The organism is Bacillus coreaensis (genome assembly GCF_050586445.1).
Classification (GTDB): domain Bacteria; phylum Bacillota; class Bacilli; order Bacillales; family Cytobacillaceae; genus Robertmurraya_A; species Robertmurraya_A coreaensis.
Map to the genome: position 1 here is coordinate 1 of NZ_JBOCCY010000021.1, position 57,671 is coordinate 57,671.

Consider the following 57,671-nt stretch of genomic DNA (forward strand, 5'->3'; position numbering starts at 1 on the left):
ATAAAGAGTAAGATTAGCTCTTAAAGTTAAAACGTTGGCTAGTGTGTATTTCAACACTAATCATTTTTGTTGACGTATGATTTGTTTAGTTTTCAAAGAACAAAATTCAGTTCCATTCTCGTTTTGTCGCTCGAAAGCAACTATATTAGAATAACTTTTCCCACTTAACTCGTCAACAACTTTTTTAAAAAAGTTTGTGTATCGACTTTTAAATAATGTTGTTTCATAAGCAGATTTTTATAATACCATTCGTCTTTTTTATCGTCAATAGATTTTTATCATTTTTTGTCGAAAAAGCGTTCATTAGAAAATTCTAATGAACGCTCTTTTAATTATGCTGCATTTTCTACTTCCTTCACTTCTTTTGAAAAAAACCAACCAGCTAATGCAATCAGAACTAATACTATATAGAAAGTAATTTTCCACTCAGGTGATTTTGCAAATGTACTAGGAAGTACGGATAGTGAAGGGTGTGATAATGTGTATACTGCAAGTTTCACCCCTACCCAACCTACTATAGCAAAGGCAGCGATTTCTAATCCAGGGCGCTTGGCAAGAAGTGTTACAAAGAAGTTTGCAGCGAAACGCATGATAATTAACCCAATTAAACCACCAGCAAAGATAACTAAGAACTTACCTCCATCCAAACCACCGATAGGAGGAAGTGGAGTATCCGGTAAAGCTACGGCTAATGCAACTGCTGCTAAAATTGAATCTACGGCAAAAGCGATGTCTGCTAACTCAACTTTGATAACAGTTGTCCAGAAACCCGAATTCTTTTCTTTCTTTTCTTTTTCACTTGACTTCTCTTCAAGTTTCTTCTTAAAAAGTTTCCTCGCAATATGGTTAATTGCGATAAATAATAGATAGATCGCACCGATTGCCTGTACTTGCCATACATCCACTAAGAATGAAATAACAAATAAGGAAGCAAATCTAAAAATAAATGCACCTGCTAAACCATAAAATAGGGCTCTTTTTCTTTCTTCTTCAGGTAAATGCTTTACCATAATAGCTAATACAAGGGCATTATCTGCCGCAAGTAAACCCTCTAATGCAATAAGTACTAATAATACCCAACCATATTCTAATAATAAACTAAGATCCAAATTCCGTTTCCCCTTTCAATTGAGAACTCTCCACCATGCACTCTTTTCACGTTCCATATATCTATAACAATTAAATCGGATGTAATTATTTACTTGTTCATATACTCGCCCCTTCCCAAATACTATATTTTGGTAAAGGTTTGAGACGCAAAAAAGACCTTTACCATTGTAGGTAAAGGTCTTGCTAACAACTAGTATCGTTGCCAACAAAGCCGAGAGCGCGTGTCTCTGAAATGACGACTTTGTTGTAAAAGCTACTCCCCTTTAAAGGAATATCTTATTAAATTCTTATCATTATCATATGATGTTCTTGAATAAACGTCAATAAAAAAATACTTATTGTTCAAATAAACTCTTTTTCAAGATCACCCTTTAGTCTGAAAACCATCATTCTTTCTCCAGTTCGAGTACTAATATCTGTATGAAAAGTAAGGACATTTTGACCTGTTATGTTAGAAATTAATTGTTTTAAATCACCCGTACCAGACTCAACCAAATCGGCACGCGTACGTTTTATGGATAACATCCCGTCTTTTGTTTCACACACTGTATACTCAGCAGGAGTTAAGATTCCTTTTAAAGATACAATGATCATGTCTCTTAGAATATCAGCTTTTACAGATATTGACCCTCTACCTAAGTAGTCCTTTTCCCATTGAGTAATAGCTTTACTTATTTCTGCTTCGATTGAACCCTTTGTTTTCTTCATAATTCACCTCTTACCACATTATAATTGTTCCTTAAACATTTCTCAATTCTTCCTACCCTCGTAATAGTTTGTTCATAATTTGATTCTATCATTATGAAATCTATTACTTTATTAAGAAGGAAGGTTCCCATGAGCTATAAAATCCCTGCAATCATATTATCTACCACTTTATTTGCAACAGCATTGTTTCTCTCTAACGATGAACAGGCTCAATCTACCACGAACAAGGAATCAACAACTGCAGATGTTCAAACTACATCTAGCACTTTTACTGAAGAGACTACTTCCACAGCAACTATTGTTGAAGAGACTGTGGAGGAAGAGCAAGAAATTACAGAGATTCTACTTGATGTTCCTTTATTGAACCAAATGGATAGTCCGAGATTATACAATGGTTGTGAAGTAACAAGCTTAGCAATGATTTTACAATACAATGGTCTTGATGTAACAAAAAATCAATTAGCAGAGGAAGTAGTTCGCACACCACTTCAATATACTAGTGGTGAATTTGGAAATCCTAATATTGGGTTTGTTGGTAATATGGAAGACGGACCTGGACTTGGAGTATATCATGGTCCCATTTATGATCTTGCAACAAATTATTCGGATGATGTTATTGACTTAACCAATCAATCATTTGATGAGCTATTAAAACAAGTAGCTCAAGGTCATCCGGTTTGGATTATTACCACCTCAACCTTTTCTCCTATTGACGAATTCGAGACATGGGAAACACCACAAGGAGAAGTTACTATCACATATAAAATGCATAGTGTCGTCATAACAGGCTTTGATCATGAGTCTATCTATATAAACAATCCTTTTGGAGAGAAAAATCAGCAACTTGAACGAGAATCGTTTATTCAAGCTTGGGAGCAAATGGGGAGCCAAGCAATCGTTGTCTTATAACATCAAAATAGAAGTTGAACTTGTGAAAAAGAAAAAAAATTCATAATTAAAAACCCCATTCGATTTTGAATGGGGTTGCTTCACTCTATAAATACTTTCTGTGTATACTTTTACCGTCATACGTATATAGCATATTTTTCCCTTCAATCACGGTTTCCATATGAATACTTCTTCCCCATAACTGATGAATATACGGCATAACTTTTTCCAAATACTTAATATCAAGTTCAATTCCTTCGTATCCATGCTGGATATAAAGCTCACCGTTTTTCATATAATCGCCATCCGTTACCGTTAAGTATGGGAAACCACCGTTTACCCTCATACTTACTAACTGATCTCGAACATTTTCCCATGCTTTATCAACAATCTTATAATCCTTCCCTTGCTTTTGGAATAAATACATATCCTCTCGCATAACAAGATCTTTCGTTAAATAGTTGCGGAGGAAGGAGATATCTGATTCTATTTCACGTACCTCAAACATCTTTTCTCGACCTGATCCAGGCTGTACTCCTCGACGTTTCATTTCCTGGGTCGGATTATTATAACGTTCTTCAATATCCTCAAATATCTTCAACCCAAGGTAATATGGGTTTATCCCTGTTCGCGAAGGTTGAACCACACCAGCATTCAGTTTAGCAAACTCCAATGCTTCACCACTCGTTAAATCCATCTCACGGAGTATTCTTTGATGCCAGAACGACGCCCAGCCTTCGTTCATAATCTTTGTTTCTAACTGTGGCCAGAAATAGAGCATTTCCTCGCGCATCATCGTTAAAATATCACGTTGCCAGTCTGATAATTCGCGACTGTAACTTTCAATAAATAACAAAAGATCTTTCTCAGGCTGTGGAGGGAATTTCTTTTTTCTTCTTACTGGTTCTAGTTTCTTTTTATTCTTTTCATCCAAATCCCACAAATCATCATAAGGACTTAACGCAACAACTTCCTCTTCGTAATCCACATCCTCCATGCTCCAAGCAAGTTTAGGCCTCATTAACGAGGGATCAATATGTTCTTCAATGGCAAGAACGGCATCAAGAAAAGTTTCAACCTCATGTTTCCCATATTGTTTCTCATACTTTCTGATTCTCTCAGCTGTTGCGGCCATGCTTTCTACCATGTCTCTTTTGGTATTTTGGAATCGAACATTATTTTTAAAAAAGTCACAATGAGCTAAAACGTGGGCAACAATTAGTTTGTTTTGTATAAGAGAATTAGAATCCAGTAAAAACGCATAACAAGGGTCAGAGTTAATAACAAGTTCATAAATTTTAGACAACCCAAGATCATAGTGGAGCTTCATTTTATGAAACTGTTTCCCGAAGCTCCAATGGGAAAATCTTGTTGGCATGCCATATGCACCAAAGGTATAAATAATTTCGGAAGGACAAATTTCATAACGCATTGGATAAAAATCGAGTCCAAAGCCAACCGCTATCTCCGTTATCTCTTCAATGGCATACTGTAAATCCTTCTGTTCTTGTTCACGCATTAGCTTTCTCCCCCTTTTTGCTCTTATCACAATGTATGAAACGAGAGAGAGAATGATGTACTTAGAAATAGAAAAAAGCAGAACCCTATTGTTTTAGAGTCCTGCTTTTCCTTATTTTTCTTCTACTAATGTAATCGTTAATTCTTTTCCTGCACTATTGTCATGCGTAATCTTGACTGTCACAAACTGTTCCTTGCCATTCACCATCACTTCAAAACGAAAGGAATCCAATACCTTATTTTCAGTTAATTTTTCTCTACCGACATACTTATATTCCACTACTCGCTGTCCAGGATAGTCTTCAGTTACAACTGCAGTTGCAATTCTCCCAAACTTTTTATAATCCAGACCAGGCTGTTCAGCATAAGTAGAAGAAAGTGAACCAAAAATGCATAAAAGAGTAATGATTGGAACAAGTATCTTTTTCAAACTTTTCCCTCCTTGTTTGTGGTTATTATTTTTCCATTTGCCCTTCCCTTTTATGTAACTCTATGACCTCATTCACTAATTTCATCCCAACATATTGATTCCTTTTCCATACCTCTGGAAAGCTAGACAAAGGCGGTGCACGATTGATCATTGGTGGGCATATTTCTATGGTTAATGCTGGGCGATGGTACGTGGTTATAAACCAATCAGTAAAACCACCACCAGTTGCCTTTTTAGGGGGCTTTCCTAATTTATATCCGGTTGATTGAGCGATTTTTTCAGCGATTGAATAATCCCTTTGTTCATTCTTCCCATTTTTATACTTCCAGTAAATTTCCTGACCAGTTGAGTGATAGGCTACGGCAATAGAGGGTTGGATTTTATCAATAAAAGCAGCTAATGCTTGAGTTTCCAATGCCTCAAATGGTCTTTTTCCTTTATAAAATTGGTAAGCAGGTGTACCGGGGCCCTTTAACTCTCTCCAACCTGCTGGATATTGGCGATTTAAATCAATCCCAATCCCATTTGCCTTCCAACGTGAAAAATTGGAATCTCCTTCATTCATTAAAAACAGTTGATCAACAAAAAATACAGGGATGTCCCGCTGTTGAATTTTGACTCCATCTGGATTAAGCATCGGAACAATCCAGATGGACACATCGTTCAGCATGTTAGAATCAAATGCTCCAACTTTTGCACCGGTTGTAAAAGATCTAACATAATTTTCAAGCATGACCATTAGAAGAGAGCTAGTTAGCCACTCTCTACCATGGTGGGCACCAATGAGTACGACGTTTTTTTTCCCTTTTCCAATTTTTATTGCTGGAATATCATTTCCATAATAAGATTGACCAATTACTGTTACTTCTAATTCTCCATCATAGGTTACCTTCAGTTTTTGTATATCAAATTGCATTTGTTCGTATGTGTAGATTTGGTCTGAGTTAACAATATTTGCAAAAGCAGATGGGCAATACAATAAAAAGCAAATAAGAAATATCGATGTTTTCATTTCATCCATTCCTAAAATTAAAATTTCCATCTTTAATGTGTCTTGAATGTCAGAAACCTATTCAGGAAAAAGATGAAAACATTGATATATCAACAGTGACAAGTTTTTCTGAGAGTGTTTTTAACAGAACATCATACACTAAACTCAACTCCTTAAGAGGAGGAGAGAGAAATGAATCATGTTGATTATGATCGAGCTTTGTACTATACACATCGCTCTGAATGGGATAACTTATTAATACTGATGGTACGAACAAAGGACCAATTTTTAGCCAAAAAAATTGAGCATTTCCTTCACGCGTACAATTTTGAAAAAGACTACCAAGTAATTGAGAAACATTTATATTCTTTACTTCGTTACATCGACCATGCAAACGATCTTGTTGAAGCAAATGACGGCTTGCTTGATACAGTGATAACCATGGGGTAACTACCAGAATTCCACCAAAAAAACACGGTCAAATTGACCGTGTTTTTTATGATTTATATTTATTTAGATAGTGCATTCATTTTATTTTCAACCGCTTGCATAAATGCATCTTCAATTGATTTTAATTTCCCTTTGCTTTCAGTCAAACTTGATCCCTTTACGCCAAAATAAAACTTAATTTTCGGCTCTGTTCCCGATGGTCGAAGGCAAACCCATGAACCATCTTCAAAAAAGTACTTTAATACGTTTGAAGCAGGAAGATCAATTGATTCTTCCGATCCTTCCTCATATCTTGTACTAGTTAGGTAATCCTCTGTTTTTGTTACCTTTAGACCGATCAGTTCTTCAAGCGGCTCCGCTCGGAAAGATTCGAGTGTTTTATTAATCGTTTCTGCACCAGATTTCCCTTTTAACGTTAATGACCGTAAGCCTTCTTGATAATACCCATACTTATCAAAAATCATTAACAATGCCTCATAAAGAGACTTGCCCTGCTTTTTATAGTACGCACACACTTCGGTTGCTAAAAGAGAAGCTTGAATCGCATCCTTGTCTCTTGCAAAATCTCCAATTAAATAACCGTAACTTTCTTCATATCCAAACAAGAAGCTATGTTCATTTGTGGAATCGTACTCGTTAATTTTTTCTGCAATAAACTTAAATCCTGTTAATACATCAAGTGTTGGTACACCATATGAAGCAGCAATAGTCGCACCTAATTCAGAGGTAACAATTGTCTTTAAAACCAATGCATTTTCTTGTAAGGTTCCCTTTGCCTTTTTATTTTCTAGTAAGTAATGGAGTAGTAAAGCACCTGTTTGATTTCCTGTTAGGATTTCATACTCCCCTTTTTCATTTTTAACAGCAATTCCAAGACGGTCTGCATCAGGGTCAGTGGCAATTAATAAATCAGCGTTTACCTTTTTACCCGCTTCTATTGCCAATTCAAACGCAGCATGTTCTTCTGGGTTTGGACTTTTCACAGTAGAGAACTGTGGATCAGGTAATTCCTGCTCCTTTACAATCGTTACATTTTCGTAACCAAACGCCTTAAGTCCAGAACGCACTGGTTTATTAGCTGTCCCGTGCAGCGGTGTAAAAACTACCTGTAAATCCGTTTCTTTAGCTAATGTAGGATTCTCAGAAATCGTTATAAGCTTCTCCAGATACGCTTGATCCACATCTGCACCAATCATCTTAATTAGCCCTTGTTCTTTTAACTCCTGTTCGTCATGAACCTCTATAGTTAACTCATTTGAAATAGCATCTACTTTTTCAATAACCTTATCTGCCCCTTCTAAAGGAAGCTGCCCACCATCTGGACCATACACCTTATAACCATTATATTCAGGCGGATTATGGCTTGCTGTAATCACAATTCCAGAGAAAGCATTTAGATGTCTTACTGCAAAAGATAATTCTGGAGTTGGACGAAGCTCATCAAAGACATATGCTTGAATTCCCTTTGTGGCTAATGTTTTGGCTGCCTCCATTGCAAACTCACTTGATTTATGGCGAGAATCATATGCAATGACCACACCTCTATCCTTTGCTTCCTGACCAAATTCTTCTATATATGTTGCAAGGCCTGCGGATGCCTTCCTAACCGTGTAGATGTTCATACGATTTGTACCAACACCTATTTCCCCACGCATCCCACCTGTACCAAACTCTAAATTTTTATAAAAAGCATCCTCTAATTCCACATCGGATAGCTTTTGTAGTTGCCCCTTTAACTCTTCTGGGAGCTTATCAAATTGATTCCATGTATGTACTTTTTCTTTCCAGCTCATTTCGTCTCCTCCTGAAAGTGTTTTCTAACTTTTATTATTCAAGCCAGACTGTGCGTTTCCCTCTTTTTCGTCGTTAGTTTTTGTGACAACTTAAGAAACCATTTTCATTATATATGTTTTTTGTAAAAAATACACATCTCTCCAAATTTTAAAATGTTACATTTGTATTATTTCATAATTTTTTTTAAAATTGGAAAGAGGTGAAGATATGAACGGGTTTGAACGAAGAAGGCTTCAAAAAATGGAACAGATTCGCCAGGCAGCTTTTTCTTTATTCACAAAGTACGGAATTCAAAAGGTAAAAATTCATGAAATAGCAAAAAAAGCGAATGTTTCGCAAGTAACGATATATAATTATTTTGGAAGTAAGGACGAGCTCGTCTATGATGTGCTAAAGGATTATCTTGAAGGGCAAATTGACTCGTTTCAACAATTAATTTATAGTGAACTTCCTTTTCAAGAAAAGCTAATCAAATTGATTGAATTGAAGCTTTCATCCACAAATGACCTTAGTACAGAATTTATTGAAGCGATTGTTTCAGAGAATAGTGTTATTGCGAATTTATTTCAAGAATTCGCAAACGAAAAATCTATGCTTCTCATTGTTACATTTATTGAAGAAGGACGAAAAAGCGGGGATATATCCAGCAGTCTATCAATGAACACGATTCTTTTTATCCTCCAAGCAATGACAGACGCCATTCAAAAACATTCAGAAATCTTCCAATCTAGATCAAACAAGGATCAATTCATAAATGAATTCATTCATTTCTTTTTTTATGGAATTGTAGGAAAAAAGGAAGACTTGTGAGTAGATTATTATACATTTTTGTCCTTTGTAATTATAATAAATTCACGGTCAATACGCTTAAGGAGAATATTGTATGAAAAAAAATGACAAGCGCGAAAACTTGCTTTTCCTTGCTTTCGCTGCAGCACTGCTAGCCATGTTTGGCAGTTTATATTTTTCGGAGATACGCCAGTACGAGCCTTGTGAACTTTGCTGGTATCAACGCATCGTTATGTACCCATTTGTTGTATTATTAGGTATTGCAACTGTGAAAAAGGATTATGGGATTGCCTTTTATACGATGATTCTTTCGGCTGTTGGTGGGATGATCTCCCTTTACCATTATGGACTGCAGAAGGTTTCCTTTTTAGCGGATACAGCTCCAGCATGTGGGCGTGTCCCTTGTACGGGGCAATACATTAATTGGCTTGGATTTATCACGATCCCTTTTCTGGCCCTCACCGCGTTTATTATTGTTTTTGTTTGTAGCTTTCTAGTATGGAAGCAAACGAAGGAGGAAAAATAATTTCATGAAAAAAGTTCTAATTTTTATTGGTATTATCGTCCTATTATTTGGTGCATTAGCTATTGTTACAAAAATACAAAATGAAGAAAAAGTCAGTGAAGACAACCCTTATAAGAAGGATAGTCTGGACCAAGCAACTATTGATCAGTTAGACGATCCTAATTACCAAAACCTCGTTCTTCCAGAGGATTTACAATCAAAACTGGACAATGGTGAAGACGTGACCGTGTATTTTTACAGCCCAACTTGTTCACACTGTCAACGAACAACTCCAATCGTTGCTCCTCTTTCTGAAGAAATGAATATCGATCTACTTCAGTATAACTTGCTTGAGTTTGAGCAAGGATGGGATGATTACTTAATCGAAAGTACTCCAACCATTGTTCAATACAAGGACGGGAAAGAAGTAGCAAGAATCGTAGGATATCACGAAGAGCCTGATTTTGAGAGCTGGTTTAACGAAAATACAAAATAAGTTTTGAAAAAAGCCGACTACATATGTAGCCGGCTTTTATACTAATAATTGATTAGCAGCTTGGGTGTATGTGCTGAAAAAGGTAGTTTTGTTTTCTCTAGCATAGATAAATTCATCATAAGAAAAAGGGAAAATAAATCCATACTCATGTAATGTTTCCACATTTTTATCATACAGCGCTTGGTGATCGTATGATAAGATGCGTGATTCTAGAATAGATAGCAAAGTTTGAAGTGAAGCAATCACATGATACGCTTCCTTTAACGTTCCATCAAGCTGTGCTGTTTCATTATTCAGTACATTTTGATCCTCAAAATTCTTTATGTCTTTATCAGAGAAATACATAGGGAAAATATCTCGATAAAACCTTTTGACAAGCTCCTTTATTTTCTCTTCTTGGTCTGGTGTCGACGCAAAAACAATCTTCACTTATAACCCACCTTTAAATATCCTTTAGTTCTAATGTAAAATATAAATTAAGAATACCATAAAAAAACCTGTCTCTATGGTGGTAATTATCACCACGATTAAAATGATAGCTAAGAACGGAGAGTACAATGTTACAAACAAAAACAGTTGGAAAACAGTACAATATTTGTATTCCAAAAGATTGGGAGAAATACACAATAGAAAGCTTATTTAAAGATTATTGGAAGGCCCCCAAAAAACTAGTCCATGAATTGAGAATGGAAAAAAGTGTGTTAATAAATGGACAAGAAGCAAACTGGACTTCTCCTTTCCATTTGGGAGATACTTTATCTATTCCATTTTTTCAACCTGAGCCTCCAATAGTCCAACCTACTTATATGGAGATTGATATTCTTTTTGAAGATGACCACCTTCTTATCGCTAATAAGCCAGCCGGGATGGATACTCATCCAAATTCAGAGAATGACCATTTAAGCCTCTTAAATGGCGTAGCTTTTCATCTTCAATCAAAAGGAGAACTTCATTATATCAAGCATATCCATCGTCTTGATCGGGATACTACGGGTGCTGTTATTTTTGCCAAGCATCGAATGTGCGGGGCAATCTTAGATAGACTCCTTGAGGAAAGAAAGATTAAAAGGACATACGTCGCTTTAGTCGAAGGGAAAATGAAAACAAACTCAGGATCGATTTCAAAGCCCATAGGAAGAGATCGTCACCATCCAACGAGAAGAAGAGTTTCTTCTACTGGTCAATCCGCTGTTACACACTATAAAGTAGAGGCTTACAATGCAAAAAAAAATACAACTCTAATCAGCTGCCAGCTTGATACAGGAAGAACACATCAAATTCGAGTACATTTAAGTTCAATTGGTCACCCTCTTATTGGTGATACGCTTTATGGAAGTCGTGTTAAGCAGAAAAGACAAGCACTGCATGCTTTAAAGGTAGAGTTTTTTCATCCTTTTACCGAAGAAATTATTGTATGTAAGGCACTTTTTCTTGATAAGCCATCTATTTTTCCTGAAATAGATATTTAATTAAAATAATCATAGAAGCGCCTACCCATTAGGTAGACGCTCCCTTTATATAAACGGCAACCCATGCCGATATTTTCTTTGTACTCTTTCCTTTCCCGAAACATTTTTGTCCAAAACAAATGATCAAGCCTAATTTTAGAAAACAAATATAGAAAAGGACTAGAGCGAATGTCCTAGTCCTTTTCTGCACAATCAATCATTATTCTTTTGTTTTTTCATTATCATGCTCTTCAACAAAAGGCACAATTACTTGCCCTTCTTTTCCAATCTTGAGTAATAATTGCATCACAATTTTAGATAAGTGGCTTGTTTTGTATGGTTTAACAAAGTACTCCTCTGCTCCATTCGCTAAACCTTTGTTTCTCTCATCAAGTGCACTGGAGATTATGACTGGTATTTCCTTCAATTCCTCTTTCTCTTTCATAAATCGCATAATATTCCAGCCATCAACGTTTCCTTTATCTAACATGATATCTAGAATTACTGCATCTGGTACCTCTTCCTTTAAGGCATCCATTGCATGGTCACCATTTGTAAATTGAGTAACTGTAAATCCGTTATCAAGTAACTCTTGTGATATTAGATCTAGCAAACTTTCGTCATCCTCAATTACAAAAACTTTATAAGTGGAAGCTTCTTCATCTCTCCTATCTGTAATCCTGGTTGCCTCTTTTTTGACCATTGGGAAAGAAATGGTGAAGGTACTTCCCTTTCCATAAACAGATGTAAAAGTTACATCCCCTTCATGGGCGTTCATTATTTCCTTTACAATGGCAAGACCTAGTCCAGTCCCACCAATTTTTCGTCGGTCTGAATTGTCAACTCGATAAAACTTTGTAAAGATGGAGCCCCCTACATTTTCAGGGATACCTAAGCCTACATCTGAAATATCCAACTTCAATATTCCCTTTGCTTCAAATAGATTTAGTGTAATATCCCCTCCATTCGGAGAGTATTTAATTGAATTTCCCACCAGATTGGTAAGTACTTGCTCAATCTTTTCACGGTCTCCTAAAATCCAATCGTTTTCAGCATGGGAGGTAATAGTAATTTCATGTATTGATGTTGTACTTCTTAATGTATTTGTCACTGACTCAATAACGGGCAATAGTTCAAAATATTTTTTTTCATACGTATGTTTCCCCGCCTCCATGCGTTGGACATCAAGGAAATCGTTAATTAATGCGGTAAGTCTCTTTGCTTCATTGTATACAGTGGTTAAATACTTTAATCTTCGGTCTGGCTTTAGCTCACGGTGTAACATGAGCTCTGTAAATCCTAAAATACTAGCTAATGGAGTTCGTAACTCATGACTAACGGTACTAACAAACTCAGACTTCATTTGGTCCACTTCAAATTCTTTTGTAATATCTCGATGAACAATTATCGTACCAATGCGTATATCATCCTGAAATAGTGCTTCACTATATACCTTGATCACTTGATGCTTATCTAGTCGTTTATATATAATTGAACTTGAATTATTTATATGGTTGGTTTCTATTGCAGATTGGACAAATTGTAAAAACTCATCCTTTTCCTCCATATCTTTTTGCATAAAGGATGTCCAATCCTGAAGGTCAAGTCCAACTAAATCTCTTCCATCCACTACGCATTCGAACATCTCGCAAAGAGCCTTATTTACTAGCAGAACAACTCCGTCCTGATTAATAAGCTGAATTCCCTCATGAGTTGTATTTAATATAGACTGATTCCTTAGTCGTTCCGTTTCAGTTAACTCATGAATATATACCTTCTCTAATGAATTACTCATTTGTTTTGTGATCGATTGTAATTCTTCAATCTCTGACTCTTGAAATGCATTTCCAAACCTGCTAAACACCATTATTGCGGTTACCACATCATTCGAGGAAATGACTGGCAAGTATAAATCATAAGAGTACAATTTCCCCTCATGGTACCCCTTCTCAGATTCCACTATCTCCCTCTTAATCGTGTATGGTTGCTTATGTTTAATAAGGATGCTATTCAAGCCATTGTATATGTTCTTTTTAAACTGTTCTACACCAGAAGTAGAAATTCCATACGAACTATACGCTTGGTCCTCGAGCAATATGATTAACCCTCGATCCGCCTTAATAATTCGTGTCATGTGTAAAACAATGCTATCAAGAAGCGTATGTTTTTCGAGAGTGTTTGTTAATTTATTTGTTAATTCATTACGATTTTCAATTTTGTTCTTACTTTCTTTTACCACATAAAGGGCATTTTCTAGCTCCGATTGCTGCGCATAAAGCTCATCTTGCTGTGCTAATAACTCCTCATTCTGAGCTAATAGATTCTGTTCTTTTTCTTGTATAGAATGGAGCATCTTCTTTAACGCGAAAGAAAGAACACCAATTTCATCTTTACGATGTGGATCAATAAAAATTTCTGAATCCTTTCCCTCTGTTATATCTGTTGCTGTCTTTGCTAGTTGGGAAAGTGGTGCACCAATATTTGTTAGCATTACCCTGATAATCCTAAAAAGGAATACCAAAAGAAATATGATAAATGCAAGAAATACATTTTGATAAATGGTTTGAGTTTTCCTCATATCATTTATGGCTGTATTTAATTCGCTATCAATTACATCCATGTATTCGTGAGTCAAATCCAAAAATTCATTGGTTCTTGTTGTAGCGCCAAGCTGAGCCAAATTGATTAAATCATCCTGTCGCCCAGCCTCATAATACTCGACTGCTTGAGGAAGAGTCTCAACAAAATAATAATCCACAAAGCTGTTAAGCTCTCTAACATACTCCGTATCATCATCATCATTAGTCGCACTCGCCTCTAATTTTTTCGCTAGTTTTCTAATCTCAGGCTGTTGTGAGTGTGCTCTTTTTTTTAACTCTTCATTTCCGTAAGCAAAATATCCCCTAACATCGAATAAAGCCGTATTCAGTGTGTAATACAAATCTCTCGTAATTTTCTCTTTCTCCACAATAAGGGCTCTTTTTTCAACATAGTCATTGCTTCGTTTGTACTGAAAATAGAGATTTAAAGACATACCGATAAGGATTAAAGAGAGAAAAATGATCATTAACTGAATAAATTGTTTTAATATGCTTTGCTTTTTATTCGAGCTATCTTTCATTTAAGATATCCTCAATCTTATCTTTTAGCTCCATTGGACTAAAAGGTTTGGCCATAAAGTAGTTAGCTCCTGCCTCAATTACCTTTTCCTGTTCATATTGTTGACTCTTAGCTGAGAGCATTAAGATTTTTACTTTCTTATCTTTTAGTCTTACATGTTCAATCACTTCTAGCCCTGTTAATCCTGGCATCATATAATCAAGAACAAGTAAATCATAGCTATTCTCCTCAAATAGCTGAACCGCCTCCGTTCCATCTGCCGCTTCATCTACTTCATATTCCTCTTCTTCAAGAGTGTCTACAACAAGCATTCTTAATACTTCTTCATCCTCAGCTAATAATATCCTTTTCACTCTTTTGTCCCCCCGTATGTTTCCTTCATAATATAATAAGAATCCTTAAGTCGTTCACTGTATACTGGCTGCTCCCATTTATTCCATTTATAAACTACCGTTTTAGATATGGTCTCCGTTTCCCTTTCCGTTTCAGGTAAAATTGACAAACCTTTTTCTGTTGAAACAAATGCAGAAAGATAGATACCTTCAATATTTTTCGTACCCTCTAATCCACTCTTCCACATATCCCCGATAATTTCTTTTTCACTCGGATCCTTAATGTTTAACATTAGCCATGGAATACGCAACTCGACCATCTTTCCATCCTCACTAATGCTGACATCGGTTAATGAGTTATAATTTTCATCATTAGGGTTTCCAGAGCCATAAAGGAGTTTTCCCGTTTCATACGCTTCAAAAGGATAGGTTTTCCCTGTTGAAGGAATCGTTAATTCTTTATTTAGCGCCAAGCGAATCGGATGGAACACACCATTTTCCTTTTTTGAAGTGTACGTTTCTTTTTTTATTAGTTTTAACCTCTCACCATATTGATAGTAAAAAGAATCATAATAGCTATCGATTGTAATTCTTGATTCTTCTTTGCCTGCTAATGTGACTAAGAAATCCACACCAGATGTTGTTGACAGTGATTGACCAGTACGAAGCGGAATCTTTTTTTGCCCCTGATCTTCTATCGTATCAAATGTGATATATGTCGGTGTTTCTTCAAAATTTATAGATTGTTGGTAATCGAGACGCACATAGATATTTGCAGCATCAGAAGTTACATACATATCTGATAATAAATTATCTTCATCCTTCGATTGTGCTAAAGGTTCAATCAAAGACTTTCTCCAGTCATTATCTTTTCCGTCTAAGATCATTGCTCTTCCGAATAAAGCAGGGGAAAACCCTAGCATCCCAAACATTTGTTCATTCGTTTGTATATTAGACCAATACGGCCTGCGGTCTGGATTATCAAAGTCCATTGTATTCCATGTTCGTTTAAACCACTCATCCTGCCAAGAAAATACCATACCTCCAGCAAAATTCTCTGAAACTATAGTCTGGAAAAGCTTCTGATTCATTTCACCTTGATCTTCTTCACTATGATTTCCTTGATCCATTCCATGAACATTCTCATGAGTTAATCCCCTTGAGGAAGGCACGCCGTACTCAGCAATGACAACTGGCATTTCATGTGCATTTTTCAAATCATGAAGATAACCGGCATAATTATTCTTTTCTCCGCTATTATCTACATAATTCACATAATCTTCTTCAAAGTTTAGGAAGTCTGGAAAATATGGATAGACGTGATATGAAGCAAATAAACCAGCATGAAATTGATCTGTTTTTTTTATATGATTAGGATCAACACTAACCATATCCTCTTCTTCAGCAGGTTCAGCTGGATGAGTTAATAGATCGGTGGTTACCCAGTTGGTAAAACTCATAGAATGTTGCCACTTATACGTTTCTGCCTCATAACTTGCCATGTCATTCATTCGGACCGCTAACCACACTTCAAATGGTGTTGCATTCTCCGTAAAGAAGAAGTCTCCTTTGTACTGCTCCATTCCACTATGAACAGCGTCAGTATTTACTACCATACCTGGATCCCACTCAATTCCGATAATATACCCTAGTACATAAGGGGAAATATCGTAAGTGTAAGAGCCTGATGCATGCCCTGGCTTTTCTGCTAAAAGAGCATTGCCATGAACGATATCAACGATGTCTCTCATCTCTCTTTGAAACTCTTCCACAACGGACGGATCATAAGCATCCTGTGTCTCTAGCAAAGTTTCTTCTGTCACCCAAGCCCCGTGAAATAAATATAAAGGCTTCTTGGCTTGTTTATTATATTCGTAGAATGCTTCATAAAATTGTGGAGGGTGGATGGTATAAATACGAATGGCATTCGCGTTCATGGCGCCAATCATTTTAAACCATCTAAAGTATTCATCTTTAGAGATAGCCGTCTCACCCGGGAAGTAACCTGGTTTAGCAATCCCCATGTTAACCCCTTTAATAAGAAGATCCTGCCACTTACCATCCTTTTGGATTTGAATAGACTCTTCATCTGTTTTACTATTAATAGAGTTCCCATTTTCCGTAACAAGCTCTACCACTTCCTGCTCATCGGATGGCTCTAAGCCGTGACGGAGAATTTGCTTCATCATTGGAACGTACACACGCCAGTAAAAAGAATCTGACTGAGCGATTGCTCTCCAATTCGATATTCCCCTTGTCTGATAAATCGAAGGAACATCTCCCTCATCGGCATAATCACCAGCAAAATAATAGGCAGAATAACTCGCATTTTTATGGCTGATAACTGCAGGGAAAGTAACTGGAATCCCATTTTCTGCAAGCTTTGATTCGCCTTCCTTTGTTACAGATAAATGGTATGTTGCTAAGATTTCATCTGAATCTCTTGCGGAAATAATATCAAACCAATAAGAATAATCAGTATCCGTTTTCTTATTATTTAAGAGCTTCTCACCTAGTTCAGTATATTGGAAACTTGGTCCCTCACCCTTAAACTCATTTTTTTCAATGACCACAATATAGTCATTGCTATCCACAAATACTAACCCTTCACCTGAAAAATTCCATGCTCCGTTCAATTTTTCGTAATTTTCTTTCACCCACGTTGGAACCTCTTCCCCCTCAAGCTTAGGAAAATACCTACCAATCCAGCCTGTCCAATCGACATTTAACAGGTTAGATATTTTTTCACGAGCTAAAGCTGAAGTGGGACTAGCAAATGTATTAAATTCAGCTATAAGGGTCTTCCCCTTATTTGAAAGTAATTCCTGATGAATGGCCTCCACTTCTTCCTCTTGTAATCCACCATACAAGTGCTCAGACCGTTCTCCCTGTTGGTTTTCACCATAGAATTCCTTTTCATAGACCCCATATGAATCCGCCAAGTAATAGACATCATACTGTTCTAATTCTTTTGGAAGATTGCGAATTTCATACTCTTCCCCCTCTTTAGGAACAAATCCACTATAGCTAGTTTCAATACTGTACCTTTCACGATCGCTAGTGACATATTTCTCATTATTCAATAGCCAAGTTAGTCCGCTATGTTCTCGGTACGTTTGGTCAGGAACAGTCTTATCGAGAATTAATACATTTAACTCTTTATTTGATTTTACTGCCCATAGCCAGAAAGGACTTGTTATCCCTACTACTATGATTGCAATAAATGCAAAAACAAGCATTTGTTGTTTAGAAAACCAACTCTTCATTCCGATACACCTTTTCTTTTCATTTCTCCCCAGCCCTTTTCACCAACAATAATTTGCCAAATCCCCTCGCAACGCCAAAAGACGGTTAATGGGCGGTACCATAATGTCTCTGTCATAGAGTAAAAAAATAACTTTACGATATGTGATACTTTTGGATATTTGCGTAAACTCCACTCTTCTAATAAAACAGAGGCCATGGAGAACAATGATCCATACAAACAAGAGAGAAGAAAAATGATAATAGAAAACTCTAAATAAATTCCACCAATAAACAAGGAGCATAAGACATAAATATATCCAGAGAGCTCAATGATAGGACCAAAAAACTCAACAATCCAAAAATAAGGAAAGGAAATCATACCGATCGAACCGTATTTCGGATTAAACGCTAACTTCCTATGTGCCCAAAGACTTTCAAACAAACCTCGATGCCATCTTCTTCTCTGTCTACGAAGAAACTTAGTTTCTTCCGGAACTTCAGTCCAACATACAGGGTCTGGTACATATACTATTTTTTTCTTTACACCCTTCTCTTTAATAAGTCGGTGCAAACGAACCACTAACTCCATATCTTCACCTACGGTCGTGGTCTTATATCCCCCCGCTTCAGCGACCCAGCTTTTTGAAAATACGCCAAATGCTCCTGATACAATCAAAAGAAGATTATGACGACTTAAACCAATTCTCCCCATTAAAAAGGCACGGAGATATTCAATGATCTGCATAATCACAAGGGGATGTTTTGATAATCCTACTTCAAGTAAATTCCCATTTGATATTTTACAACCATTGGCAATTCTTACACTTCCTCCAGAAGCAATAACATCTTCATTTGAAAGCATAATTGGTTTCATTACCTTTAAGAAGGCATCTCGTTCTAGAACGGAATCGCCATCTAGAGAACAAATATAAGGATAGTGAGAGAAATTTAATCCTACATTCAATGCATCTGCTTTGCCGCCATTTTCTTTATCAATCAGATAAAGGTTCGGTAAAGTACTGGACTGATATATTCCTTTAATATTTTTTGTTTCAACATGCTTTCGAATGACCTTTTTAATCTTCCTCATCTCATAATGTCGAATCATTTTATTAAGACTATTATCTGTAGATCCGTCATTAACAACAATAATTTCATAAGTGGGATAATTAATCCCCAGCAAGGAACGGACACTTTGAATCAATCCTGCCTCTTCATTAAACGCAGGAACAATAATAGAAATTGGCTTTGTATATAAGTCATTAAGATATTCATCGTACGCTTGCTCTTTATCAAGTTTATATTCTCTTCTAAGCTGAAGAAGAGAGAGTAGTAAAATCACTGAGTAAAAACTAATCACTAACACCATGTATATAGTGATAAAACTACCGAAAACAACCCCAATATACTCTCCAATCAGTTGTAGCATATTAAATTTCCCCTTTTTGAAGCCACTCTGCCGCAATATCTCTAGCATAAGGATCATGCGAGATTTCCATTATTTTTATTAATCGTTCTTTTCCTTTTGGTAGCTTTGTATATGATTGAGCGGCTTGGGAACGGACCCACCAATTGCGATCATGAATTAAAGTTGCTAAAATGTCGTACGAGGACTCCGAAGGAAAAAAATGAATTAACTTAGCAAGTAGCATTCTCTCCTGCCACTCTGAACTCTCCCTTAAAGGGTAAAACTGTTCAATATCGGTGGTAAATCCTATAGATGCAATGGCTTTAAGTGCACGAATTCTCGTCTCTCCCTTATACGAATGGAATATCTTTTCCACAAAAGAGAGATACGAGAGTTCTTTTCTAATTGAAATGATTTCAAGTGTAGACCATTGAAGGGTTGAATGGCATTCAGAAAACCTCTCAACGAGCAAACGGAAGGAATTTTCATCTAATTTGAACAAAATACTTCTATAATCAAAATCTGTTAAATCAGTGTACCTTTTATTCACAAACTCAAAAACATCTTCAAACGGATCCGTTGCTGCTAAAAAACGAATACTGACAATCACTTCTTCTTTCGTTATAGAACGCCTTTGTAAAAGCTGTCTCACATCAGCTGAGAGCTTATGCATATGAAAATCTTCAATATGATAGAGGGCATTGATTCGTTTGCTCCAACTTCTACCTTTTAATACTTTTCTGTACCCTTCTAATAAATATCTATCTGCCAAAGCAGTAAGAGATTGGAGCTCCATTGTTCCAACGACTGTATCTGAGTAGCTTTTTAATAACTCCTCCATTGCTTTCAAGGAAAAACGGTCTCGATTAGTCATCTCATATACTTTACCTTCAGAAATGCTTTCAAACAGAGAAGTTTCTAACTCCATTTTTATTGTTTTAACCTTAAGATTTTCCTGATTTTCTAACGTTTTCCGAATAATTAAATAAAGTAAGATGAGTAGTAGTAAGATAAGTATAAAAATGGTTGCATAAAAGAGAACAATTACTTCATTAGAAATCATCATTTAGTTATCCTTTGAATAAAGCTATAGATTCTCGCTTGAAGATCCTGAATACTAAATGGTTTTGTCACATAGTCATCCGCTCCGAGTTTAAGTGAACGAGCAATATCTTGTTCATTTTTCCGTCCCGTAAGCATAAGTACATGGAATTGTTTTCTTTTCCTCCCTGACTTCACTCGTTGAAGTACTTCAGTTCCATCCATCACAGGCATTACTCCATCGAGAACAAGAAAATGCTGACCGGAAATTTCATGCCTACCTGAGTCAAAAAATTCCACCCCATTTTCAAAAGAACAAATATCTAGATCAACAAATTCAAATTCCATACTTTGAAGAATTTTTGTTATCATCGTCCGAATAATTACATCATCATCAATGAGGGATACATGTAGAGTTTTCTTGGCTGCTCCAAGGTTTAATTGATTAGCACTTTCAACTCTTGCTCTCCCATTTTCTTTTGCTAAATACAGTGCTTGATCAGCTGTTTGAATCACAGTCTTATTGTCCATTTGTTCATCTAAAACCATAAAAACTCCAGCTGAGAACGAAATATAAAATGTTTTTCCGTTTTCGGTAAAAGGGGTGTTAAAGAATTTTTCTAACAACCTAGTAAGAACGTTCTTTACGTCCGTATCATTGGTTCTAGGAAATAAAACCACAAATTCCTCTCCCCCGTATCGAAAAACAGAATCCGTCCCTCTTACATGTTCCTTTAGGAATTGAGCAAATGTCTGTAACACTTTATCTCCTACGATATGTCCATATGTATCATTTACCCTTTTAAAGTAATCTAGATCAAGTACGGCTACTGTAAAATAAGTGCTAGATCTCTCAATATCAACGAGACTCCTCCGTAAAGAATCGTTTAAAAATCTGCGATTATACACCTGTGTAAGTTCATCAATCATGACGGATTGGTCAAATAACTTTTTTCTATTTAGTTGACGCTTTACTCGGAGAACAAACTCCTCAAGGTCTAATGGCTTTTCTATAAAATCATCTGCACCAGATTCAAAAGCCTTTATTCTTGTCTCCCGGTCGTTTTCAATACTAATCATGACAGTCGGAATAAACATTTTTTCAAGGTGGTGATTAAGACCTTCCAAAAGCTGAAAACCATTTGTTCCCGGAAGATTAACATCTATGATTAAACAATCAGGTTGCAGTTCATAAAACAATTCTTTTCCTACTTCCGCATCTGTATGCGCAACTACGATCCATCCCTTTTCCTCAAGTGTATCCTTCAACAAGATGAGCATGGAGATATCATCATCAATCACTTGAATAAGAGGTGTCCCCTCATCTCTAGTAATAGGCTGAGAAACATCTACCGTCTCAAAATGTTCATACTGATAACTTAAATCCATTAACTCGTAAAGGAAATCATGTAGCTCCTGTTTCTCCCATTGAAGCTTTGTTTCATTACGTTCAATCTCATTCATTAAATTTGTGACAAGAGTAAATAATCCACCTAAATCAATTGTGCCTGCTGTACCTTTAATGGAATGTAGAAAAAGAAAAAGTTCATCTTTCGTGGCAGGTTTATTAGGTTCCTTCTCAAACCAAATGGAAAGCTGATCCTTAATTTTTTTGAAAAGAAGGAGTTTATATTTGTCCATATTCATTACAAACACCTCCTAAAGGATAATCAGCCAGATTATGCTTATATTCCCCATTTTCAATCCTATTACACATCCCTAAACTCCTCTTCATTCGTTTTCTGTTAGTTTGATAACTTTTTCTGTGCAACTCTCCATCGCTGAAAGAATGGAGGCACGAAAACCTGTTTCTTCTAAGGCTGCTACTGCTTCGATGGTAGCACCACCTGGGGTACAAACCTGATCCTTCAATACACCTGGGTGTAATCCTGTCTCTAAAACCATCTTAGCAGCACCAAGAACTGCTTGAGCAGCCATTATATAGGACTTGTCACGTGCTAGCCCTTGCTTAACAGCACCATCTGCTAATGCTTCAATCATCATGTACACATAAGCAGGTGAAGAACCACTAATCGCTGGAACACTGTTCATTAACGACTCCGGAAATACTTCAACCTTTCCTAAAGACTCAAATATATGGGAAACCCGCTCTCTTTCATCGTTTAAAACAAGATTATGAAAACACAGCGCTGTCATTCCTTCTCCAACAAGAGAAGGAGTATTGGGCATAGCTCTAACAACCTTTACTTGTCTTTCAAATAATTGCTCTAAGAACTGTAATGTAATACCTGCTGCAATGGTAACGACTATCGTATTAGACGATATCACGGTTCTAATTTCCTCAATAACCTCTTTATGTAAATCTGGTTTTACAGCTATTACTATAATATCGGCCCATTTTCCAATATCTTTATTGTTAGTAGTTGTTTCAACCCCAAACAACTCTTTTACCTTAGTTAATGTAGTTTCTGTCTTCGCACTTACCCGGATGAGATTTTTTTCTATATTACTTTTACTAAGTAGCCCCGTTAATATTGCTTGTCCCATTTTCCCACAGCCAATAAATCCAATTTTATTAACCAATATATTCACACCTTTTTATCTATAATTCACTTGCTATTATACGTTACTTTCACTTTGACCACTAAAAATAATGTCGATTTTTCTGTAGTTTTGAATAAAAAAATATCCTGACACTTTTGGGTCAGGATGGGTGTTCTTCTATTATTTATATCGTAAATGTTAGGACAACATTTTGCGGGATTTCTGCTATAAATTGATTATTTTTTTTGATGGTACCACAAGCTGGCATTTCAAAGGAAAATTCTGTTACACCTGGAGGAATCACACCATTCCCTTTTAATTGTTCAAAAACTTTTTCCATTGCTAGTTCCGGCTCAATCTTTTCTTCTGACCCTACTACAGTAAAGCAATCTACACAAGTATGAATGATCTGTTCAGTAATTTCCTCTTGCACAAACACCATCTTAGCTCCTGCCATCTGTTCCACTTCTTGATTATTCAGTTCAATTATTGTTGTAATATTCATCAATAATCCCCTCCTATAGGTCCACTATTATTATAGAAAATGTAGTGGTTATAGGGTGGATTATTTCCATTCATTCACTATTTTTTCAAATGTTTATGACAAAAAAATGGCGATTGATAAAATTACTTATTGATTAAAAAATTGAATCGCCTCTTCTTCCGTAACAAAGAGATGAATAAATGATCCAAACTTAACAATTTCAAAGATCTCAGAAATTGGTTCTTGTATGTTTGCTACAACCAGCTCTTTCCCCTGCTTTCTTGCTAGCATGACTGCATCAGCAATCACTCCAAGTCCTGAACTGTTTATATACCCAACACCCTTTAAACTTAAAATAAGTTTTTTCTTTTCAGTCAGAATAAACGATTGTAGCTCCTCTCGAAAAAGGTCAGCCGTTTTTAATGTTACATCCTGGTTCCAATCATAGGTAATAATTTCTTCATTAGCCATTTCAAAACTCCTTTGAAAAAACTTTTTCACTCAAGCTTTCTACCTCTATTATAAATCAATCACTATAATCCTCCATTCCCTATCTCTCCTATCTTTCTTCCAAACGCAACTCATCTCCTAGAGCAACTCTCCTAAAATTCCTATAAATAAAACAACTCCATTCTGTACAGATAGGAAACAAATGCTATAAAGAATTTTCTTTCATAGTCTCCTCTTCTTATAATTAAGAAAAACTCCCAACCGGGAGCTTAGGTATAAAACTGAAGCTGATAAATGGTTGAAAACAATTGTCTTCGATCCGTGATGTTTAATTTTTGGAATATATTTGAAATGTGATTTTTCACGGTGTGTGCACTAATAAAAAGTGCATCAGCGATTTCTTGATTGTTATAACCTTTTAACATCCATTGTAGGATTTCATTTTCTCTATTAGTTAGCAGGTTCTTAATGGATTCTGGAACATTCAATGATTGGCCATTTTCAGTTTGTTCCTTATTTGGTTCATGAAATTTAGCCATTCCAATGCTCAATAAATTGGAAAGTATCTCTAAATAGACCTCTAACTCATTTGTAACATTCTCCACTTTCACACATAAAACCGCTTCTACTTGCTGATTAACAAGAATGGGACATTCAATCATTAAACCAAATGAGAAATTTCTTATGCGGTTATGTGTTTCTCCCTGTCCCTGAAACAAACTTTCTGATACATCTTTTTTATATACTTCTAGTTGATTCTTTGGTAACTGATCACCATTAAGACTTTCATACGTCTCGTCCCTCAGTACTACAATTGCAAATGAATCTTTTACTAAATGATCTGTCATATCTAAGATTAAGAACAGCAACTCTCTGACACTCTTCAAATCACTCATTAACTTACTCATATCAATGACTCTAGAGAGCTTTGTTAAATGGTGAAAACCTACTATCTTTAATTGACGTTTCGCCTGATAAACAGCAAACATCCCTCTTATAACATCTATTGTTTGAAGATTTTTACGAGAAATTTTGTCTTTCTGTTCACTAATTAAAATAATGGCTCCTTGTGAATCAAGTTCATTTTTAACAGGAAAAAAATAAACAGACTTAGGCTTAATTTCATAAGCATATAGAAAAGAAAGTCGAGGATCGAACTGTATATTTTCAATACTTTGGTAGTCACCTTTGTCTAGAGCACTTTGCAATAAATCTGTTATCATATCTAGCTTTAGATTACCGAGCCGCTCTTCATTCTTACCTTTTGAATGTTCCAGTAACCATTGCTCGTTCCGATTTTGTGTAACATAACAAAGCAAATCAACATCGTCTATATTTTCATAAAGCTCCTCAAACAGACTTGCAATTTGAAGATTTTCTCGATTCATATGTAAAAGTAATTGTTGCAGTGAATGAAAGCGTTGTGTTTCGAGTTCTTTTACAAAAAAAGCACAACAAACGGTAGCCATCTTTTGTAATGTATCTAGTAATACATCTGTTTCATCTATAGTAAGAACTTTTATTACCTTTACTGCTTCTTCCCATTTTCTATCGTTAAAAATAGATACAAGATGTTCCTTACTAATATTCCCTTCTACAAATACTGAGGTTAATATATAACCATTAATCGTTCCGTCTACTTTAACTGGTACAATCGCTATTTTTAGACCCGTTGCCTCCCCATTATGAAGGAGTAAGTAGGTGATAGGTTTAGTAATAGTGGAAGAAGTGACAACTTGATTAATTTGTTGGCGAAAAGCAATATCCTCATTGATAAACAGGAATTCTGTAACCGGATCAATCCCGGATACGGATGTCAGATACTCTCCTTTCGCACTTACCATAACCAAACCCATCTTCGTCAGAGAGACATATGCTTCTTGTACATGTGATAATAACTCTCTTGTTTTCAATCCTTCGTCACCTCCTGAGATGTTTTTTATTTATGATGTGACTACTGGTGGGGTGCCATTATTCTTCAATTACCTGAATAAAATGTCTAACGATCCTTGCAGTCAACCCCCATATCACCTTATCTTCAAAATAGTAAAAACACTCTTCCATTCTTTTCATTTGCCAATTATAGTCTTTCCCACCAACAATGGAATCATAAGGAAAACCTGGTTCTGGTTCTAACCGAGCATTTACATAATGAATATCAGGTTGCGTCTGTTTAAAAAATGCAAGTGGTACAGTGAAGATATGGTCTACCTCTTTATGATTTACATGCAGGTCATTTATTGTATCTATGACTCCAACAAATGGATAAATAATATTGCCGTACGGAGATACGATGAAATCTAGTGGTACAACCTGAGATATACTTCCTTCCTTTAAGCCTAATTCCTCATATGTCTCCCTCATCGCAGTTTCCGTATGGTCCTTATCTGTTTCATCCTTTTTCCCCCCAGGAAAACAAACCTCACCCGGTTGTCTCCTTAATGAAAAAGCTCGGACCTCAAATACAAGATGTATTTCATTATTTATATATACAAGAGGAAGCAAAACGGAATAGGTGGAGAAGTTCTCACTTCCTAACACAAAAGTACTTCTTTCCGACAACTTTAATATAATTTTTTCAAGGTCCATCACCCTTCACCTCCAAGTCAAAATCATTTCTATATTATAACGAACTTTTTTGGAACAAGAAATAAGCCAGCTTATTGCAAATATCTACAAAAAACTTTGTTTTAAGGAGGATTACTTTCGTTATTGATGCTAAAATGATTCTAACTATTCTAACAGAAAGAAGGGATATACATGAAAAAACTAGAGAACAAGCGAGTGGTTATTGCAGGTACGAGAAAAACGGATGAAATCAGTAAGATTATTATCAATCAAGGGGGAATCCCCGTTCTTCGGCCCTCACAAGGTACAACTAGATTGGATGATTCAAATATAGAGGGTGACATCTCGAAATTACTTGGTGGAAGCTATGATTGGCTTATTTTCACTACAGGGATTGGGCTTACCATTCTTTTAGAAACAGCTGAGAAGATGCAAAAAAAGAATGAATTTATTTCCAAGCTCAAAGAAAGTAAAATTGCTGCTAGAGGATATAAGACGGTAAATGTTTTAAAAACGCTCGGTATTACTCCCATTGTGAGAGATGACGATGGAAGTACAGCTGGACTGGTACGTTCCCTTTCTACAAGTGAGAAATTTGTTAAAGGGACAAGAGTAGCACTTCAACTGCATGGTGACCCTGCTCCACTTCTTATAAAATTTCTTGAGGATAACGAAGCCACATACCATGAAATTCTCCCATATATTCATACACCGCCAAGTGAAGAAGTCATTGATTTATTACTATCAGAAATTATTGAAGGGAGCATTGATGCAGTAAGCTTTACGAGCACCCCACAAGTACGGTTCTTATTTGCTCATGCGGAAAAAAAGGGACAGACTACGACACTGCTTAATGGGTTTGAAAATAAAGTTGTGGCTCTAGCTGTTGGAAAGGTCACCGCTCAAGCACTTAAAGAACATGGTGTTAACCGTGTCATTTTCCCAGAAACAGAACGAATGGGAAGTGCCATTATTTGCTTAGCAGACTATTATTCTAAGTAACATACAGTTGCTTGCTCACTATCCCAGCAACTGATATACTTCGAAATAATTATCAACTTAGGGGTGTGGAGTAAAAAATGGAAGCCGTCGTTTATATAAGTCATGGTAGCCGCTCAAAGAATTGGAATGAACAATTTATTTCATTTATAACAGAAACGATGAAAGAAAATATTGCTCCTATACAAGCATATGGTTTTTTTGAACTTGCTACACCCTCTATTGGGGAAGCGATAGAATCTTGTATACAAAAGGGAGCCACGACCGTGACTATCGTGCCTGTATTATTATTATCTGGTAATCATGCGTTAATAGATATACCAACCGAAATTGCTGATTCTCAAGCACAATTCCCTACAATACCCATTATGTATGCAAATGTTCTAGGCAGCGATCGTTTGTTTCTACCAGCAATCATGGATAAGCTTCAAGAAAAAGGCTATCAACAAACACAGGATGAAATTGTTTTACTCGTTGCCCATGGAAGTGGTCATGAAGAAACTGCTCAAGAACTTTCACAATTAACAAAGGTAGTTAGAGAAGAATTAGAGAACCCTGTTGAATGGGGATATTTAAGTAGAGACCCGCATTATTTGAAGAAGCTTGAGATGACTTTATTAAAGGAATATCAAAAGGTTTATATTGTCCCACACTTTCTATCAAAAGGTGGATTCACGGACAAAATTGAGAGACAACTGCATGAAGCTTTTCCTAAAGAATTTGGTAACCAAATTCTATTATGTAATCCAACTGGATACCATGAACTTCTTCATACCATGATTCAAAGTCGAGCACGAACCCCAAAGAAACCGACTATTAAACAATAAAAGGATAGCAATTAGCTATCCTTTTCATTTTACCTTGTAAAAGTAAGATTAATTACAAACACTTCTGATTGACTCCCTAGTCTGAGTGGAGGACCCCATATACCAAATCCAGATGAGACAAAGGTATGTAATTGTTCCATTTTTTCATACCCATAATCATTTTCGTAAAGAAGATTTGTCACAATACTTGCAGGGAAGAGTTGCCCTTTATGTGTATGTCCTGACAGCATAACATCAATTCCTTGTTTACTAGCTTCCGAAAAGTCAATGGGTTGATGATCAAGCATGATGAGAGGCTTACTTTTATCAAGCCCGATTAGGTATTCCTTTAACTGTTGTCTACTTTCGTCAGTAGGATCCTTTCTACCAATTATATATAGGTTTTCCACTTGCACCCATTCATCCATTAATACTGTTATACCAACCTTATCCATTTCAGTCAGTATTTCTTTTGTGTCCTCACCGTAATAATCATGATTTCCAAGGACAGCGTATACTCCTAGGGGTGCATCCAGCTTTTCCATTACTTCGCCCATATTTTGTTTTAAATATGGTTCAATATAATCATCGATTAGATCACCAGGAATTAATATGATATCGGGATTTTCCTTTTCTGCAATTGACACTAGCTTTTCTAAATGGTCCTTTCCAACAAGAACACCCGCATGGATATCTGAGGCCATTAACAACTTTAATTCTTTTCGTTCCCCAACTGTTTTATCAACCTTGATATCAAAAGTATGTATAATCGGGTTCCATGCAAGATAGGAGCCATATATTAATACAAATAAATAAAATAGTCCAACTAAATTACCAGCCCATAATATTGACCTTTTCCCCAAAAAATAGACAAGAAGATTGGTGAGCGGAAGAATAATTAAACTGTATCCAACAACAGCTAACCATAATCCACTTACAATCTTAAATAAATAGATAGGTAACAACTGCCCCGCAAAAACGGACAATGATAAACAAATTACAATGACAATATAGATTTTCTTCCATTGAAATAGATTTCTTGCTTTTAACCAAACCCAGCCATTATATCCAATATAAAAACAAATGGCACTATATACAAGAACAGCTAAAACAATGGCACCAATCATTAAAAGCATATGTATAAATCCTTTCTCATGTAGTTATCTCTCTTTGAAGAATATCAGAAGGATAGATGTTTACACCCTGCCGATTATTTTGTGCAATTGAATACATCGATTGTGCTACTTGTCTTGCTTCTATTGCTTTTACCTTTAATAAAGGACCTACAAACACAAATGATACTGCTTGGAAAATCGTTGCAGCGATTTTCTCTCCTAGGCGAAACTCGCGTCTATTCCCCAGCAATAGTGATGGGCGAACAATTGAGATTGTTTGGAATGGTACGGTTGACAGCTCTTCCTCTAATTTCCCTTTCATTTGTGAATACCATATTTTCGAAGAAGGATTGGCATTCATGCTACTGATTAAAAGAAAATGTTTGGCACCCAGTCTCTGTGTTAATTTAGCAAGGGCAAGAGGATAATCAGCATCTATCTTTTTCATCACTTCTTTTGTTTTTGCTTTTTTAATGGTTGTTCCTAAACAACAAAAAACATCATCCGCTACCATCTGTTCGGAATATTGTTCAAGATGATCAAAATCAATTATTACTTCATTAAGTTTTGGATGTTTTATGGAAAGAGGTCTTCTTACAATAGCAGTCACTGTTTCATATTCCTTTGCCTCAAGCAATATATGTAAAAGTTCATTCCCAACAAGTCCTGTAGCACCAACTATTAAAGCTTTTTTCGCTTCCATGATAACACTCCTTTCTATCGTACCTCTCTATTATCGTAGGAAAAGAAAACAATTATCAACTTTTAAGCTGTAGAAAAGCCCTCGTAATGTTACGAGGGCTTTGATTTAACTGGATATTTTCCTTACTTGTTGTTCCGGGATACTTGTTTTCATTGCTCTTAAAAACGCTTGAACAAGCTCTGGGTCATACAGTGAATTCATTTGGCTGTGAATTTCAAATAGTGCTCTTTCAGTTGGAATCCCTTTTTTATACACTCGTTCTTCTGTCATAGCTGAGAAAGAGTCAACGATTCCTAATAAACGAGCGTTCAATGGAATTTCCTTTTCTTTTAATCTATGGGGATAACCAGAACCATTCCATCTCTCATGATGATAAAGGACTCCCTCTAATATTTCCTTTTTAAATGGGAAATCTCCATGTCTTTGCAATTTTTCTACACCTAAGATGGGATGCTGTTTAATAATAGTATATTCCTCTTCTGTTAATCGACTAGCCTTCCTTAGAATACTCTGCGGAATATCCAATTTCCCGATATCATGGAGCAAAGCTGTTAAATAGAGTTTTTCCCGTTCCTTCTCACTAACACCTAGCTCTTTAGCAAGTAAAATTGCATAATGAGCCACACGATTAGAATGCTCCCAAGTGTGAGTATCCTTTGAATGCAATAAATTGATATATTCCTGGACTGGGTCTTTTACTATGACCGATTCCATTATTCTTTCACTAACGTCAACCGTGCGTGTTTCTTCATCTTTATAAGACTCTACTCGGTTCCTACCATTTCTCTTGGCAATATAAAGTGCTTTATCCGCATACTCTAACAGTTGTTTTGCCGAGGAGTCTTCTGAAGGTATGATGGACGCAACACCCAGACTAGCGGTAATCATTGGAGACACCTTAGATTTTTCATGCTTGATTTGTAAAGAGAGAATTCCTTTTCTAATCTCTTCAGCAATAGTGGTTGCCTCTAATAATCCAGTATCGGGAAGTAATATAACAAATTCCTCTCCGCCATATCTTGCACCAAAGTCCGTTGTCCGTGGCAATTCACGAACCATTAACCTGGCCACCTTTTTCAAGCAGTCATCCCCTTGTTGATGACCGTAATGATCATTAAAAAGCTTAAAGTGGTCAACATCTAATAAAATGGCAGACAACGGAGATGATGTTTGGGCCATACATCCTTTATCCCACTCAAAAGCAAGGCGCTCATCAAATGAACGACGATTATTTATCCCTGTCAATCCATCAACAGAAGATAGCTTTAGCAACAAGTCATTGGCCTCAACCAGTTTCTGTTCCGCCAACTTACGCTTCGTTATATTACTTTGTATCGTGACAAATTGGTGGACTTCTCCTTCCTCACTCAATAGAGGAACAATTACAGAATCAACCCAATAATAACTTCCATTTTTTGATTTATTGCGTAACTCTCCACGCCAAACTTCTTTTCTGTTCAACGTTTCCCACATCGTTTTATAAAAACTCTGTGGATGATAACCAGAGTTTAGAAGCTGCTGTGGTTTTCCTATAAGCTCTTCCTTTGTATAACCTGAAATGCTACAAAATAAATCATTAACCTTTAAGATTACACCCGTCGGATCGGTAACCATTACAACAACAGATTCATCCATAGCAAATTTAATATTTTCTAATTCCTTTAGAGTTTTGCTCAGTATTTGATCTGATTTATGGCGTTCTGTTATATCTGTCATTGTTCCAAATGTGCCTAATAAGTTCCCCTCATTGTCATAAGAAAATGAAATATTCAGCTCCATCCAAAGCACGTCATGCTTTTTAGTGTAAAATTTAATTTCCAAACGTGTCCGAGCTTGTTTTTCATCTATCAACTTACTAATTTTATTAATGTTCCTTGTTCTTTCCTCGGGAACAACATAATAAAGATAATGTTTGTTTAAACTATCCTCCACCTTAAATAAGGTTAACTCCTCCCAGGCAGCATTGAGAAAAACAATCTTTCCCTCCCGATTCGTTTGAAAAATCACCTCTCTAACACTTTCTACTACGGTTTGAAATTTTTGTTTGGTTTGTGAAAGTTCACTCTGTTTAAGAAGGATTTCATCATGCTGTTCTGAAAGTTTTTGATTCTTCCTTTCAAGCTCAGTATATGCAACTCTTGATCGATGCACATGTAAGATTAAGTATATGGTAAAAGTACCTGTTAATGCACTTAACATGGCAAAAGCCCAAAAGGGTGTTGAATCCTGATTTACATATCTATAATAATCGGAGTAGTAGCTTAGAATGGTTACTAATGTAATGGAATACATCCATCTGTTCCAAATATTATCAATCTTTCTATTAAGAATAGAAAGTAAGAACCACATTCCTATTAAAAAATATACTGAGGGTTCATCAATAATTGCCCATCCTAATTTTACAGACAATCCCCCAAGAACAATGGTCATCGCACCGATTAATGCTGCTCCTCCACCGAATAATCCAATGATAAGAATAGGTAGATGATAGAAAGATAAGTCCACTTCCTGCGGTCCAGGTACAAACATCCATAGGAGTAGAGAAAATGCACCTGCCAACCCACCAGCAATTATTTTATGAGGCATTGGAGAAATTAGTGTAAGAATGTTTTTACTTAATTGGGCTGCAATAAAAAAATACGCTACTACCATTACTCCATCGAGAATTAAGTGATAAGGCATAAGCTGTTCCTCCTAAAAGTCAAACAAGACTTACTATTTATATCGGATGAACATGTTGGTTTTTGATGTTTTTTGTCGAATTAAACGAATTAAATAATGCTGTTTAGTGAAATAACGTTAAAAGGAAAGCTCCTGCTAACGAGCTTTCCTTTCCTATTTTGTCTATAAGTCTTCTCCATTGCTAGCAATGACTTTTTTATACCAATTAAAGCTTTTCTTTTTATATCGTTTGTTTGAGCCTTTTCCTTCACTGTCTCGGTCGACATAAATAAATCCGTAACGTTTTTTCAGTTCTGCCGTTGATGCACTAACTAAATCAATTGGTCCCCAAGAGGTATAGCCCATAATTTCGACGCCATCACCAATTGCTTTTTTCATTTCTTGAATATGTGCCTTCAGATAGTCAATTCGATAATCATCATTAACTGTCCCATCCTCTTCAAGCTTATCTACAGCGCCAAGGCCATTCTCAACAATAAACAAAGGCTTTTGATAGCGATCATATAATTGGTTACAAACGGTTCGAAGTCCTACAGGATCAATTTGCCATCCCCACTCGGAAGATTGTAAATATGGATTTTTTACGCCTGCCATTAAATTACCTGCTGTTTTCTCATTTTGATGTTCAGGAGCAGTACTTGCTACGAAAGACATGTAATAGCTGAAACCAATATAATCTACCGTATTCTCTTGGAGAAGTTTAAGGTCACCTTGTTCCATCTCCATTTGAATAGTAATCCCCTTTTCCTCTAGATCATTCATCATATAGGTAGGGTAATAGCCTCTTGATTGTACGTCAGAGAAAACCAATGTTTTTCTATCCTGAGATAAAGCAGCAAACATATCCTCCGGCTTTGGACTATATGGGTACGTAAGCATAGAAGCAATCATACAGCCAATTTGAGCAGTTGGATCAATTTCGTGACCAATTTTTACAGCTAATGCACTTGCCACAAATTGATGATGTGCAGCTTGATAAAGCTCCTGCTCATTCCTCTCACCATTTTCAAATAATAATCCCCCACCTGTGAAAGGGGCATGAAATAGAACATTGATCTCATTAAAAGTCATATAATACCTTACTCTACCCTTAAAACGATTAAATAAGGTCCGTGCAAATTTCTCATAGAAGCCTATCAATTTTCTGTTTTTCCACCCACCATAATTTTTTACAAGCCCCAGTGGCATCTCATAGTGGGATATCGTTATTACGGGCTCAATATTATACTTTAACAATTCGTCGATCATTTGATCGTAAAATTGAAGCCCTTTTTCATTTGGCTCTGTTTCGTCCCCATTCGGAAAGATTCTGGTCCATGCAATAGAAAAACGGAACGCTTTAAAGCCCATTTCTGCAAATAAAGCGATATCTTCCTTATACTTGTGATAAAAGTCTATTCCCTCATGGTAAAGATTAAATTCCTTCATTGAAAAATCAGGTGGAAACATGATTCCTTTTGGAGATACATCAGCTGTTGATAGCCCTTTCCCATCAGCTTGGTAGGCCCCTTCTAGTTGGTTAGCAGCTACAGCGCCACCCCATAAAAATCCATCTGGAAACTTAATTTTCTTTACATTCAATATATCCACCTCAAATAATTAATTGTCTTATCACTCACGGTTTAGGTCTATTAATTGATCCCCTGACTTAATTTGTGTTTGATTGGTTTTTTCTAACGTGAATTGAGCATGGTTCGTTACAACTACAGGCGTAGTCACACTTAGTCCCTCTGCTTTAATTTTTTGTATATCAAACTCAATAAGAAGTTGTCCTTTTTCCACGAGTGAGTCCATTGATACATGAGAAGTAAAATATTTCCCTCCAAGTTCAACGGTATCCATACCAATATGAATTAATAACTCTACTCCTTCATCTGTTGTAAAACCAATAGCATGATTGGTAGGGAATAACGCTGTTACTCTTCCAGAAACCGGGGCAAATAACTTTCCTTCTGACGGTTCAATAGCCACGCCATCTCCAAGTGCACCAGAGGCAAAGGCTTGATCTTTTATGCTAGAAAGAGGCAATACTTCTCCAGTAAGTGGACTGAAAATAGTCACTTGTTTACTTTGAACTGCTACGGTTTGTGAAGCACTGGTTTGACTATCATTTTTCTGACTAGATGTATTATTTTCAACTGCTGAATTTTGTCCTTTTCCTAAACCAAATAAATAAGTTGAAATAAAGCCCAGCACAAAGGCAACAACTATAGATAAAATTAATCCCCAAATAGTAATGGCGGCTCCACCCTCAGGATTAATGTGAGATGGAATCCCAAAGATGCCCAAACCACCGATCATATAAAGCTTAACACCAGTTACTCCAATGATTCCTCCACCAACAGCGGCTGCAATACAGCTAAAAATGAAAGGTTTCTTCAGGGGTAAGGTGATTCCATATATAGCTGGTTCCGTTACGCCGAATATACCTGATATAAAGGCTGGAATACTCAAAGATTTTAACTTTTGCTGTTTCGTTTTCATCCATACACCTAAGACTGCTCCAATTTGGGCAAAGGAAGCGGCAAAGGTAGTTGCTAGTACCGGATCTGAACCGAGTGTAGTCAGATTGTTAATGGCAATAGGCACAAGTCCCCAGTGAAGTCCAAAAATAACAAATACTTGCCATAAGCCACCTACAAAAATACCAGCAAGAATTGGACTTAAATTGTAGATAAATAAAGTAGCTTGTCCTAATATATTTCCTGCCCAAGTAGCCACTGGTCCAATTACGATAAATGTGATTGGAACAACAATTAGTAAGGTAAAGAATGGAACTAAGAATGCTTTTACTACATCTGGAATAACCTTTCTTAACCCTTTCTCGACCTTTGCTCCAAACCATGCCGCTAATATAATTGGAATAACAGAGGATGCGTAACTCATTAATATAACAGGAACACCCATGAAGGTTATAAAAACCGGTGATTGGAACATGGATCCTGAAAATAATGTAAATAATGGATCTCCCCCTGTGAGGGTAGTTAAGGTCGGATAAACTAACGAAGCACCAATCGCCATCCCAATAAATGTGCTACCACCAAACTTCTTAATAGCGGTGTAGCCTAGAAAGATTGGGAAGTAATAAAATAACGAATCTCCAATCGCATTTAATATTTGATAGGTTCCAGAAGTAGCGTCAATCCCTCCGAAAGTTACAAAAAGAGCATTAAACCCTTTAATCATCCCGGTCGCAGCTAACACTCCGAGAATTGGTGTGAAGATGCTTGCGATTATATCAATGAAGCGAGCAAATACCCCTCCCTTTTCTCCTCCCCCATCTTCTTCTACAGGGGATTGATTTTGAAATCCGCCTACCTCAACAACCGTTTTATATACATCAGGCACATGGTTTCCAATGACCACTTGATACTGCCCACCGCTTTTCATCACGGTAATGACGCCTTCCATATTCTTTAACGCATCGGTATTTGCTTTTCCCTCGTCTTTTAGCTTAAAGCGCAATCTTGTAATACAATGCACCACACTATTAACGTTTTCTTTCCCGCCAACATTTTCAATAATGTCTTTGGCCAATTGCTCGTACCTAATAAGGATCCCTTCTTTCTATCCAAAATAAAAAAAAATGCACAACCTCCTTTGATATTTTGTTCAAATGGAAATAGCTTATACGAGTACCCATATTTTGCATTTATTCGCACTAAATAAAAAACCAGCCACACGGCTGGTTTTAAGCAAATTGTTTATTTTCTTCTTTCTTGAAGAAGCTTTTCATCGCATGGAACACATCGGATTTCTGTTTGAGGATATAGTATCTGAAGTCTTCATGTTTGATGTTTTTATACGCGGACATTAGGGTCGAGTGGCGGTTATATTGATTTACTTCTCCGTATCCAAACATATTGGACACTTTCATTAATTCCTCTACCAACTTCACACAACGTGCATTATCAGAGGTTAAGTTATCTCCATCTGAGAAATGGAATGGATAGATATTAAATTTCGCAGGATCGTATTTTGTTTCAATTAGCTCTAATGATTTTCGGTAAGCTGATGAACAAATCGTTCCTCCACTTTCTCCTTTAGAAAAGAAGTCCTCTTCAGAAACTACCTTGGCTTCAGTATGATGTGCAATAAACTCGATCTCTACTGTTTCGTACTTTGTTCGTAAAAATCTTGTCATCCAGAAGAAAAAGCTCCGAGCCATATACTTTTCCCAAAGGCCCATTGAACCACTTGTATCCATCATTGCTAACACAACTGCCTTGGAATCAGGCTTAATAATCTCATTCCAGGTTTTAAATTTCAAATCTTCTCTATAAATAGGATGAAAGCTGGCCTTACCTGTCATTGCATTTCGCTTATAAGCGGTCATCATCGTTCTTTTCTTATCAATGTTACCCATTAATCCTGTTTTTCGGATATCATTAAACTCAATATCCTCTACAACATTTTCGGACTTTTCCTTCTTTTTTAGATTAGGCAGTTCCAACTCCTTAAACAGTGCTTCCTCAATGTCCATTAAAGACACTTCTGCTTCAAAATAGTCTTCTCCCGCCTGATCTCCTGCACCTTGCCCTTTTCCAGGTCCCTTTTGATTTGCGGATCCATCTCTAGCTACGACATCACCAACTTGGCTTTCTCCATCTCCCTGGCCTACATGTTTGTTTTTATCATAATTATAACGAATTTTGTATTCATCCAGTGAGCGGATCGGGATTTTCACCACTTCTCGACCATTCGACATAACAATATTTTCCTCTGTTACTAGGTCTGGTAAATTGTTACGGATTGCTTCCTGAACCTTCTCCTGATGCCTCTGTTGGTCGTCATAGCCTTTTCGGTGGAGGGACCAGTCTTCTTGCGAAATCACAAATTGATGGTTATTTACATCTGCCATAGTTTTAACCCTCCTAATTTTTTTGTCACCATTTTCACAAAACGCTCATACAATATCCCGAGTGTAAATTTGAGTGGGAAATGTTGATTACTCTATCATATGCAGGAGGACGCAATAATTTACAAATAATTTTGACAATGAGACATTTGCCCATAGTGACGGACAAGCCTATTTATTGCTATTCAAGTACATTAGAGGGGCTCTCATCACCCTAAAAATTCACTGTAAGAAGATCTGACTAATTATATGAATACCTCTCCTGACTCCAAAATAATAAAACTTACTAATATTAATATTATTTCGAGAAAGAAAATATGTTTGTCTTTAAATGTGAAAAAAGAGCTAGTCTTTTAACTAGCTCAATAGTTCTTGAAGGATTCTATTAATTGACGCATGGTCTTCTGGAGTTAAGCACCTGAGCTTATAAATATACGGAGGTATTCCGTTTAATTAGTAATTTTTTTTAAAAAAAGCATAAATAACCGGAGATATTCCGCCTATTGACTTGAAAATTTTTAAAAAAGGACTTTTTGCTTTGCATAAGCGGAAAATCTCCCCTTACATTTACTTGCGCTGATTACTCGATAAATGGGGAGTAAGTATTTTCTCAAAGATCCAAGCATTACGGTGAACCGAGTCACAAGTAAGTGAGGTTGGTTTTTGTATTCCTAATAAAGAAACTCGCCATTATGGCGAGTTTTATGTTTTTTTTACCAATACAACTGTCATCTCTGTACTTCAAAATGGAACCCTTTAGAACAGGCTGTATGCTTTAAAATTTTGCATCTAATAAACGATGCTTACTTTTTACTTGTTCGATTTTTTCTTTTGTTTCGTTCGCTTGGTCTGAATTTGTTTCCTGCAGTCGATCCTGAACTTTATTATCTTTTTTTAGCTCTTCATTCGTTTTCATTTGTTCTACTTCTTTTCCAAGATTCTTCATTTCTTTCATATCCTCAGCCATGGAACTGTTTTGAGCAACATCGTTTTTAGCTTTTTGATTTGTTTTCATGACTATCACCTCTGGTAATCTATACCCGAGATGGACAAGCAGTAAACATAAAAGGACTGGCACATAGCCAGCCCTCCTTTTATTAACGGTTTAACAAGCTACCAACGTAACGAAGTAGTTCGTTTGCAGAGGTAGAATTATAGCCGTGCTCGTCAATTAATCTTGCTACTACTTCATTAACCTTTTTCAACTGTTGCTCATCTGGTGTCTTTGTGGAGGTTGTAATTTTTACAACATCCTTTAAGTCTGCAAACAGCTTCTTCTGAATCGCTTCACGTAGACGATCGTGAGAATTGTAGTCAAATCGCTTGCCCTTTCTTGCATAGGCAGAAATACGAATTAAAATTTCTTCTCGGAATGCTTTTTTCGCATTTTCGGAAATACCAATTTGCTCTTCAATGGAACGCATAAGTTTCTCATCTGGATTGATTTCTTCACCAGTTAGTATATCGCGCAGCTTCGCCTTATTACAGTATGCCTCTACATTATCCAAGTAATTGTCCATAAGCGTTTTTGCTGACTCTTCATACGAGTATACAAATGCTTTTTGGACTTCTTTTTTCGCAATGTCGTCGTATTCCTTTCGAGCAAGCGAAATATAATTTAAATACTTCTCTTTTAACTCTGGAGTAATAGATGCATGTTGATCTAAGCCCTCTTTTAAAGAACGAAGAACATCCAGTGCATTAATAGACGACATTTCTTTTCTAATAATTGTAGAAGAAATACGATTGATCACGTAACGAGGGTCAATTCCACTCATTCCTTCATCCGCATATTCCTTCTTCAATTCATCCACATCAGCGCTTGAGAAGCCTTCAACATTCTCACCATCGTAAAGACGCATTTTCTTCACTAAATCAATGTCACCTTTTTTCGGTTCCTTTAATCGAGTTAGGATGGTGAACATCGCAGCAACTCGTAAAGTATGTGGGGCAATATGAACATGTGACACATCACTTTCACCAATCATTTTCGCGTAAATTTTCTCTTCCTGACTTACTTTTAAGTTATAAGGTACAGGCATAACAATAATACGCGAGTGTAATGCTTCGTTTTTCTTATTTGAAATAAACGAGCGATACTCCGTTTCATTCGTATGAGCCACAATTAACTCATCTGCTGAAATGAGTGCGAAGCGACCAGCTTTGAAATTTCCTTCTTGTGTAAGAGAAAGTAGGTGCCATAAGAACTTCTCATCACATTTTAACATCTCCTGGAACTCCATCATTCCTCGATTGGCTTTATTTAATTCTCCATCGAATCGATAAGCTCTCGGATCGGATTCTGATCCGTATTCAGCAATAGTTGAAAAGTCAATACTGCCTGTTAAATCAGCAATATCCTGTGATTTTGGATCGGACGGACTGAATGTTCCAATCCCCACACGCTTATCTTCTGAGAAGAAAATACGCTCAACAATTACATCCTCAATTCTACCGCCATACTCCTGTTCGACTCTCATCGTATTTAATGGAGACAAATTCCCTTCAATTCGAATACCGTATTCATCGTAAAAATCTTTTCGTAAATGGTGTGGAATAAGATGTAATGGATCTTCGTGCATCGGACAGCCTTTTATCGCAAAAACAGCGCCTCGTTCTGAATGCGAATATGCCTCTAATCCACGCTTTAGCATTGTAACTAAAGTTGATTTCCCTCCACTAACTGGTCCCATAAGCAAAAGAATTCTCTTTCTAACATCTAAACGTTTGGCAGACGGGTGAAAATACTCCTCGACTAATCTCTCTAACGACTCCTCTAAACCAAATAACTGGTTACTGAAAAATTCATATTTTTTACTCGTCCCGTCTTTTTCAATTCCAGCATCTTTGATCATATTATAAACGCGAGAATGTGCCGACTGTGCTACCCATGGACTTTCCTTCACAATTTCTAAATACTCTGCAAATGTACCTTCCCACTTTAACTTTTCCTCTTCTTGTCTAAACATTTCGATCTTTTTTAAGATATCCATATGGACCTCCCCTGTTTGAATGATCAGAGACGATTAATATAATCTATGCACCCGTACAAACGAACATGCCTAATGAGGAAGAGTAATGTTGTCCTTTTTTAGAAACTCTTTCGGAACTTGGCTAAAAAATATTTCTTCAATTATTCACACTATGTTTGAAATAGGCTATAATAAGCCTATATGTAAACGTAATCTTTTACAGAGGAGGCTACATACATGGGATTGCTTCTTATTTTAGGTGTTATGGTTGCATTTCTAGCTGCAATTTTTACTGCAGGATACGATGATAAGCCAGGTGTGAATAAGTAAGAAAAAGAGCTGCCTATTTCTTTGGCAGCTTTTTTCTTATTGTTTATTAAATTTTTGTCCTTCTACATAATTCTTCATATACATTCTTGATTGCTTCTCTAGCAAATTGGCCATTTGTTCAGTCCACGTGTCAGTACGCTTTCCACCCGTTCTTTCCTTATAGTAGCTAGAAATTACGTTATTATAGCTTTTGAGTTCCTCTTCATAATTATCGATATTATATTGCTCTTCATGATACACATGTGAAAGTGGCAATCGTGGCTTCTTATCTGTTACTTTTTTAGGATAACCGATTGCTAAACCAAATAACGGAATCACCCGCTCAGGTATATTCAATAATTCTCCAACTTCCTCCAGGTTGTTTCTTATGCCACCAATATAACAAATTCCAAGACCTAAAGATTCTGCTGCTAAACTTGCATTTTGAGCAGCTAGTGAAGCATCAATCAGAGCTACCATAAACTTTTCTGTGCTTTCAATGGAAGAAATCACATCTCTTCCTTCCATTTTCCCAATGTATTCATGACGGTATAAGTCCGCACAAAAAACAAAAAAGTGCCCATTTTCCTCCACATAGGTTTGATTTCCTGCAAGTTCTGCTAACTTTTTCTTTTTCTCACGATCAGTTACACCTATGATGCTGTACGCCTGTATGTAACTTGAAGTAGATGCTGCTTGAGCACTTTCAACGATAATCTCAATCTGTTCACGAGTTAATGGCTTGTCCTCAAAGCTCCTTATTGACCGATGATTTAAAATCGTTTCAATGACTGTATTCACTTGTTTTCCTCCTTTTAAAAAGGCCGTTCTATAATAGAACGGTCCCTTTATGTTAGGTGTAGATAGTTTTGCTGCCTTAATGCCTCATACACTAAAATAGCTGCCGTGTTTGATAAATTTAATGAACGTACATGCTCATCATTCATTGGAATTCTTAACGACCGATCAAGATTTTTCTCTCTGACCTCTTGTGGTAATCCCGTTGTTTCTCGCCCAAAGATGAAATAATATTCTTTTTCTGAATCGCTATAATCAAAGGACGTATAGTTTATCTTTCCAAATTTCGTTAAGTAAAAAAATTCCCCGCCTGCATTCTTTTCATAAAATTCATCTAATGAGTCATAGTAGTGGATGGTTACCGCATCCCAATAATCTAATCCTGCACGCTTTAATTGTTTGTCATCTGTTGAGAAACCAAGCGGTCGAATCAAATGTAGTGTTGTATCTGTTGCAGCACATGTACGTGCGATGTTCCCCGTATTAGAAGGGATTTGTGGTTGAAATAGTACGATATGGTTTGGCATGGTGTCACCTCTATAGTTAACTGTCAGAGGATATTATACCACTACTCTTTACTAGTAGCCAAAGCTCATACATCGTCAATAATTTGCAAAAAGATATATTTGATATTTGGTGTATAGGCAGTTGAATCTTTATACGCCCAATATCTTTTTCTACTATTCGTAGTATGTGCGTTTACGAGCGGCATTCCGTCTGCATCCTTCGCTGTTACAATGGTCGTATGATTAAACCTCCCATCCCCCTCGAAGTCATAGCAAATAATATCACCTAGCTTCAATTCTTCTGGTCGATTCACTTCAACTGCCCGCAAGCCTATCCTTGCATTGGGCAGATACCACCGGAAAGAGTGAGCAACTGTCCAGCTATACGTCCAACTACTGTTCTGCATCCACCAGCCCTTGGAACGGTTCGGATATCCCGTCATCGGTGCTCCTCCAGCTCTAAGACATTGAGATATATAATTCGTACAGTCGTTCGTAAACTTACTAAAGCGTGGATTATAATTGTTCCACCATGTTTCCGCATATTTCACTGCACTTAACCGATCGTATTCAAAGCTCACTCGTTCATCAAATGCCTCATTAATGCTTGCTTCTGCTTTTTCTACTGTAAAGTCTGGAAGTATTTCCTCATCATCAACCAATGTTCCTTTATTAAATTCAGCTTTTCTTTCCTCAATTTCTTCCTCTATATATAAAGTTCCTTTATGGTTAATCAAATACTGAAAGTGAACCTGGTAATAAACGTGAGCGTTGTCTGCTACATGCTCTATGTTCTGTATTTTGCCGCTAGCTTTGGCTTTAACAATTTCTCCTTCTCTCTCTGCTAGCCCTTGTTTCTTCATCTTAATTTTCGTGCATTCCTCGTTCATATCTCGTGTTTTTGCTACACATTGCTTGACCCTTTTCTCGAGTAACACTTGAAGTTGTTTTCTCACCTTTTTCACTCCCTTCAAGTACAACATATGAAGGAGTTGAAAAAAAAATGAGAGTAACGAAGTACTCTCACTGAATGAATGATAATCCTTTATTTATTTCGTCAAGAACCTCTTGGTCTTCTTCTTTTTGCTTTGCATTATTTAAGGCATCCAGTGCCTCTGCCCCACCAATTTTCCCTATAGCCCAAGCAGCTGTTCCTCTTAACACTGGTCTTGAATCCTTTTTCATGACTTGAATTAAATCCTCAACAGCTGTCTCATCCTTGTAATGAGCAAGTGCGATAATCGCATTTCTCTGAATTGGCTTTTTCCCACGCCAAGAGCCCGATACATGTCCAAACTTTTCTTTAAACTCCCGATTACTCATGAAAAGTAAAGGACGTAAAAGGGGTTTTGCAATTTCTGGATCAGGTTCCATTTCTTCATGAAAGTGAAAATCCTTTCCTTTATTTTCAGGACAGACCGTCTGACATGTGTCACAACCGTACAATCGATTTCCAATCTTTCCTCGAAATTCGTCTGGAAGAAATCCTTTTGTTTGTGTTAAAAAGGCAATACATTTGTGTGAATTTAGTTGTCCGCCTTGAACAAGTGCTCCTGTTGGACAAGCATCTACACATTTATTACAGTCTCCACACCCATTTTCAATCGGCTGATCTGGTTCAAACGGGAGATTCGTAATCATTTCCCCTAAGTATACGTAGGAGCCAAACTCTGGAGTAATAATAGCACAGTTCTTCCCACTCCAGCCAATTCCTGCACGTTCTGCTACGGCTCTATCAGCAAGCTCTCCTGTATCCACCATTGATTTTACAAGGGCTTCTGGAACTCTCGAATGGATGTAGTCCTCGAGTTTTTTTAACCGATCACGAAGAACGGTATGATAATCTGTTCCCCAAGAAGCTCGACAGAAGATGCCTCTTCTCTCTCCTTTTTTGCTTTCCACTCTCGTCTTCATTTTAGATGGATAGGCAAGTGCGATGGAAATAATGGAAGCTGCCTCTGGTAACAGTAACGATGGCTCGACTCTTTTATTGATATCTGGCTCTTCAAAACCCGACTGATACTCTAACTCTTGTTGCCTTACTAGACGGTTACGTAACTCAGAGAAAGTCGATGCAGATGTAAATCCAATTTTATCAATTCCGATCGTTTTACTATATTCAATGATATCTATTTTTAATTGCTGGTAATTCAAACGTCATTCACCTCGTTCCATACTTACAAATACGAAATCACTGCATTCTATGATAAACTATTTTAAACACTTTTTGGAGGTGGAAAGTTTGGAAATAACAATTTCTCCTGAGCTTCTATCACTGGTCCCAGGTTTTAAAATGGGCGTCATAACATATAGGGACATTGAGGTTGGAACCTCCCCACAGATGCTTAAAGGTAGACTGCAGCTTTTCCAAGAATCATTATTCTTCGACTTAGAAGAGAAGCAACTATCTGACCTTAATGGAATTAGTGAGTGGAGGTCAATTTTTAAGAAAACCGGTAAGGACCCTAATCGCTATCGACATTCCGCTGAAGCTTTATACAGACGTGTCAAAAAACAAAATTACATACAAAGTATTAACAGTGCCACAGATTTAAATAACTTTCTCTCATTGAAGTATGAGATTCCTTTAGGTATCTATGACACAAGTCAGCTTGCTGGCGACATAATGATCAGGATCGGAAAGGAAGATGAAGTATATGAGGGTCTTAATGGGCGTAGCAATTCCCTTCATCAGCTAATCATTTCCTCCGATGAAAAAGGCGGGTTTGGCAGTCCTTATGTTGATTCTATGAGATCTGCTGTCACAGAATCAACTAGAGATGCACTACACCTGATTTATTTACGTCCGTCTATAACAGTTGATGAAGGACAACTTTTGACACAATCCGTTATGAATATGTTTACACAAATTCATGGTGGAGTTGGAGCTTGTCGAGTGATTGGTGAGTAAAAGTAATTTAACTCCCCTGTGATTTGCAGGGGAGTTGTCATTTTAAAAATCAAAATTATCAGGGTCTGGACCAACTCTTATATTTTGATTTAATTCATTGATCCGCTTCATATCTTCTTCAGAGAGAACAAAATCAAATAGTGAAGCATTTTCAATGATTCGCTGTGCTTTTGTTGATTTTGGAATCGTCACCACACCGTTTTGAAGATCCCACTTTAAGATGACTTGTGCAACAGTCTTATCATACGTTTCTGCCATTTCCTGTAGAACAGGGTGGTCTAGCAACTCTCCTTGCATTAAAGGAGACCATGCCTCAAGTTGAATATGATGCTTTTGGCAAAATTCTTTTAGCTCCACTTGCGTTAATCGAGGGTGGTATTCGACTTGGTTAATTACAGGTATAATGTTAGCTTCTTTCATTAACTCTTTTAGATGATGAATTTGAAAATTACTTACTCCAATTGCTTTAACTTTACCTTCATTATAAATTGTTTCAAGTGCCCTCCAAGCCTCTTTATATTTTCCTTCTACAGGCCAATGAATCAAGTATAAATCCAAATACTCTAAACCTAGTTTCTCTAAACTTTCTTCATACGCCCTAATAGTAGATTCATAGCCTAAATCCGCATTCCATACTTTTGAGGTAATAAATAAATCCTTTCTAGAGATCCCTGCTTCTTTCATTCCTTCTCGGATACCCTCTCCAACACCAGCTTCGTTTCCATAAATTGAAGCTGTATCAATACTTCTATAGCCATGACTTATAGCTGTTTTTATTGCATGAACCAACTCTGGCCCCTCTTCTACTTTAAACACACCAAGTCCAAACCAAGGCATGTTTACCCCATTATTTAAAGTAGTCGTTTTTTGTAAATGTTTATTAATCATCTATTAGCCCTCCATTAGATCTTTTTTTTCAAGTATTAGACTTACGCCTGTTAAAATGACAGCACCAAATACCATTAACGAACCAATCCATGCCGTATGGATCAATCCCATCTGATCGGTTATTATCCCGCCAACATAAGAACCAACGGCTATCCCTGCATTAAAAGCAGCTATGTTTATCGCTGATGCCACATCTACTGCCCCAGGAACGAAGCGTTCTGCAAGCATAACTACATATACTTGAAGGCCTGGAACGTTCATAAAAGCAAAGATCCCCATGAATATAATCGTGAGTATTCCAACCACTTTGAACGGAGCAGTAAAGCTTAATATGAGAAGAATCACTGCCTGAATGAGAAACATATAAAATAAGGACTTGAGCGGCTTATGATTTGCTAGGCGACCACCTATGACATTTCCAAGTGCAATGGCAATCCCATATACAAGTAAAACGACAGCCACTAATTCCTCTTTAATACCTGTAATGCTTTGAAGCAAGGGAGTTAAATACGTAAAGACTACGAATGTCCCTCCGTATCCTAATGCCGTGATAATGAACATTAGTAACAAACGTCCATTTTTAACTAAGTTCAACTGTTCACGGAATGTTGTTTTATTCCCTCTAGGTAGTTCACCCGGAACAAGAATGCTATTTGCAATCAAGGCTATTATTCCGACAATAACAATAGCAACAAATGCTGATCGCCACCCGACCTGTTGACCGATAAAGGTACCTATTGGAACTCCGGTAATCGTTGCAACCGTCAGCCCTGTAAACATAATAGAAATGGCACTAGCACGACGGTTTTCTGGAACTAAGCTTGCTGCAATTGTTGAGCCAATTGACATAAATACACCATGGGAAAATGCTGATAATACTCTTGCTGCAAGTAAAACACCTATTGAGGTTGCTGAAGCTGCTAGACTATTCCCGATTATAAAAACCAGCATAATCCAAAGCAGTAGCTTCTTTTTCGACATACTCGAAGTAATCGAGGTTAAAATCGGGGCACCTACTGTGACTCCTAGTGCATATAAAGAGACCGTTAGGCCAGCCATTGTAACAGATATTTGCAAATCCTTTGCTATAAGAGGAAGCAACCCAACACTAATAAATTCGGTTGTCCCAATCGCAAAAGCACTAATTGCTAATGCTAATAAAGCAAATGTACTTCTCTTTCTATCTATATTCATTTCATTTCCTCCTATTTATTTCCGTTGAATGATTCCTTGGTGTATTTCATCAACAAATGCTATTATGATTCATAGAGTTCTAATTGGGAAGAACGCACTTTAAAGTGATATAGGTACCTATTAGTAAGGTAGGTACTTTTTAGTACCTATGGAAAGGGGTATGAAAATGGAGAAAAAGAAGTACAACATTGCTGTGGAAGCAACATTAGAGGTGATCGGGGGCAAATGGAAGTGTGTCATTTTATGCCATCTTACACATGGAAAAAAGCGAACTAGTGAGTTGAAGAAATTAATGCCAAATATAACTCAAAAAATGTTAACACAGCAATTACGAGAGTTAGAGGACGACGGAGTGATCAACCGTATTAGTTATAATCAGGTTCCTCCTAAAGTAGAATATGAACTCAGTGAGTATGGTAAAAGTCTACAATCAATTTTGGATTCGCTATGTGCATGGGGAGAATCTCATATTACAAAAGTGTATGGAGATAAAAATGATGTTTTAGAGGAAAGTATTTTAAATCAATAATAGCAACAAATACCCTCGTTAATATGAGGGTATTAAAAAACGCAGTACATCGTTTTTATAAACGGCATACTGCGTTGCTTATATGTATGGAGCGGGTGATGAGAATCGAACTCACGACATCAGCTTGGAAGGCTGAGGTTTTACCATTAAACTACACCCGCAAATATGTGATTCATATTTGGTACTTTTATATAATACAAAGATTCCTAAAAAAAATCAAGTATTTTGTCGAACTTTTTTTCATGTAAGGCCGAAGCATATTTTTTCTTATTTGATTCGTACATATCAAACTCCTCAAAAAGGAACGAGGAATGCACCTACCTTTCTAGCATCCCTCCCCCTTTATTAGTCTATTAAAAGGAGCTGTTTCTCAACTTTCCAATATGCTTCTTATTTTAACTTGTACTCCTCTGAAAAATACCCTGTTCCATCATTGAAACTTAATACAATGTATTAGTTATCTCCACTTAAACGAACAAGTATTTTCGCTTGTGATTTGTCATGTATAAGCGTTTCAAAACCATTTTCTACTATATTTTCTAATTCAATTCGATCGGTAATAATCTGTTTTGCTGGTAACTGCCCGCTTGCAATTAATTCAATCGTTTGTTGGAAGGTGATCCGCTCATAAGCAAGAGTTGCGCAAATTTTGACTCCACTCGTTGTGAGTTCAAACGGGTTCCAATTAATGCTCGAAGAAAAGATCGATACGACCATTACTAACCCTCTAATTTTTGTAGCTTGAATGGCTTGTTTGAAAGTAGCATCAACTCCAGCCACCTCAAAAGTGATATCGGCTCCATCAGGACAAACTTTTCTGATTTCCTTTATTACATCTTTTTGTCCCGCATGGATAATATGGGTAGCTCCTGCCTGTATAGCCTTTTCGAGTCTCGTCTCAGACACATCAATGGCAATAATATTTGTAGCTCCTGCAGTTTTGGCTGCCATTATCGTCAATAAACCGATTGGCCCTGAGCCAAAAACAGCAACAGAATCACCAATCAACAAATTGGCTTCCTTTACTGCTTGCACAGCCACAGCCGTTGGTTCGACTAAAGCACCTTCTTCAAGGGACATTGAGTCCGGCAAGATGTAGGCATATTTTTCTGGAATCACAGCATATTCGGCAAAGCCACCATCCACGTGTAACCCAAATGTACCAAATCCATCAAAGACATCTTCCTTGGAGCTTCTTTGTTCCTTTGTAATCATTGGATAAATGGAGATACGATCCCCTACTTTGAATTTCGTCACACTCGAACCAACCTCTTCCACGACACCAGCGAACTCATGTCCTAGGGTGAGGGGGGCTTGACAACCTGTAACAGGGTCTGGACTGTTCACCGGGATGAAGACGGGACCCTCATGATATTCATGTAGGTCACTTCCACAAATCCCTGCCCAAGCGACTTTAATCTTTAATTCATCGTCCCCAAGTTGTTTTAATGCTCTCGCTTCCACACGAACATCATTTTTCCCATACCATACTGCTGCTTTCATCATTATCATCCCCTTAAAGATTTGTAGATACATATATTTTTAAGATCGTATCTTACTATTGGCTTTTAATCGCAAAAGAAACCAACTTCGTTTCAAGATAATCTTCTAAACCATAGTGACCACCTTCTCTTCCAAGACCACTTTGTTTTACTCCACCAAATGGTGCCTGGACGGCAAACGGAGCAGGATCATTTACGCCTACCATGCCGTATTCTAGCTTTTCAGATACGCGATGTGCTCTTGAAAGATCATTCGTGTACACATAGGATGCTAACCCATAAATGGTACGGTTTGCTTTTTCAATGACCTCATTTTCATCTGTGAAACGAATGATTGGTGCTACCGGGCCAAATGTTTCTTCATACGTAATCTTCATTTCTTGATTCACATTTGTGAGGACGGTTGGTGAATAAAAATAACCATTTTGGTAAGGGGCTTCAACCAGCACCTTCCCTCCGCAAAGGACAGTAGCCCCTTTCGTTACAGCATCGACCACATGCTCATGCGCTTTTTCCACCGCATCTTTGCTAACCATTGGACCCATTTGTGTCTCTTCATCCAAGCCATTTCCAATAACCATTGACGCCACTTGATCCGCAAAACGCTGCGCAAATTGATCATAGATTGAGTTATGGACATACACTCGGTTTGCACACACACATTGTTGTCCTGATGATGCGAATTTACTGCTCATCGTACCAGCAATTGCTAAATCAATATCAGCATCTTCAAATACGATAAACGGTGCATGGCCTCCAAGTTCCATAGAAATCCGTTTTACCGTATCAGCCGATTGTCGGATCAGTGCTTTTCCTACTTCAGTCGATCCAGTAAAAGAAACTTTACGAACATCTTCGCTTGCCATTACCTCACCGACAATGTCAGAGGCACTTCCCATTACTAGATTAACAACACCCGGCGGAAGACCTGCTTCATCGATAACTTTAATTAATTCCAATGAAGATAATGGAGCCTCACGAGAAGGCCGTAACACAACCGTACAACCAACTGCTAACGCAGGACCTAACTTTCTAGCCCCCATCGATAAGGGGAAATTCCATGGCGTTATCGCTGCAACAACCCCAATAGGCTGTTTTAATACAGAAATCCGCTTGTTTGGAGAAGAAGCTGGAATAATCTCTCCATAAACTCGACGTGCTTCTTCTGCATACCATTTAAAATATGCAATGGTGCTTCCTACCTCATACCGAGCGTTGTGAATAGTCTTACCCATCTCTTGGGTAATCGTACGAGCAAAATGCTCCTTCTTTTCTGTCAACAACTCAACCACACGGTGCAAATACTCTCCACGTTCTTCGCCCGTTAAGCTGGACCATGAAGGGAATGCTTCTTTTGCCGCCTGGATCGCCTGTTGTGTCTCCTCTTTTCCGACTAAATATACCTTGTCAACCAGTTGACCGTTTGCAGGATTCCTAATTTCTAAAACCTCATCCGTCTCAATAAATGAACCATTGATGTACACCATAATCCCCCTATATATTTAGCTGTAATCTATCTTCCTTCGTTTCACCAATACATAACGTAAACCATGTTTAGCAACGAGCGATGTTTTATTAATGGTCGGGAAGATCACTCTCCCCGACTCAAAGGTTGCCTTAATTATTTCAAACTAGACATTTTCGCACGGTCGAATACAAAGCCACTGTATCCAATCTCGCCCAAAAGATTTCTGTATGCATTCAAACCACCCATGTAAAACATCACGGCATGTTTCTTACCAGGAATGTTTGCCCCAAAAATCCATGATTCGGTCTTCGCAAACAATGTCTGATTTGCGATGTTCCGGCAAGTTTCCACCCAATCTTCTTCCGCTACTTGCGTAGGTTCGATCGTTTCAATGTTGTTTTCAACCATGTGTTTAACTGTTTCGGCAATCCATTCAACTTGTGTTTCAATTGCAGGTGGTAAATTAGAGAACGGACCATTAGGACCTAAAATCATGAATAGGTTAGGGAAATCTGTGTTTGACATACCAAGATATCCTGTTGGTCCATCAAGCCATTTCTCACGCATAGAGACGCCACCACGTCCACGCATGTCGATCTTCGTATAGTTTCCATCAACTGCATCAAATCCTGTAGCATAGATGATGACATCTAGCTCGTATTCTCCTTCTGTCGTGCGAATACCCTTAGGTGTAATTTCAACAATTGGATTTTCTTTGACATCTACCAACGAAACATTGTCACGATTATATGTTTGATAATAACCGCTATCACATAATGGACGTCTTGCATACAGATCAGTTGGTGTTAACTTGCGAGCGGTTTTTGAATCCTTAACAATTTCGCTAATTTTCTTTCGAATAAAGCTAGCAGCAGCCTCATTCGCCTCTATATTTGTCCCAATATCACCAAATGTTTCAAACATGAAGCGGAAGCCATTTCCCTTATCCCAAGCTTTTTGAAATATCCGATTCTGTTCCTCAATTGATACGGAGTTCGCAGGAACATTACTTTCATCTACCCCGTAAGCAACTGATGAATTTTTAGCTTGTTCCCAAATTTTTGCGAAGTTTGCCTTGATTTCATTGATTTCTTCCTCTGATTGAGGTCTTTTACCAGATGGGACACTATACTGAGGTGTCCGTTGGAAGACGGTTAAATGCCCGACTTCTGGTGCAATAGCCGTAATAACTTGTACTCCGGTCGAACCTGTACCTATCACACCTACTCGTTTTCCTTTCAGATCAACACCAGACTTCGGCCATGCAGCGGTGTGATATTGTTCCCCAGTAAAGGTTTCTCTTCCTTTAAAGTTTGGTATATTCGTAGCGGAAAGTAATCCAAGACCTGTAATAAGATACTTTGCCGTAACTACATCACCTTTATCAGTCTTTACTTCCCACAAATTATTCACTTCATCAAAGTGTGTGGAATTAACTTTGGTATCGAATTGAAAGCTACGACGCAGATCGTAACGGTCAGCTACGTGCCCTAAATAGTCTAAAATTTCAGGTTGCGTTAAATACGACTCTTTCCAGCTCCATTCCTGAAGTAGTTCTTTATCAAAAGAATAACGGTACAGGTAGCTCTCTGTATCAGAAAGTGCACCTGGATAGCGATTCCAGTACCAAGTACCACCTACATCTGATCCTTTGTCGTACCCTTGAACCGTTAATCCTTGCTCGTTACGGAGCTTATGAACCATGTATAGACCCCCGAACCCAGCTCCAATTACAACCGCATCAACATACTTTCTTTCAACATTTCTCCCTTTGTTTTGCTCCATAAAATGTTTCCCCCTTAAAAGCTTGATAGATGAGCTTCACTTGATAAAATGAAACTGAATGATTCAGAAGAGTTTGATTTCTCACTCTCAGAAACTCTAAATTTATTAATCCCTTCCAATCCCCTATGAATACGGTTTCATTTTATTGGTGATGTATTTATATACATGCAAGAGTTGTGCCAACTTGAAAACAGCATCTTATCGCTCTACCTATTTTTATAGTGTCGCATAATTGCAACAGATCCCTAGACAAATTCTCTTTGCGACTTGTATTTTCAGTAATTCCGATATATGCTACACTTTGTCTCATTTTTGCAACAGTCAGGATACTCAAAAAAATATTTTGGCAGTGCGGATACAAAACGATTCGAATACGCTCATTTTTCAGAGGCTTTTCATTTTGAATCCAGTCAATGATTGTGTATAATAACATATATCTGTAAATTTTAAATATTCCGAATTAAATTGAGGTGACTAATCTATGTCCCTGCTTCCTCTTTCCACATATCCTTCCTTATCTAAAGATGACCTGATCCTCCTGAGAAAAAATCATTTCGAAAAATGGGAAGAGTTTTTTTCAAACCAATCTTCTACCCTACCTGAGGTGAGAGATGTCATCTTTCAATCTTGGAATCGATGCAAAGAGTATGAAGAATTAAATCCAATGATTCAGGGCTCCATAAAAAACGTTACGGATGAGAAACTGAAAGAACTAAGAACGGAAAACGAATTATTTCATTTAGCAAAGCCTATTCTCAAACAGGCCGAACAGGATCTCTCCTACAGTAATCATGTCATTCTATTTTCTAACCATGATGGCATCATCTTAGATAGTTTTGGAAATAACTTTGTTTCTACTAAACTCGGAAACTCAGTGAATGCCAATATTGGATCCAATTGGTCTGAACGTTGGGCGGGAACGAATGGGATAGGAGCATCTCTTTATTTGCAACAACCGGTTCAAATATTTTCATCTGAACATTTCTCTTTTAGCTGTCATGATTGGGTCTGTTCATCAGCCCCTATTTTGAATCCGCTTACACACGAATTATTAGGAGCTATTAACCTTTCAACGACATCAGATACCTTTCACCCCCTAAGCATGATGAAGACAATACAAATTGCTAATCAAATTGAAAGAACGTTATTTCACCATTATTATCAAGCCCAAGTGATGATGCATGATCAATATATTGAATGGATAAATAAATGGAAGAAACAAACGGTTTTTTTGTGCAACACAAAGGGTGCAATCATTAAGACTAATAGCAGAGATTCTCTTGATGAGCTTCAATCTTTCTTGTATACGACCGTTAACAAGAAAGAGTTTGTGGACAATAAAGAAGGGGAAATAGAAACCACCTTGTGTGGACGTAACTTTCATTTTTTGTTCAAGAAGATCTATTGGAATAATCGATTTATAGGGTTTATCACTGTCTTGGATAGAAAAGAGAAACAAAACGTCTTCACAAAATCTCATAATCACCATGCCAAATACTCTATTCAAAGTTTAATCGGTCAATCAATAGCCATAAAAGAAATCAAGCGGATTGTTCAGATTTCTGCCTCTAGTGATTCGAATATTATGATTACTGGGGAGAGTGGCACGGGAAAAGAATTAGTGGCTAACGCCATCCATGAAGCGAGTAATCGAGCCAACCACCCTTTTATAGCGATTAATTGTGCTGCCATACCAAAGGAATTACTACCAAGTGAGCTATTCGGGTATGTTGCCGGGGCATTTACAGGGGCCAATCCAAAGGGAAGCGTTGGGAAATTTGAGCTAGCAAACAGAGGAACTCTATTCCTTGATGAATTAGGGGATATGCCGCTAGAGGCACAAGTTCATCTGCTTCGTGTCATTCAGGAACAAGAAGTCATTCGAATAGGTAATCATACTCGTATCCCGATTGATGTGCGAGTAATAGCTGCCACTAACAAAAACCTAGAGGAAGAAATGCTCAACGGTAATTTTCGCAAAGATTTATTTTATCGTTTAAATGTGATCAATCTTGAGTTGCCTCCCTTGCGTCATCGGTTAGAAGACCTTCCGTTATTAGTGGAACATTTTGTACAGAAGCTGACAAGCAGGAAACTTCAAGGGTCTTACCATGTGACAAGCGAAACAATGGAGTATTTGCAACGTTATTCTTGGCCTGGAAACATTCGAGAATTAGAGAATGTTATTGAGTATGCTGTCAACTTTTCAACGAATGGAATCATCATTCCTGAGAACCTTCCAAAGCATGTAACTAAACAAACATCATACATTGTTGATACAAAAAGGGCTAATCCTGTGAATCAAGCTGAATTAGAATGGATCACCTCAACATTAAAGAAACACCAAATGAATGTTTCCAAAGCCGCTAGAGAACTAAACTTGAGTCGAAGTACACTATATAGAAAATTAAAAAAGATGGGACATGACATTAAGACGTTAAAATGATGAACCCGATACAAAAAGGGAACCATGTGGAACCACCACAGCTTCCCTTTTCTTTACTCGTTTATTTCCCCATAACTTAAAGCATACCATTTATTGCGGCCATCGTCGCTTTCTCATAGTTTTCAATTTTAGCATAAAGAAAAAAAAGTCTCCCTTTCGAAAAGGAAGACTTCTTAAAAGAAAAGATTAAGCCGAGACAAGTGCCTTTTTGAATTCCTCTGTTAAAAGTGGAACGACTTCAAATAAATCTCCTACAATTCCATAATCAGCTACCTGGAAAATCGGAGCTTCAGGATCCTTATTGATGGCGACAATGACTTTTGAGTTCGACATCCCGGCCACATGCTGAATGGCTCCAGAGATTCCACATGCAATATACAAATCAGGAGTCACTACTTTTCCTGTTTGCCCAATTTGCATTGCATATTCACAGTAATCTGCATCACATGCCCCACGAGAGGCCCCTACCGCCCCTCCTAGTACATCCGCTAATTCTTGAAGTATTTTAAATCCTTCCTTACTTTTTACCCCACGCCCACCAGAAACAATTACTTTTGCTTCACTTAGATCCACACCACTTGTTGAATTACGGATAATTTCTTTCACAATCGTACGAATGTCTTTGATGATCGGCTCAAACACAACGACTTCTGCGTTCAACGGGTTCTTCTGGATAGTAAAGTTATTTGGACGGAGAGTCGCAAAGATTTTCCCTTCATTAAATACCTTCTTTTGAAAGGCTTTCCCTGTGTAAATTGGACGGGTGAAAACGATCTTTCCATTATCGATTTCTACCCCTGTGCAATCAGACACAAGTCCCAATCCTAATCTAGCAGCCACTCTTGGTGCGACATCTTTACCCACGGCTGTATGCCCCAATAAGATTACATCTGCCTGAACTTCTTCAATCAATTGACAGAAAGCTTGCGTATATGCATCGGTGGTATAGGTATTTAATACCTCATCTTCAACCAAGTACAATTTACTAGCCCCATATTGACTGACTTCACCAACATAAGAGGAAACCTCCGTGCCGAAGAGAGCTACCATCACTTCTCCCCCTTCGGCTAGTTGCTTTCCGACCGTTATTGCTTCTAAACTAACATTACGTAACTTTCCATCCTTTATTTCTGTAAAAACAAGTACCTTTTTACTCACAGCTCCTTTTCCTCCCCCATTATCTAACTAAATAACTTTTGATTCACTACGAAGTAATTGAACCAATTCTTGAACCTGTTCATGAACTTCTCCCTGTACCAATTGTCCTGCCTTCTTTTTCTCTGGTAGATAATGTACTTGAACAGATGTTCGATTGGTTACATCGTCTGCTAACTCTAAATCTTCTACCGATAATCGGGTAAGTGTCTTTTTCTTCGCTTTCATAATACCTGGTAGAGAAGGATAACGTGGTTCATTTAATCCCTGTTGTGTAGTAGCTAAAAAAGGGAGATTCACTTTGACGACCTCTACATCTCCTTCTACATCCCGGTTAACGGTCGCCTTGCTCCCTTCGAGGGTAAGTGAGGTAATGGTAGATACATGTGGAATTCCCAATTCCTCTGCCATCCGAATGGCCACTTGACCAGCTCCCGTATCCACCGCCATATTGCCACCAAGGATTAAGTCGTATGACTGACCTTCAATGGCAGCCACAATGTACTTACTTAACGTATATTCGTCGACTTCTTTATCTTCCTCTTCTAATTCCAATATGATTCCTTTATCGGCACCCATAGCCAACGTGGTTCGCAAGACACTTTCCGACCGTTCCGGACCTACCGTTAGTATTGTCACCTCGGCACCATACTCCTCTTTCAATTTTATAGCTTCTTCTACGGCATACTCATCGTAAGGGTTAAGAATAAATTCAGCCCCATCTTCTTTAATCATGCCGTTTTCAATAACGATTTTTTCTTCTGCATCAAAAGTTTGCTTTACCAAGACTAATATATTCATTTCCTATGATCCTCCTAGATTTCATAATCATTGTATTGATCAAGGCGTCTTATTAATTGATAGAGATTTATTTTATTTTTAATTGGGCGGCAATAATATTCTTCTGAATTTCAGAGGTTCCTTCGTATATTTTCGTTATCCGGGCATCACGATAGAATCGTTCAATGGGATATTCTGCGATGTAACCAATCCCTCCGTGTATTTGAACAGCTTTATCGGCTACACGGTTATACACCTCTGAACCGAGTAGCTTCACCATGGCCGCTTCTTTAATGACTTTCATCCCTTGATCGACCATCCAAGCAACTCGATACGTCAAGCTTCTTAATGCTTCAATTTCAACAGCCATTTCTGCTAAATAATGTTGAATAATTTGCTGCTCAAAAATGGGCTTACCGAACTGAATCCGATTATGCGCATATTCAATGGACATCTCTAGTAACTTCTCACAGGAACCAAGGTTACGAGCAGCTAGCCCTGCACGCCCATTTGCAAGGATTTTTAAGGCATTCACATATCCTTGACCCAATTCTCCTAACACATTTTCTTCTGGCACTTCACAATCTTCAAAGAAAATTTCCGCAGAGTGGGAACCATGGAGCCCCATTTTCTTTTCATTCTTTCCTAACGAGAATCCTTTGAAGTCTTTTTCTACAATAAACGAAGTGATTCCTTTTGGACCTCTAGATGGATCCGTTACAGCCATGACCGTAAATACATTTGCAATTGGAGCATTGGTGATATAATGTTTACTTCCATTTAGAATATATTTATCTCCCTTTTTTACCGCGCTAGTCTTTAGATTCGTAGCATGTGATCCCGCACTAGGTTCTGTCAGAGCAAATGCTCCAATCCATTCCCCGCTCGCCATTTTCGGTAGATATCTTTTCTTCTGTTCCTCATTCCCCATCTCAACAATCCCCACAGAGCCAATCCCCGTATGGGCCCCGATAACCGTCGTAT

The 57,671-nt window shown here is 37.4% G+C and carries 49 protein-coding genes and 1 tRNA gene (1 of these 50 running past the window's edge); 11 read left to right on the top strand and 39 right to left on the bottom strand.

Annotated features, from left to right (window positions below; genetic code table 11):
* Nucleotides 1–332: 332 nt before the first annotated feature.
* Together ACQ5H4_RS20830 and ACQ5H4_RS20835 are read right to left on the bottom strand one after the other, a co-directional pair.
* Nucleotides 333–1,109, bottom strand: coding sequence for a TerC family protein (locus tag ACQ5H4_RS20830; RefSeq protein ID WP_430776881.1), 777 nt, complete (start codon nucleotides 1,107–1,109; stop codon nucleotides 333–335).
* A gap of 343 nt (nucleotides 1,110–1,452) precedes the next feature.
* Nucleotides 1,453–1,818, bottom strand: a complete 366-nt coding sequence (locus ACQ5H4_RS20835) for a Na-translocating system protein MpsC family protein (protein WP_430776882.1) — start codon at nucleotides 1,816–1,818, stop codon at nucleotides 1,453–1,455.
* A 129-nt stretch (nucleotides 1,819–1,947) separates the two neighbouring features.
* Between ACQ5H4_RS20835 and ACQ5H4_RS20840 the strand changes: the two genes are divergently transcribed.
* On the top strand, nucleotides 1,948–2,727 hold the full coding sequence (locus ACQ5H4_RS20840; RefSeq protein ID WP_430776883.1) for a C39 family peptidase: 780 nt from the start codon (nucleotides 1,948–1,950) through the stop codon (nucleotides 2,725–2,727).
* Between the two features lie 85 nt (nucleotides 2,728–2,812).
* On the opposite strand, the gene ACQ5H4_RS20845 is transcribed toward ACQ5H4_RS20840, so the two are convergent.
* The 3 genes from ACQ5H4_RS20845 to ACQ5H4_RS20855 all read right to left on the bottom strand — a co-directional run bounded on the left by ACQ5H4_RS20845 (nucleotide 2,813) and on the right by ACQ5H4_RS20855 (nucleotide 5,696).
* Nucleotides 2,813–4,225: a SpoVR family protein gene (locus tag ACQ5H4_RS20845; RefSeq protein ID WP_430776884.1), complete on the bottom strand. Its 1,413-nt coding sequence runs from the start codon at nucleotides 4,223–4,225 to the stop codon at nucleotides 2,813–2,815.
* 111 nt (nucleotides 4,226–4,336) lie between these two features.
* Nucleotides 4,337–4,654 carry a DUF3889 domain-containing protein gene (locus ACQ5H4_RS20850; RefSeq protein WP_430776885.1) on the bottom strand — a complete coding sequence of 106 codons (318 nt, stop codon included), beginning with the start codon at nucleotides 4,652–4,654 and terminating at the stop codon, nucleotides 4,337–4,339.
* A 25-nt stretch (nucleotides 4,655–4,679) separates the two neighbouring features.
* On the bottom strand, nucleotides 4,680–5,696 hold the full coding sequence (locus ACQ5H4_RS20855) for a M14 family zinc carboxypeptidase (RefSeq protein ID WP_430776886.1): 1,017 nt from the start codon (nucleotides 5,694–5,696) through the stop codon (nucleotides 4,680–4,682).
* Nucleotides 5,697–5,837: 141 nt separating this feature from the next.
* On the opposite strand from ACQ5H4_RS20855, the gene ACQ5H4_RS20860 reads away from it, so the two are divergent.
* Nucleotides 5,838–6,095, top strand: a complete 258-nt coding sequence (locus ACQ5H4_RS20860) for a YhdB family protein (protein WP_119707080.1) — start codon at nucleotides 5,838–5,840, stop codon at nucleotides 6,093–6,095.
* Nucleotides 6,096–6,154: 59 nt separating this feature from the next.
* Here the strand turns inward: ACQ5H4_RS20860 and ACQ5H4_RS20865 are convergent, their stop codons facing one another.
* A complete protein-coding gene (locus ACQ5H4_RS20865; protein WP_430776887.1) occupies nucleotides 6,155–7,888 on the bottom strand; it encodes a phospho-sugar mutase in 1,734 nt (577 codons plus the stop codon).
* Between the two features lie 208 nt (nucleotides 7,889–8,096).
* Here ACQ5H4_RS20865 and ACQ5H4_RS20870 point away from each other — a divergent pair, with 208 nt between their 5' ends.
* The 3 genes from ACQ5H4_RS20870 (at nucleotide 8,097) to ACQ5H4_RS20880 (ending at nucleotide 9,679) form a co-directional block, all read left to right on the top strand.
* Nucleotides 8,097–8,699, top strand: coding sequence for a TetR/AcrR family transcriptional regulator (locus ACQ5H4_RS20870; protein ID WP_430776888.1), 603 nt, complete (start codon nucleotides 8,097–8,099; stop codon nucleotides 8,697–8,699).
* A 73-nt stretch (nucleotides 8,700–8,772) separates the two neighbouring features.
* Nucleotides 8,773–9,204, top strand: a complete 432-nt coding sequence (locus ACQ5H4_RS20875) for a disulfide oxidoreductase (protein ID WP_430776889.1) — start codon at nucleotides 8,773–8,775, stop codon at nucleotides 9,202–9,204.
* Between the two features lie 4 nt (nucleotides 9,205–9,208).
* On the top strand, nucleotides 9,209–9,679 hold the full coding sequence (locus ACQ5H4_RS20880; protein ID WP_430776890.1) for a thioredoxin family protein: 471 nt from the start codon (nucleotides 9,209–9,211) through the stop codon (nucleotides 9,677–9,679).
* Nucleotides 9,680–9,715: 36 nt separating this feature from the next.
* On the opposite strand, the gene ACQ5H4_RS20885 is transcribed toward ACQ5H4_RS20880, so the two are convergent.
* Nucleotides 9,716–10,108, bottom strand: coding sequence for a DUF5365 family protein (locus tag ACQ5H4_RS20885; RefSeq protein WP_430776891.1), 393 nt, complete (start codon nucleotides 10,106–10,108; stop codon nucleotides 9,716–9,718).
* Nucleotides 10,109–10,236: 128 nt separating this feature from the next.
* Between ACQ5H4_RS20885 and ACQ5H4_RS20890 the strand changes: the two genes are divergently transcribed.
* Complete coding sequence (locus ACQ5H4_RS20890; protein ID WP_430776892.1) at nucleotides 10,237–11,148, top strand: RluA family pseudouridine synthase; 912 nt, start codon at nucleotides 10,237–10,239, stop codon at nucleotides 11,146–11,148.
* Between the two features lie 199 nt (nucleotides 11,149–11,347).
* Here the strand turns inward: ACQ5H4_RS20890 and ACQ5H4_RS20895 are convergent, their stop codons facing one another.
* The 11 genes from ACQ5H4_RS20895 to ACQ5H4_RS20945 form a co-directional block, all read right to left on the bottom strand.
* Nucleotides 11,348–14,248: an ATP-binding protein gene (locus tag ACQ5H4_RS20895; RefSeq protein ID WP_430776893.1), complete on the bottom strand. Its 2,901-nt coding sequence runs from the start codon at nucleotides 14,246–14,248 to the stop codon at nucleotides 11,348–11,350.
* Nucleotides 14,238–14,600: a response regulator transcription factor gene (locus tag ACQ5H4_RS20900; RefSeq protein ID WP_430776894.1), complete on the bottom strand. Its 363-nt coding sequence runs from the start codon at nucleotides 14,598–14,600 to the stop codon at nucleotides 14,238–14,240. The genes ACQ5H4_RS20895 and ACQ5H4_RS20900 overlap by 11 nt, the downstream gene beginning before the upstream one ends.
* Nucleotides 14,597–17,845 (bottom strand): hypothetical protein, encoded by a 3,249-nt coding sequence (locus ACQ5H4_RS20905; RefSeq protein ID WP_430776895.1) that lies wholly within the window; start codon nucleotides 17,843–17,845, stop codon nucleotides 14,597–14,599. Before ACQ5H4_RS20905 ends, ACQ5H4_RS20900 begins: the two co-directional genes overlap by 4 nt.
* On the bottom strand, nucleotides 17,842–19,254 hold the full coding sequence (locus ACQ5H4_RS20910; RefSeq protein WP_430776896.1) for a glycosyltransferase family 2 protein: 1,413 nt from the start codon (nucleotides 19,252–19,254) through the stop codon (nucleotides 17,842–17,844). The genes ACQ5H4_RS20905 and ACQ5H4_RS20910 overlap by 4 nt, the downstream gene beginning before the upstream one ends.
* Before the next feature lies 1 nt (nucleotide 19,255).
* Nucleotides 19,256–20,296, bottom strand: coding sequence for a HEAT repeat domain-containing protein (locus ACQ5H4_RS20915; RefSeq protein ID WP_430776897.1), 1,041 nt, complete (start codon nucleotides 20,294–20,296; stop codon nucleotides 19,256–19,258).
* Nucleotides 20,296–21,921 (bottom strand): diguanylate cyclase, encoded by a 1,626-nt coding sequence (locus ACQ5H4_RS20920; protein ID WP_430776898.1) that lies wholly within the window; start codon nucleotides 21,919–21,921, stop codon nucleotides 20,296–20,298. The genes ACQ5H4_RS20915 and ACQ5H4_RS20920 overlap by 1 nt, the downstream gene beginning before the upstream one ends.
* A gap of 84 nt (nucleotides 21,922–22,005) precedes the next feature.
* Entirely contained in the window at nucleotides 22,006–22,818 is an 813-nt protein-coding gene (proC, locus tag ACQ5H4_RS20925) for a pyrroline-5-carboxylate reductase (RefSeq protein ID WP_430776899.1), read from the bottom strand.
* A 145-nt stretch (nucleotides 22,819–22,963) separates the two neighbouring features.
* Complete coding sequence (locus ACQ5H4_RS20930; RefSeq protein WP_430776900.1) at nucleotides 22,964–23,284, bottom strand: hypothetical protein; 321 nt, start codon at nucleotides 23,282–23,284, stop codon at nucleotides 22,964–22,966.
* 126 nt (nucleotides 23,285–23,410) lie between these two features.
* Nucleotides 23,411–23,734, bottom strand: a complete 324-nt coding sequence (locus tag ACQ5H4_RS20935) for an STAS domain-containing protein (protein WP_430776901.1) — start codon at nucleotides 23,732–23,734, stop codon at nucleotides 23,411–23,413.
* Between the two features lie 248 nt (nucleotides 23,735–23,982).
* Nucleotides 23,983–25,626 (bottom strand): response regulator transcription factor, encoded by a 1,644-nt coding sequence (locus ACQ5H4_RS20940; RefSeq protein ID WP_430776902.1) that lies wholly within the window; start codon nucleotides 25,624–25,626, stop codon nucleotides 23,983–23,985.
* Between the two features lie 58 nt (nucleotides 25,627–25,684).
* Nucleotides 25,685–26,302, bottom strand: a complete 618-nt coding sequence (locus ACQ5H4_RS20945) for an NUDIX hydrolase (protein ID WP_430776903.1) — start codon at nucleotides 26,300–26,302, stop codon at nucleotides 25,685–25,687.
* Nucleotides 26,303–26,473: 171 nt separating this feature from the next.
* Between ACQ5H4_RS20945 and ACQ5H4_RS20950 the strand changes: the two genes are divergently transcribed.
* Complete coding sequence (locus ACQ5H4_RS20950) at nucleotides 26,474–27,283, top strand: uroporphyrinogen-III synthase (RefSeq protein ID WP_430776904.1); 810 nt, start codon at nucleotides 26,474–26,476, stop codon at nucleotides 27,281–27,283.
* A gap of 77 nt (nucleotides 27,284–27,360) precedes the next feature.
* Nucleotides 27,361–28,107 (top strand): sirohydrochlorin chelatase, encoded by a 747-nt coding sequence (locus ACQ5H4_RS20955; RefSeq protein ID WP_430776905.1) that lies wholly within the window; start codon nucleotides 27,361–27,363, stop codon nucleotides 28,105–28,107.
* A 29-nt stretch (nucleotides 28,108–28,136) separates the two neighbouring features.
* Here the strand turns inward: ACQ5H4_RS20955 and ACQ5H4_RS20960 are convergent, their stop codons facing one another.
* From ACQ5H4_RS20960 to queG, 12 genes are all read right to left on the bottom strand, one after another.
* Entirely contained in the window at nucleotides 28,137–29,222 is a 1,086-nt protein-coding gene (locus tag ACQ5H4_RS20960) for a metallophosphoesterase (protein ID WP_430776906.1), read from the bottom strand.
* Between the two features lie 16 nt (nucleotides 29,223–29,238).
* Complete coding sequence (locus ACQ5H4_RS20965) at nucleotides 29,239–29,904, bottom strand: NAD(P)H-binding protein (protein ID WP_430776907.1); 666 nt, start codon at nucleotides 29,902–29,904, stop codon at nucleotides 29,239–29,241.
* Nucleotides 29,905–30,009: 105 nt separating this feature from the next.
* Nucleotides 30,010–32,586 (bottom strand): diguanylate cyclase, encoded by a 2,577-nt coding sequence (locus ACQ5H4_RS20970; protein ID WP_430776908.1) that lies wholly within the window; start codon nucleotides 32,584–32,586, stop codon nucleotides 30,010–30,012.
* Nucleotides 32,587–32,748: 162 nt separating this feature from the next.
* Nucleotides 32,749–34,167 (bottom strand): aryl-phospho-beta-d-glucosidase, encoded by a 1,419-nt coding sequence (gene bglH / locus ACQ5H4_RS20975; RefSeq protein WP_430776909.1) that lies wholly within the window; start codon nucleotides 34,165–34,167, stop codon nucleotides 32,749–32,751.
* A 30-nt stretch (nucleotides 34,168–34,197) separates the two neighbouring features.
* On the bottom strand, nucleotides 34,198–36,138 hold the full coding sequence (locus ACQ5H4_RS20980; protein ID WP_430776932.1) for a beta-glucoside-specific PTS transporter subunit IIABC: 1,941 nt from the start codon (nucleotides 36,136–36,138) through the stop codon (nucleotides 34,198–34,200).
* Between the two features lie 139 nt (nucleotides 36,139–36,277).
* On the bottom strand, nucleotides 36,278–37,447 hold the full coding sequence (yhbH, locus tag ACQ5H4_RS20985; RefSeq protein WP_430776910.1) for a sporulation protein YhbH: 1,170 nt from the start codon (nucleotides 37,445–37,447) through the stop codon (nucleotides 36,278–36,280).
* Between the two features lie 772 nt (nucleotides 37,448–38,219).
* The gene (locus ACQ5H4_RS20990) at nucleotides 38,220–38,522 is read right to left on the bottom strand and encodes a hypothetical protein (RefSeq protein ID WP_430776911.1); all 303 of its coding nucleotides are present in this window, start codon (nucleotides 38,520–38,522) and stop codon (nucleotides 38,220–38,222) included.
* 19 nt (nucleotides 38,523–38,541) lie between these two features.
* Entirely contained in the window at nucleotides 38,542–40,437 is a 1,896-nt protein-coding gene (locus tag ACQ5H4_RS20995; protein WP_119707055.1) for a PrkA family serine protein kinase, read from the bottom strand.
* 345 nt (nucleotides 40,438–40,782) lie between these two features.
* Nucleotides 40,783–41,526: an oxygen-insensitive NADPH nitroreductase gene (gene nfsA / locus ACQ5H4_RS21000; RefSeq protein ID WP_430776912.1), complete on the bottom strand. Its 744-nt coding sequence runs from the start codon at nucleotides 41,524–41,526 to the stop codon at nucleotides 40,783–40,785.
* 47 nt (nucleotides 41,527–41,573) lie between these two features.
* Nucleotides 41,574–42,050 (bottom strand): tRNA (uridine(34)/cytosine(34)/5-carboxymethylaminomethyluridine(34)-2'-O)-methyltransferase TrmL, encoded by a 477-nt coding sequence (gene trmL / locus ACQ5H4_RS21005; RefSeq protein ID WP_430776913.1) that lies wholly within the window; start codon nucleotides 42,048–42,050, stop codon nucleotides 41,574–41,576.
* A 65-nt stretch (nucleotides 42,051–42,115) separates the two neighbouring features.
* The gene (locus ACQ5H4_RS21010) at nucleotides 42,116–42,985 is read right to left on the bottom strand and encodes an amidase domain-containing protein (RefSeq protein WP_430776914.1); all 870 of its coding nucleotides are present in this window, start codon (nucleotides 42,983–42,985) and stop codon (nucleotides 42,116–42,118) included.
* A gap of 67 nt (nucleotides 42,986–43,052) precedes the next feature.
* On the bottom strand, nucleotides 43,053–44,183 hold the full coding sequence (queG, locus tag ACQ5H4_RS21015; protein WP_430776915.1) for a tRNA epoxyqueuosine(34) reductase QueG: 1,131 nt from the start codon (nucleotides 44,181–44,183) through the stop codon (nucleotides 43,053–43,055).
* Nucleotides 44,184–44,271: 88 nt separating this feature from the next.
* Here queG and ACQ5H4_RS21020 point away from each other — a divergent pair, with 88 nt between their 5' ends.
* Entirely contained in the window at nucleotides 44,272–44,940 is a 669-nt protein-coding gene (locus ACQ5H4_RS21020; protein ID WP_430776916.1) for a B3/B4 domain-containing protein, read from the top strand.
* A 42-nt stretch (nucleotides 44,941–44,982) separates the two neighbouring features.
* Here ACQ5H4_RS21020 and ACQ5H4_RS21025 read toward each other — a convergent pair whose 3' ends face one another.
* Both ACQ5H4_RS21025 and ACQ5H4_RS21030 read right to left on the bottom strand, forming a co-directional pair.
* The gene (locus tag ACQ5H4_RS21025; protein WP_430776933.1) at nucleotides 44,983–45,825 is read right to left on the bottom strand and encodes an aldo/keto reductase; all 843 of its coding nucleotides are present in this window, start codon (nucleotides 45,823–45,825) and stop codon (nucleotides 44,983–44,985) included.
* 6 nt (nucleotides 45,826–45,831) lie between these two features.
* Nucleotides 45,832–47,022: an MFS transporter gene (locus ACQ5H4_RS21030; RefSeq protein WP_430776917.1), complete on the bottom strand. Its 1,191-nt coding sequence runs from the start codon at nucleotides 47,020–47,022 to the stop codon at nucleotides 45,832–45,834.
* A gap of 166 nt (nucleotides 47,023–47,188) precedes the next feature.
* Between ACQ5H4_RS21030 and ACQ5H4_RS21035 the strand changes: the two genes are divergently transcribed.
* On the top strand, nucleotides 47,189–47,551 hold the full coding sequence (locus tag ACQ5H4_RS21035) for a winged helix-turn-helix transcriptional regulator (protein WP_430776918.1): 363 nt from the start codon (nucleotides 47,189–47,191) through the stop codon (nucleotides 47,549–47,551).
* A gap of 87 nt (nucleotides 47,552–47,638) precedes the next feature.
* Here ACQ5H4_RS21035 and ACQ5H4_RS21040 read toward each other — a convergent pair.
* The 4 genes from ACQ5H4_RS21040 to ACQ5H4_RS21055 all read right to left on the bottom strand — a co-directional run bounded on the left by ACQ5H4_RS21040 (nucleotide 47,639) and on the right by ACQ5H4_RS21055 (nucleotide 52,306).
* A tRNA-Gly gene (locus ACQ5H4_RS21040) sits at nucleotides 47,639–47,712 on the bottom strand.
* A 292-nt stretch (nucleotides 47,713–48,004) separates the two neighbouring features.
* On the bottom strand, nucleotides 48,005–49,054 hold the full coding sequence (locus tag ACQ5H4_RS21045; RefSeq protein ID WP_430776919.1) for a 2,3-butanediol dehydrogenase: 1,050 nt from the start codon (nucleotides 49,052–49,054) through the stop codon (nucleotides 48,005–48,007).
* 55 nt (nucleotides 49,055–49,109) lie between these two features.
* Entirely contained in the window at nucleotides 49,110–50,540 is a 1,431-nt protein-coding gene (locus tag ACQ5H4_RS21050) for an NAD-dependent succinate-semialdehyde dehydrogenase (RefSeq protein WP_430776920.1), read from the bottom strand.
* A gap of 134 nt (nucleotides 50,541–50,674) precedes the next feature.
* On the bottom strand, nucleotides 50,675–52,306 hold the full coding sequence (locus tag ACQ5H4_RS21055) for a flavin-containing monooxygenase (RefSeq protein ID WP_430776921.1): 1,632 nt from the start codon (nucleotides 52,304–52,306) through the stop codon (nucleotides 50,675–50,677).
* Nucleotides 52,307–52,787: 481 nt separating this feature from the next.
* Here ACQ5H4_RS21055 and ACQ5H4_RS21060 point away from each other — a divergent pair, with 481 nt between their 5' ends.
* Entirely contained in the window at nucleotides 52,788–54,752 is a 1,965-nt protein-coding gene (locus ACQ5H4_RS21060) for a sigma-54-dependent Fis family transcriptional regulator (protein WP_430776922.1), read from the top strand.
* Nucleotides 54,753–54,938: 186 nt separating this feature from the next.
* Here the strand turns inward: ACQ5H4_RS21060 and ACQ5H4_RS21065 are convergent, their stop codons facing one another.
* The 3 genes from ACQ5H4_RS21065 to ACQ5H4_RS21075 all read right to left on the bottom strand — a co-directional run.
* On the bottom strand, nucleotides 54,939–55,910 hold the full coding sequence (locus ACQ5H4_RS21065) for an electron transfer flavoprotein subunit alpha/FixB family protein (RefSeq protein WP_430776923.1): 972 nt from the start codon (nucleotides 55,908–55,910) through the stop codon (nucleotides 54,939–54,941).
* Between the two features lie 27 nt (nucleotides 55,911–55,937).
* Complete coding sequence (locus tag ACQ5H4_RS21070) at nucleotides 55,938–56,708, bottom strand: electron transfer flavoprotein subunit beta/FixA family protein (protein WP_430776924.1); 771 nt, start codon at nucleotides 56,706–56,708, stop codon at nucleotides 55,938–55,940.
* A 67-nt stretch (nucleotides 56,709–56,775) separates the two neighbouring features.
* Nucleotides 56,776–57,671: the 3' portion of an acyl-CoA dehydrogenase family protein gene (locus ACQ5H4_RS21075; protein ID WP_430776925.1), read on the bottom strand. The gene runs 247 nt beyond the window's last position; the window shows 896 of its 1,143 coding nt (coding positions 248–1,143); its start codon lies beyond the right edge, outside the window — the gene reads right to left on this strand; it ends in the stop codon at nucleotides 56,776–56,778.

What these genes read in the sequence shown, in the direction of transcription:
- ACQ5H4_RS20835 (WP_430776882.1), bottom strand. Translation starts at nt 1,818, where the DNA reads ATGAAGAAAACAAAGGGTTCAATCGAAGCAGAAATAAGTAAAGCTATT.
- ACQ5H4_RS20895 (WP_430776893.1), bottom strand. Translation starts at nt 14,248, where the DNA reads ATGAAAGATAGCTCGAATAAAAAGCAAAGCATATTAAAACAATTTATT.
- ACQ5H4_RS20930 (WP_430776900.1), bottom strand. Translation starts at nt 23,284, where the DNA reads ATGAATATTACAACAATAATTGAACTGAATAATCAAGAAGTGGAACAG.
- ACQ5H4_RS20855 (WP_430776886.1), bottom strand. Translation starts at nt 5,696, where the DNA reads ATGGAAATTTTAATTTTAGGAATGGATGAAATGAAAACATCGATATTT.
- ACQ5H4_RS21050 (WP_430776920.1), bottom strand. Translation starts at nt 50,540, where the DNA reads ATGGTGTACATCAATGGTTCATTTATTGAGACGGATGAGGTTTTAGAA.
- ACQ5H4_RS20910 (WP_430776896.1), bottom strand. Translation starts at nt 19,254, where the DNA reads ATGCTACAACTGATTGGAGAGTATATTGGGGTTGTTTTCGGTAGTTTT.
- ACQ5H4_RS20955 (WP_430776905.1), top strand. Translation starts at nt 27,361, where the DNA reads ATGGAAGCCGTCGTTTATATAAGTCATGGTAGCCGCTCAAAGAATTGG.
- ACQ5H4_RS20920 (WP_430776898.1), bottom strand. Translation starts at nt 21,921, where the DNA reads ATGAATATGGACAAATATAAACTCCTTCTTTTCAAAAAAATTAAGGAT.
- ACQ5H4_RS21045 (WP_430776919.1), bottom strand. Translation starts at nt 49,054, where the DNA reads ATGAAAGCAGCAGTATGGTATGGGAAAAATGATGTTCGTGTGGAAGCG.
- ACQ5H4_RS20935 (WP_430776901.1), bottom strand. Translation starts at nt 23,734, where the DNA reads ATGGCTAATGAAGAAATTATTACCTATGATTGGAACCAGGATGTAACA.
- ACQ5H4_RS20970 (WP_430776908.1), bottom strand. Translation starts at nt 32,586, where the DNA reads ATGCCTTATCACTTAATTCTCGATGGAGTAATGGTAGTAGCGTATTTT.
- ACQ5H4_RS20875 (WP_430776889.1), top strand. Translation starts at nt 8,773, where the DNA reads ATGAAAAAAAATGACAAGCGCGAAAACTTGCTTTTCCTTGCTTTCGCT.
- ACQ5H4_RS20960 (WP_430776906.1), bottom strand. Translation starts at nt 29,222, where the DNA reads ATGCTTTTAATGATTGGTGCCATTGTTTTAGCTGTTCTTGTATATAGT.
- ACQ5H4_RS21060 (WP_430776922.1), top strand. Translation starts at nt 52,788, where the DNA reads ATGTCCCTGCTTCCTCTTTCCACATATCCTTCCTTATCTAAAGATGAC.
- ACQ5H4_RS21030 (WP_430776917.1), bottom strand. Translation starts at nt 47,022, where the DNA reads ATGAATATAGATAGAAAGAGAAGTACATTTGCTTTATTAGCATTAGCA.
- yhbH (WP_430776910.1), bottom strand. Translation starts at nt 37,447, where the DNA reads ATGGCAGATGTAAATAACCATCAATTTGTGATTTCGCAAGAAGACTGG.
- ACQ5H4_RS20880 (WP_430776890.1), top strand. Translation starts at nt 9,209, where the DNA reads ATGAAAAAAGTTCTAATTTTTATTGGTATTATCGTCCTATTATTTGGT.
- trmL (WP_430776913.1), bottom strand. Translation starts at nt 42,050, where the DNA reads ATGCCAAACCATATCGTACTATTTCAACCACAAATCCCTTCTAATACG.
- ACQ5H4_RS20840 (WP_430776883.1), top strand. Translation starts at nt 1,948, where the DNA reads ATGAGCTATAAAATCCCTGCAATCATATTATCTACCACTTTATTTGCA.
- ACQ5H4_RS20860 (WP_119707080.1), top strand. Translation starts at nt 5,838, where the DNA reads ATGAATCATGTTGATTATGATCGAGCTTTGTACTATACACATCGCTCT.
- ACQ5H4_RS20950 (WP_430776904.1), top strand. Translation starts at nt 26,474, where the DNA reads ATGAAAAAACTAGAGAACAAGCGAGTGGTTATTGCAGGTACGAGAAAA.
- ACQ5H4_RS20890 (WP_430776892.1), top strand. Translation starts at nt 10,237, where the DNA reads ATGTTACAAACAAAAACAGTTGGAAAACAGTACAATATTTGTATTCCA.
- ACQ5H4_RS20915 (WP_430776897.1), bottom strand. Translation starts at nt 20,296, where the DNA reads ATGATTTCTAATGAAGTAATTGTTCTCTTTTATGCAACCATTTTTATA.
- ACQ5H4_RS20995 (WP_119707055.1), bottom strand. Translation starts at nt 40,437, where the DNA reads ATGGATATCTTAAAAAAGATCGAAATGTTTAGACAAGAAGAGGAAAAG.
- ACQ5H4_RS21055 (WP_430776921.1), bottom strand. Translation starts at nt 52,306, where the DNA reads ATGGAGCAAAACAAAGGGAGAAATGTTGAAAGAAAGTATGTTGATGCG.
- ACQ5H4_RS21070 (WP_430776924.1), bottom strand. Translation starts at nt 56,708, where the DNA reads ATGAATATATTAGTCTTGGTAAAGCAAACTTTTGATGCAGAAGAAAAA.
- ACQ5H4_RS20870 (WP_430776888.1), top strand. Translation starts at nt 8,097, where the DNA reads ATGAACGGGTTTGAACGAAGAAGGCTTCAAAAAATGGAACAGATTCGC.
- ACQ5H4_RS20905 (WP_430776895.1), bottom strand. Translation starts at nt 17,845, where the DNA reads ATGAAGAGTTGGTTTTCTAAACAACAAATGCTTGTTTTTGCATTTATT.
- ACQ5H4_RS20965 (WP_430776907.1), bottom strand. Translation starts at nt 29,904, where the DNA reads ATGGAAGCGAAAAAAGCTTTAATAGTTGGTGCTACAGGACTTGTTGGG.
- ACQ5H4_RS20865 (WP_430776887.1), bottom strand. Translation starts at nt 7,888, where the DNA reads ATGAGCTGGAAAGAAAAAGTACATACATGGAATCAATTTGATAAGCTC.
- ACQ5H4_RS20945 (WP_430776903.1), bottom strand. Translation starts at nt 26,302, where the DNA reads ATGGACCTTGAAAAAATTATATTAAAGTTGTCGGAAAGAAGTACTTTT.
- ACQ5H4_RS20845 (WP_430776884.1), bottom strand. Translation starts at nt 4,225, where the DNA reads ATGCGTGAACAAGAACAGAAGGATTTACAGTATGCCATTGAAGAGATA.
- ACQ5H4_RS21035 (WP_430776918.1), top strand. Translation starts at nt 47,189, where the DNA reads ATGGAGAAAAAGAAGTACAACATTGCTGTGGAAGCAACATTAGAGGTG.